The organism is Aliisedimentitalea scapharcae, from assembly GCF_045277565.1.
In the GTDB taxonomy this organism is placed as follows: domain Bacteria; phylum Pseudomonadota; class Alphaproteobacteria; order Rhodobacterales; family Rhodobacteraceae; genus Aliisedimentitalea; species Aliisedimentitalea scapharcae.
In genome coordinates, this window is record NZ_CP123584.1 from 226036 (window position 1) to 282504 (window position 56469).

Sequence of the window (56469 nt, forward strand, 5' to 3'; positions counted from 1 at the left end):
TCGACCAGCGATTCCTTGCAGCCGTATTTGTTGTCGAACTTCGATTTGGTGACCGAGTCGTTGACGTTGATCGCCGGGAACGGCAGGTGACCGTCCTTGACCAGTTGATACAAGCGATTCACGCCGGTGGTGGTCTCTTCGGAAACGCCTTGGATCTGGTCGCGCATCTTGGTGAACCAGCCCGGCGAGGCCGCCATGCGTTTTGCGATCTGCACCTTGATCACTTCTTCTTCTTCCGAGGTCGGAACCGCGATGATCTCTTCGCCGGCTTCGGCGCGCGCACCCAGCAGAATGTACAGCGTCGCGTCGCCGCCATCATCCAGGATCATGTTCGGGCCGTCAGCGAACATAAAGGACTTGTCCAGATAGTCCCAATGCTCCTCCAGAGTTTGACCTTTGATGGCGAAAACCGGAATGTCTGCCGCTGCGATCGCAGCCGCGGCGTGGTCTTGTGTCGAGAAGATGTTGCACGATGCCCAGCGCACATCCGCACCCAGAGCAACCAACGTTTCAATCAGAACCGCAGTCTGGATGGTCATGTGCAGCGATCCGACGATCCGCGCGCCTTGCAGTGGCTTGCTTTCACCGTATTCCGAACGTAGGGACATCAGCCCCGGCATTTCGGTCTCTGCAATATCCAATTCCTTGCGGCCGAACTCGGCCAGCGAAATGTCCTTGACGATATAATCCCCGGCCATGGTCAGCTCCGTTCCGGTTAAAGGGTCAGTTTCGCTGCCCCCTAGCACTCCTAGGCAAAAGAGGCAACAAAGTAGACCCGCAGACCCGGTATGACCGGCAAGACCCTGCGTCAGCCATTTATCAACTGGCGGTATCGTTGGTGATTTCGATGGGTGTGGCTTTGAAAAAATCGGTACCGGCCGCCATCACACAGCTGATCCCGTTTGCATTGGTCATCAGGACCGTGAACGTACCGGTTTCGTCCGAGGACCAGATTTCTAGAACAGAATGCGTATTGCCGCCGGTTTGCAAACCCCCGACGGTCAGTTGCTCGGCAAATTTGGATTGCAACCGCTCGACAACGGTGTCGCGCAGCGCGCAATTCGCGGCAAATGCAGGGGGGGCCAATGCGGCCATTCCAAAGGTTAGGGATAGTGCCAACAAACGCTTGAACATGACGTTCTCCTTCACATAGTGGTTGCTATCTGAGGAGGGCACGCCCGGGAGGAAGACACGCCCCCCTCGTTCTTGATATCATGATCGGTGGCCCGGATTTCAAACCACGGGTCCTCAAGAAAAGTTGGCAGCATGTGATCGGATACGGTTTTCAGACTGCGCCGAAATTGTGGCAAAACCAAGGCAACGAGCAAAAGGTGTACCAAAATGGCAACAAAACCCAGAGCTTGGCAACGTATGTTGTCCGGTCGCAGATTGGACCTTCTTGACCCTACACCAGTCGATATCGAGATCGAAGATATCGCCCATGGGTTGGCGTTTGTTGCGCGTTGGAATGGTCAGACTCAGGGCGATTTCGCCTATTCCGTGGCTGAACATTCTTTGTTGGTTGAAACGCTATTTTGTCGGCTAAACCCCAAAGCCCCGGCAAAGTGGCGACTGGCGGCCCTGCTGCACGATGCTCCGGAATATGTGATCGGAGACATGATCTCCCCGGTGAAAGCATCCGTGGGCCCAGCCTACGAAGAGCTGGATACACGATTGACCGCAGCCATTCACATCCGGTTCGGCCTACCCGCTGCGTTGCCGGTTAGCATCAAGAAGCAGATCAAAAAGGCCGACCGCATCAGCGCCTGGATGGAAGCCGTGCAAATTGCCGGTTTCACCAAAACCGAAGCCAACAAATTTTTTGGTCGCCCAGATACTGACCTTATCAACGATCTGAACATCACGTTGCGTCCTCCGGTCGAGGCACGCAACGCCTATACTGCACGTCATCAACAGCTTCTTGAAGCGTTGGATTGATTGGCCATCAGGCTTTCTGGGAGTCGGATTGCGCCTGCTGCGCACGCCGTTGACGGCGCTCCTGTCGGATCTGGCGAATCCGCCGCTGGACAAACACTGGGGATTCGACAAACCGATCGTTGCCACCCAACCCTTTGTCTTCGAGTGCCTGTTTGCGGTCCTCATCGGACAAAGCAGTCCAATGGGATCCATCCTGGATGAACCCGTATTTCTGTAGCGCTGGACCGATAACAGAGTGGTCCAATTCACCAAAACTGAGCCGACTTGATTTACGTTTGTTTGTTGGTACCCATTCTGTCCGCAAGGCTCCGATGACCAGCGGTTTGCTACCGCAAAACTGACTGACGTTCCTTGCCAGCAAATTATCCACGCCTGATTGACGGCGCAGGATCATGGCCACAGGCTGATCCGGTCGCCCCACCATTGCGAACAGGTGCAAGGCAGATCCATCAGCGGCGATGACTTTCCTGGCGGCTTTGTAATGCGCCAGTTGAACCGTCAGGCTGTGCTTTTCAGGGTAAAAGATTTCGTACCCTTCGGCCCGCAGATAATCCTCCATCCGCTCTTCACCCAGCATGCCACCTTTGGCCAACCCCAGCTTGGACCGTGAGATGTAGATCTTTTCCGGCCCATCGGGTTCGACGTCACGTGCGAAACGAGAATGGATGGCATCCCTATATTTCTGTGTACCCGCCGTTATCAATCCCAGACCAAATCCCTGACCTGGGACGACCAGCTCTTCGACCTGCATTGGCTGGGCCGTTACCCGAACTGGAAGATCGGGCTGCATCAGGGACATGTATTCGCGATGAAAACCACGCACCTCTTCACCGACACGCGGGCGTTTCGGAATGAACAGGATACCATCAAAAGGCGTGTCCATTTCAGCCAATGGCCAGATCCGTGACGCGCTTTCCACCAGAAAATGCCCGAAATGCGCCCACAGCACCCCGCCCCACAGCCATCGCCCCGGCAGAGTTTCCGCAATGGCATCAGGCATTGCCGGCTGGGTGGTGATGGGTCGGTATTTGCGCCACAGCGCACCCTCAGGACAATACGTTCCATCGGAATGCAGAATGCCGGCCTCTTGTACAAAGCTACTTTCGATCGGAGGTACGACGATAGCATTGCGCAACGTCGTCAGGCTCTCTGACCATCCGCCTTCTGGCAATGGCTGATGGTCAGGACCGAATTCGGGCTGGGTCATCTAGCGAACCTCAGCGTGGGCTTCGCTTGGCAAGGATCCGTTGCAGCGTCCGCCGGTGCATATTCAACCGTCGGGCAGTTTCCGAAACATTCCGGTCGCACAACTCATAAACGCGCTGAATATGTTCCCAGCGGACGCGATCTGCGCTCATCGGGTTTTCTGGCGGAGGCGGCAGCTCATCTTCGCGGGTCAGCAGTGCATTGGTGATATCTGTCGCATCGGCGGGTTTGGACAAATAGTCTGTCGCACCAATTTTGACCGCAGCCACCGCGGTTGCGATCGCACCATATCCGGTCAACACAACAACCCGGCTATCGGGGCGTTTTTCCCGCAACACTTCGACAACATCGAGCCCGTTTCCGTCCTCGAGCCGCAGATCCACAACGGCATAGGCCGGTGGACGCGCGGTGGCAATGGCGCGCCCGGCAGCGACAGATCCCGCTGTTTCCACTTCGAAACCACGTTTTTCCATGGCCTTGGCAAGGCGTCTCAGGAAGGGTTCGTCATCATCGACCAACAATAATGACCTATCAGGTCCAATCTCCTGCTGGGCGCCTTCGACCATGTTTGTGTCCTCCGCAGCGAATTTATTCATCTATTGTGACGAATATGACGGGCGCAGAGTCAAAGGTCAAACACTGCGCCATCAGATGTTGTCGATAAAACAGCCGATCTTGTCCGCCATCTGTTCAGCCGTCTCATCACGACGGAAAAACTCGACAAATCCCTGTTCCGGCAACACGAGATAAGAAAAGGTCGAATGATCCACCAGATAGTATTCCGGATCGCCTTCCTGCTTCTTGAAGTAGGTTTTGTAGGTCTTGCTTGCTGCTTTGACCTGTTCCTGAGATCCGGTCAGACCGATCATCTTTTCATGCAGGTTTTCAGCAAAATCACCGACAACTTCGGGCGTGTCCCGTTCCGGGTCGATCGAGATGAACACCGGCGTTATCGACTGTCCGCGCTCGGCCAGTACATCTACGGTATCGGCATTGCGCGCCGTGTCCATCGGGCACACATCGGGGCAGAACGTATATCCAAAATAGACCAGCGAAGGTTCGGTTATCACATCCGCGTCCGTGACGGTTTCCCCCCTGGCATTGACCAATTCAAACGGGCCGCCAATGGTCGCAGTTCCACCGGCAATCTGGGATGACCGGCATTGGGCAAACTGATCCTTGTCCCCGCCCATCATCTGGGTCGCAACCCAGGTGCCCCCCACTGCGGAAACAACGGCGGCGGCGGCGATATAGGCATACATACGGGACATGAGACTCTGCCTTGCTGTGCAAGATATGTTGAACGTTTCGGCGCAGACACCTATCAATTTGGTCAGCCGATGCAACCTAGATGGGATCACAATGTCGGAATCCAATATCGGCCTGTTCAGCGGTCAACAAAATAACAACCGGATTCGCCTGCGCACGATGATCCTGTTGCGGTGGGTCGCCATTGTGGGTCAGATCGCTGCCATTTCAGTGGCGCAACAACTGTACAATCTGCAACTGGAATTGGGCCTGTGTTACATGGCCATCGGCGTTTCGGTGATCGGCAACCTGATCGCGATCTTTGTGTTCCCAGAAAACAAACGCCTGACCGAATTTGAAAACTTCATGATGGTGATGTTTGACCTGCTGCAACTGTCGATGCTGTTGTATCTGACTGGCGGCTTGAACAACCCATTTGCCCTGTTGGTTCTGGGACCAGTAACCGTGGCCGCCAATGTCATGGGAATGCGATCGACGCTGATCATCGGGGCCACAGCCATCATCATGGTGACCCTGCTGGCCCAGGTACATTTACCATTGCGCACCGATCAGGGATTTATCCTGCGGGTGCCAGAACTGTTTGTATTCGGCAATTGGATTGCCATCATTATTGCTGTGATTTTTATGAGCGCCTACTCCCAAAGGATCAACGCGGAAATACGCTCTATGTCGGATGCGTTGGCAGCCACGCATATGGCGTTGTCACGTGAACAGAAACTGACGGACCTGGGCGGAGTTGTGGCGGCCGCCGCACACGAGTTGGGCACCCCTTTGGCCACGATCAAATTAACCAGCGCCGAGTTGATTGAAGAACTGGATGACAGACCCGAACTGCGCGACGACGCCGCGCTGATCCGGGAACAGGCCGATCGCTGCCGAGATATTCTGCGCGATATGGGACGGGCCGGTAAAAATGATCTGCACCTGCGCAAGGCCCCTTTGTCAACTGTAGTCAATGAAGCCGCTGAGCCGCATACCACCCGGGGAAAATACGTGCATTTTGACGAAGGTCCGGCCGAAGGCGGCGGGCTTCAACAACCAACCATTCTGCGCAAGCCCGAAATCATTCACGGTTTGCGCAACCTCATCCAGAACGCTGTCGACTTCTCGCGCGCAAATGTCTGGGTAGAAACTGCATGGACTGATGACACGATCACTGTACGTATCACCGACGACGGACGGGGATATCCTCCGCAAATGCTGGGTCGGATCGGAGACCCATTTGTTCGCCGTCGCCGCACAGAAAGCGACCGCAAGACGCGCCCCGAATACGAAGGAATGGGATTGGGACTGTTTATCGCCAAAACCCTGCTGGAGCGCACAGGTGCCGAGCTGAGCTTTGCCAATGGATCTGATCCACTCGGCACAAAGACGACTCCGGTGGAACGGCGTGGTGCGATTGTAGTTGTCAAATGGCCCCGCGATCAGATTGACGCCGTGTCCGGAAAGAATGCGTTGCCAATTGGACTGAATCAGCATTTTGAAATCTGAATTCCTCCAAAGTTCGAGTTGGTTAAGCCTCCGTTAACCATTTAGCCACCAGAGTCTGCCTAACGGAAAACTACATGGCTAAGAGATGCAGGACTTTGGAATATTCGACTGGCTTGTCATTGCTGCGATCTGCCTGACGGCGGCATCTTTGGCTGTTTTTGTTCTGTCACCGCGACTGAACAAATTCGGATCAACAATCTACTCGGGCGTCAACGTCAATGACCCGGTGTTTCTGTTTGATGAAACACTCCTGATCGACAAATCCTCCAGCGCCGCCCGATTACTGTGCTCCTGCTCTGACCCGACATCCTGGTCTGGGATCCGGAAAATGCTGCTTCCGACATTCCCCGGCCTGCCCGAGACACCCGATATGCTGCGCACGAGCGGCGCAATGACCTTGGGAGGTGTTGGTAATAATCACGGGCGCGAGGCCGTTTGCGAATGGATTGACGGCGTGACCCGTGTTCACCTGCGCAAAGCGGAATTGCCCGAAAATCCGATATGCGGTTCCGAATTACAGAACTTGCGAACGGCCATGGATGCCGCTCCCTATCCGGTATGGCGGGAATCTGAAGAAGGACGCATCGCGTGGTGCAACCAAGCTTATGAGAACTTGCATCACAGGTTGAAAAGAACCGGGCGCAAGGTTTCGGACCCTCTGTTTCCTGAACTGTCCCTGCCGGTGGTTGCCGGCCGCAAATCCCGCGTTTCCATTCCTGTCCCTGACAGCAATCAAAAGCTGTGGTTTGACGTCTCTACTGTCCCAAATGATGGCGGTAAACTAGGGTATGCTGTTGATATTAATGCGGTTGTTGATGCCGAGATAGCACAAAGAAACTTTGTACAGACGCTGGCCAAAACCTTTGCCCAACTGTCGATCGGATTGGCAATTTTTGATCGCAATCGTCAGCTTGCACTGTTCAACCCCGCCTTGATTGATCTAACCGCACTGCAAGCGGATTTTCTCAGTTCACGGCCCACATTGTTCGACTTTTTTGACCGGCTCCGCGACAGCCGCGTCATGCCCGAACCCAAGGACATCAAATCCTGGCGTCAGCGAATTTCAGACCTGGTGGAAGCGGCCGCCGACGGGCGGTATCAGGAAACTTGGTCATTGCCATCCGGTTCGGTTTATTCGGTCAGCGGGCGACCACACCCCGATGGCGCTGTGGCCTTCTTGTTCGAAGACATCACTGCAGAAATCACCCTGACCCGTCGGTTTCGCTCGGAGCTGGAACTGGGCCAGTCGATTGTTGATAACCTGGATCAGGCCATTGCCGTTTTTTCCGGAGATGGAACTCTCACATTTTCCAATGCGACCTATCATGCGATGTGGGGGCTGGATCCCGACACCAGCTTTGCCCAGATGACTGTCCTGGAATCTTGTCGTGCCTGGCAGGACAAATGCCGCCCCACAATGTTGTGGGGTCGTGTCAGTGACATTGTACAGATGCGTGAACACCGCAGTGAAAGCTGGGAAGACGTGGTCGAGATGCGGAGCGGACAACGGTTCACCTGCAAGGTCAGCCCAATCCAGAACGGAGCCACCATGATCTGTTTTTCAAAAATGGATGGTTCAGAAATTTCCGAGCAAGACACTGTGCAGCTTCCTGTTCTGACCTGATCTGACTTGCTGCCGATCATTGGCTGGGCCATTGTAGCGGCATGACGGCAAAGCAGCAGAAAATCACCCTTTCATCCCCCCAGGACACCGCAGAACTGGCCGCCCGTTTGGGCGCTAAATTGGTGCCTGGCGATTGCCTGTTGCTGAACGGAAGCATCGGCGCTGGCAAAACACATTTCGCCCGCAGTTTGATTCAATCTCTCATGGACTATCCCGAGGACGTTCCCTCGCCTACCTTTACCCTGGTTCAGACATACGACACCAACGCCGGAGAGCTATGGCACGCCGATTTGTATCGGCTGTCCTGCGTGGATGACATTGTCGAATTGGGCCTGGATGAGGCCATGGCCTCAGCAATCTGTCTGATTGAATGGCCTGACCGGCTCGCTGAATTGACCCCAGAGAACGCCCTGACACTTTCCTTTTCGCTTGCCCCCGAAGAGGCTGACACCCGACATCTGACCCTTGGCTGGACCGATCAGAGATGGTCCGATTTGCTGGAAGTGACCCATGACTGACCGCCCCCAATTGGCTGACCTTTTTCTGGCCCAAACTGCCTGGGCTCACGCCCAACGTGCTCCTTTGGCCGGGGATGCCTCCAACCGCCGCTATGAACGCCTGACGGACCCTGACACGGGGACAACTGCAGTTTTGATGGATGCGCCACGGGACAAAGGCGAGGATGTTCGCCCTTTTGTCCGTATCGCCCGCCATCTGTCAGCCCAAGGCATGAGCGCGCCAGAAGTCCTGGCCGAAGACGCCGAACATGGGTTTCTCCTGCTCGAAGACCTGGGCGATGCGCTGTTCGCCCGAGTGATCCCTGAGCATCCAGAGCTGGAAACCACGCTGTATCAACGAGCCACAGATCTGTTGGTCAAACTGCATCAGGCACCCCTGCCCGATCTGGATCGCTATGGCCCACGATTGATGGCCGAAATGGCCGGGCTTGCATTCGGGAAATATCGCGCGGGTGTTTTTGGCGGTTCGGAACCGGAACTGCAAACCCGTTTTGAAAACAGGTTCGAGGATATTCTTCGCCTGAACATCAAGGGCGACAGCGTTCTGGTCCAGCGCGACTATCATGCCGAAAACCTGTTGTGGTTACCCGAACGCAAGGGCATCGCCCAGGTCGGTTTGCTTGATTTTCAGGATGCCCGCGCGGGGCATCGCGCTTATGATCTGGTATCCCTGTTGCAGGACGCCCGCCGCGATGTACCACCGGGGATCGAAATGCGAATGATCGACAGGTACATCACCCAAACTGGCATCGATGATCACGGCTTCAGAACCGCTTATACAATTCTAGGTGTGCAGAGAAATCTGCGCATTCTGGGCGTGTTCGCCCGACTATCACTGGAACATGGCAAGCCACATTATGTCGATCTGATCCCGCGGGTCTGGAGCCATTTCATCCGCGGATTGGATCATCCGGTGCTTGCACCTGTTTCGGATATGTTACGCGAGTCGCTACCCGCCCCAACCTCGGACACACTCGACCGGTTGCGCGGCCAATGACACTTCCAGTGATGCTGTTTGCCGCTGGTTTCGGCACCCGTATGCGCGACCTGACCCGGGACCGTCCCAAACCGCTGATAAAAGTCGATGACTGCCCGTTGATTGACCACACGTTGGGCATTGCCCGTGCCGTCAATCCACCCCGGATTGTTGCCAACACCCATTACAAACCACAGATGTTGGCGGACCATCTGGTGCCGCAGGGCGTGATCATTTCAGAGGAACAGCCCGACATATTGGACACTGGCGGCGGTTTGCGCGCGGCGCTGCCAGTGCTGGGCCATGGTCCGATTGTCACCATGAACACTGATGCGATCTGGTCTGGCCCGAACCCGGTTCAGCTGGCTCTGGACATGTGGAACCCGGATTGCATGGATGCGCTGTTGGTCTGTGTTCCCATGGAACAGGCACTTGGACGCCAGAGCGGTGGCGACTTTTCCTCCGATGAACACGGTCGGGCGTTCCGGGGCGGCAATCTGGTCTATGGAGGTGTGCAAATCCTGAACCCGGAAGGGCTGTACGACATCCCCGATCGGGTGTTTTCCCTGAATATTTTGTGGAACGCAATTTCGGCCAAAAACAGGCTCTATTGTGCGAAATATCCCGGAAAATGGTGTGACGTTGGGCACCCCGAAGGCATCCCACTGGCCGAAACCCTGTTGAGACAATCTGATGTTTGAACCCACCGACAAGCCCCGCGTTTTTGCCCTGCCTTGTGGCGTTGATTTTCCGCGTGCCCTGGTGGACGGGCTGATGCATCGCTCCCAGGGTCAATCTTCCGATGCGCTGGCCCGGGTCGAGCTGATCGTCAACACAGACCGAATGTACCGACGCGTCAACACGTTGTTTGACAGTGGACCGGCTCTTCTGTTGCCGCGATTATCGCTTTTGACCACCATTGGCGCACACAAACTACCCCGGGCCCTACCTTCATTACGGCGTCGGCTGGAATTGTCACAACTGGTCGCAAAGCTGTTGGACGCGCAACCAGACTTGGCCGCACGGTCATCTCTATTCGACCTGGCCGACAGCCTTGCAGAATTGATTGACGAAATGCAGAGCGAAGGAGTCGCTCCGCAAGTAATCCGGGAATTGGATGTTTCCGACATGTCCAACCACTGGAGCCGTGCGCAGAAGTTTATCGACATCGCGGATGATTTCCTCAGCCAGCATGACCATCCCGTTGATACCCAGGCGCGACAGCGGCAGATCGTGTTGAACCTGATCGAAGAATGGCAGGAAAGTCCACCACAACATCCCGTTATTCTGGCGGGGTCGACCGGATCGCGTGGCACGACGTTGATGTTGATGCAGGCCATTGCCCGCCTGCCCCAAGGGGCTGTCATCCTGCCCGGCTTTGACTTTGACCAACCTGACAACGTCTGGCGCGGGCTGGATGATCCGATGATTTCCGAAGATCATCCTCAATTCCGATTCCACCGTCTGATGCGTGATTTAGATCTGTCACCGCAGGATATTCAACGTTGGACCAACGATCCGGCACCTTCAACAGCGCGCAATCGGTTGGTATCCCTCGCCATGCGCCCAGCGCCTGTAACGGATGCCTGGATGAGCGAAGGCCCCAAGCTGAGCGATCTGGATCAGGCCACCACCGATGTGACCCTGGTCGAAGCGGCAAGCCCACGAGCCGAAGCGCTGGCCATTGCGTTGCGTCTGCGACAGGCCGCTGAAACCGGGCAAACTGCGGCCCTGATCACCCCGGACCGTATGCTGACCCGCCAGGTTTCGGCCGCGTTGGATCGTTGGGACATCCTGCCGGACGATTCCGCAGGCCAGCCGCTGCAGCTGTCTCCTCCCGGTCGATTTCTGCGCCATGTGGCGGAACTGTTCTGCAAGCCATTGACCGGTGATGCGCTGTTGACTTTGTTGAAGCACCCTTTGACCCATACGGGAGACGAGAGGGGCACACACAAGAAAAATTCACAGGATCTCGAGTTGTTCATACGGGATAAGGGAATCCCTTTTCCTGATTCGGAAAAATTTGAACAGTTCGCAGCTAGACACGCCATCACGCCGGGTTGGGTAGATTGGTTATCCAAACAGTTCGTTGACCAACACGTGGCGGGATCATTGCAACTGGCCGCATGGGTCAAACGTTTGGTCGATCTGGCCGAAGCGATTGCTGCTGGCTGTCAATCCTGTGGGTCCGGCATTCTGTGGGATGAAAAAGCGGGTCTTGAGGCGCGAAAAGTCATCGACACGCTCACCGCCGAAGCCACACACGGCGGCAGTATGAAGGCACGCGAATTTGCTGACCTTTTGAACGCAATATTGGCACAAGGCGTCGTTCACGACTACAACGCTCCCCATGGCCGCATCATGATCTGGGGGACGCTTGAGGCGCGAGTAATGGGCGCGGATCTGTTGGTCCTTGCAGGGTTGAACGAAGGCAGCTGGCCGGAACCTGCCAAACCCGATCCCTGGTTGAACCGGGCATTGCGAAACCAGGCCGGGCTATTGTTACCAGAACGCCGGATCGGCCTGTCAGCCCACGATTTCCAACAGGCCATCGCCGCGCCCGAAGTCTGGTTGACCCGGTCCGTTCGCTCGGACGAGGCGGATTCGGTGCCCTCCCGCTGGTTAAACCGTTTGTGCAACCTGCTGGACGGTCTCCCCGGTCAAGGTGGTCCACAGGCGTTGACGCATATGCGGGCCCGAGGTCAGACTTGGCTGGATTGGGCGGACGCGATCGAAACCCCAACCCCCATACCAATGGCAACCCGACCATCCCCGCGCCCGCCGGTTCACGCCCGCCCCCGTCGATTGACCGTGACCGAAATTCCCCGGCTAATTCGCGACCCCTATGCGGTATATGCCAAACATGTCCTGCGCCTTAGACCACTGAACCCGCTGGTGCAGGCACCCGATGCATTGTTGCGCGGGATTGTCGTGCACGAGGTGTTTGAAAAGTTCATCCGTGACTCGGTGGATGACAAGGATCTTTTGACTGCCGACGCGTTACTGAATCTATCGGAGGCACTGTTGGAACAGCATGTGCCCTGGCCAACGGCACGGCGTCTGTGGTGGGCCAGGATCAAACGAATTGCCGGACCATTCATAACCAGCGAACTGGCGCGACGCGCAACCTGTCATCCGGTTTCATTCGAAGCCAAAGGAGAAATCCAGCTGGACCCGTTGGATTTCAGCATCGTCTGCCGCGCCGATCGGATTGATATAGATGATCGCGGCTTTCTGCATCTGATTGATTATAAAACCGGCGAACCACCGTCTGAGAAGAAACAGATCAAATTCGAAAAACAACTGCTGATCGAAACTGCCATGGTCACCGTAGGCGCGTTCACGAATTTTGGTCCAGCCGAAGTTGCCCGCGCCCTGTTCATCGGATTGGGCAGCACGCTCAAAGAAATTCCTGCGCCCATCGACAAAGAACCACCCGAAAAGGTCTGGGCAGAGTTGCGGAAACTGATTGAAACCTATTTCGACCCTAACCAAGGGTTTTCCAGCCGCCGTATGCTGCATCTGGATACGGATCACGGCGATTATGACCATTTGGCACGCTTTGGTGAATGGGACCGCAGCGCCATGCCAGAACCGGAGACATTGACATGAGTGCGCGCAACGATGCCACCGAGCGCCAGGTTCAGGCCGCCCGCCCCGATACGTCAACGTGGCTGGCCGCGAATGCCGGATCGGGCAAGACCCGGGTTCTGACCGACCGGGTGGCCCGGTTGTTGCTGCGTGGGGTTCAGCCCCAGCATATCCTGTGTCTGACCTATACCAAGGCGGCAGCTTCGGAAATGCAAAACCGGCTGTTCAAACGGTTGGGCGAATGGGCGATGCTGAATGATCATGCATTGACGATCGCGCTCGAAGATCTTGGTGCCGAGGATGCTATCTCATCAGATCGCTTGCGTCAGGCCCGCACTCTGTTCGCCCGCGCCATCGAAACGCCAGGTGGGTTGAAAATTCAGACGATTCATTCCTTCTGCTCGTCTCTGTTGCGACGATTTCCGTTGGAAGCAGGTGTCAGCCCACAATTCTCTGAGATGGAAGACCGCGCCGCATCGCTGTTGCGGGCAGAGATCGTCGAGGATTTTGCCAAAGGCGACCGGGTGACACTGATCGATGACATGGCTCAGCATGTGACTGACAGTGATTTCGATACCCTGACAGCCGCAATATGCCATCGCCGCGCCAGCTTTGACACACCAATGTCCGCATCCGATCTGTTGGCGTTGTTCGATCTGCCCGATGGATTTGACCAGGCCGCGTTGGAAGCAAGAGTGTTTCTGGGCGGCGAGGAGAACCTGCTAGAGCGCACGCGCGCGATGCTGTCCACTGGCGGTACGAATGATCAAAAGGCGGCTGTCAAACTTGCTGCCATTGCCCGACCTACGGTTCCAGATTTGCCGGTTATGGAAAACGTATTTCTAACCGGAGCAAGCGCCAAAGAGCCTTTTTCCGCCAAGATAGGGTCTTTTCCTACCAAAAAGCTGCGCGAATCTCATGGCGAGCTGATGGATCAGCTAGAGCCGTTGATGCTGCGCATCGAAGACGCGCGCGCCAAAAGGCTGGGGCTGGTGGCGGCACGCAAATCCATGGATCTTCATGCGTTTGCCGCTGCGTTCCTACCTGAATACGAACGGCGCAAACAGCTGCGCGGGTGGCTTGATTTTGACGATCTGATCCTAAAAGCACGTCAGTTGCTGAACGACCCGGCGGTGGCGGCTTGGGTGTTGTATCGGCTCGACGGTGGCATCGACCATATTCTGGTGGACGAAGCCCAGGACACCAGTCCGGTTCAGTGGGACGTCATCGAAAAGCTGGCTCAGGAATTCACCAGCGGTGAAGGGGCGCGTTCGGATGTGGAACGCACCATCTTTGTCGTTGGGGACAAAAAACAATCGATTTATTCGTTTCAAGGTGCCGACCCAGATGCCTTTGACAGGATGCAGGCCGATTTCGGTGCTCGGTTGCGCGATACCGGTTCGCAGCTCGAAGACCTGACATTGGAATATTCCTTTCGCTCTTCTGCAGCAATTCTGAGGCTGGTTGATCTGGTGTTTTCCGACAGTCCTCAGGCTGGATTTCACAAGGAAGCACTGCATCGCGCATTCAAATCCGATTTGCCAGGGCGGGTCGATCTGTGGCCAGTTGTGGAAAAGGTCGATGATGACGAAGACCGCGACTGGACAGACCCGGTAGACCGGCCCAGCGCGCGGCATCACAATGTCATCCTGGCCGAACAGATCGCGGACAGTATCAAACAGCTGATCGACAGCGGTGCAACATTGCCCGAAGACGGATCCAAACGCGGCACATTTGTGCGCCGCCCTGTAAAACCCGGGGACTTTTTGATCCTGGTGCAACGCCGGTCGGATTTGTTTTCCGAAATTATCCGTGCCTGCAAAAAGGCCGAATTGCCGATTGCCGGAGCAGACCGGCTCAAGGTCGGCGCGGAACTTGCGGTCAAGGATCTGGCAGCGCTTCTGAGCTTTCTGGCCTTGCCAGAGGACAACCTTTCTCTAGCCTCTGCATTAAAATCACCTCTTTTTGGCTGGTCAGAACAAATGTTGTTTGATCTGTCTCATCGCCGTCAAAATAAAGAATATCTGTGGGAAACGCTCAGAAAGCGTCAGGAGGAGTTTCCCGAAACATTTCGCGTTCTTTCTGATTTACGAAAAAATGCCGACTTCCTCCGCCCCTTTGATCTGATCGAACGCATTCTGACCCGCCATGACGGGCGGCGAAAATTGCTGGGTCGATTGGGTCCAGAGGCCGAAGACGGGATCAACGCCTTGCTTTCCCAGGCTTTGGCCTATGAACGCACGGATATTCCCAGCCTCACCGGGTTTCTCGTCTGGATGCAAACCGACGATCTGGAAATCAAACGCCAGATGAGCGCCGCGGGCGACATGATCCGTGTGATGACTGTTCACGGATCCAAGGGATTGGAAGCACCGATTGTGATCCTGCCAGACACCGGTCCGCGCCGCGCCAGCCGGGATGACGAAATCATGTTGGCCCAGGGCGTTCCTTTGTGGAAGCTGCCCAAGGATCAGATGCCAGATGCGCTGATGCAGGCCAGAACCGAGGCACAGGACAGGCAAAAGAGTGAGCGTTTGCGTCTGCTATATGTGGCTCTAACACGAGCGGAAAAGTGGTTGATTGTGGCCGGTGCCGGGGAGATGTCAAAAGAAGGCGACAGTTGGTACCAGTTGGTCGAAACCGCAATGCACGATGCTGGAGCCATCGAAGTAGAGGTTCCAAATGGTCGTTGTCTGCGATTGGAACACGGCGACTGGGATGGGTTGGAATTGGTGACTCCCGCGCATCATGTGCGCCACATCGTCCCCTTGCCCGGCTTTCTGACGCTTCCGGCAGCCCCCTATATCGCGCCGCCCAGAGCCCTGAGCCCGTCTGAATTGGGAGGCCCAAAAGCTTTGCCTGGAGATCAGGGTTTGGACGAAGAAACCGCAATGCTACGCGGGACCCGGATCCATCTTCTTCTCGAACATCTGCCCGCCCTACCCCAATCCGACTGGGATCATGCCGCAGAGATGCTATTGGTAGACGCACCAGATCTGGCTGATCTGATGGCCGAAGCCAAAACTGTTCTGATTTCCCCTGATCTAGCCTGGCTGTTTGCCCCCCATGCGCTGGCCGAAGTTTCCGTAACCGCAGATTTGGGCCCGGAGCGGATACATGGGGTGATCGACCGGCTGGTGGTCGGGGCTGATCACGTGTTGGCGGTGGATTTCAAAACCAATGCCACGGTCCCCACAACGCCTTCGGAGGTACCGCTGGGATTGTTGCGCCAAATGGCGGCCTATAGCCATGCGCTGGCACAAATCTACCCGGACAAACGGATCGACACTGCAATCCTGTGGACCCGAACAGCAACACTGATGCCGCTACCACACGATCTTGTGTCAGGCACCATCATTGGGCAGCTGTCGGGTTGACGACGACGGTCGGGCTACATACGTTCCGATCCCAGTTGCCATACACTCAGGAGACATTCAGATGTCCACCGTAGCCGTCACCGACGATACATTTGACGCCGAAGTCAAAAATTCCGAAGTCCCCGTAGTCGTGGATTTCTGGGCCGAATGGTGCGGCCCCTGCAAACAGATTGGTCCCGCTTTGGAAGAGCTGGCCAGCGAATACAATGGTGCCGTGAAAATCGCCAAGGTTGATGTGGATTCCAACCCGAATGCCGCTGCAGCAATGGGTGTTCGTGGCATTCCGGCCCTGTTCATCTTCAAGGACGGACAGGTCGTGTCAAACCGTGCTGGCGCTGCCCCAAAGGCTGCGTTGAAAAGCTGGATCGACGATTCGATCTGATCTGTGTGATCAAATCTTGTGAACAAGGCGCTCCGGTTGGGGCGCCTTTTTTTGTGGGCGTTCTTGTTGCGAACGCGGCAGCGTCATACGCTCGCTTGCAGATTGGCCAGCACAAACAGGGAAGAAACTCATGCAACATGTTCTTTGTCTCGTCGTCTTTTTGGCTGTTGTCGTGACAACCGCATCAACCGCCCAGGCGACAATTGCATGTTCAATCGTTTCCCATGCACAGAACAAAACCAGCGTGAGCCTATTTTTGGAACCAGACAGTTCGTCAGTCGCAATACGGGAGGTCCCTGTGGGCGATCTGGTTGTCTATCCACAAGAAGAACTGGCACCGGCCCAGGCCGAAGGCTGGGTCTGGGTGCGGCACGACATGACACAAGAAACAATATGGCAGACCGGTACGTTCGGTTGGGTCAGGAGCGAGAACATTGCAAATTGTGGATAGCCGCCAAACTGGCTTGCCTATCGACCTTGGACTGGATCTGTCTCGGTCCTGCGATGTATGCTCAAACTATTGAAAAATTACGGAGATAGCATGGCCAAGACACGGGTATTGGTGGAATTCGGAATGGGCACGTCGCTCAGGCGCGAGGACTACACTCAGGCAGCGGATCGAGCGATCCGGGATGCGTTGTGGCACAATTCGGTCAATATTGCCGAGCTGTTTGATTTCCCAAAGGAAGCCATGATCATCGATGCGGAAATTGGCGTTCAGCAGCCGGACAAGGTGGATGTCGCAGCATTGAAGAAGATTTTTCCATATGGCACCCCGACAATCACGGTCAGAAAAGGCGGGCTGAATGTGGACAAACACCACACCGATGGGTGCACTGTAATTGCCAATGCCGCCATCGTTGTCTCTTTTGATCTGGAGGCCGTGTGATGGGTGAAAAACGCATCATTTTGGAAATGGGCACCGGCAACGATCTATATGGTCAGGACTATACCAAGGCTGCGCGCCGCGCGGTTCAAGACGCGCTGCACCATTCTTCGATTACGCTGTTTTCAAAGTTGGGGGTGGATCATACCGAAATGCGGGTACAGGTGACCGTTGCTGTGCAGAACCCGGATGCGGTGGATTGTGATCTGGTTGCCGGCGATCTGCCCAGAGGTCGGGCCCAGGTGCGCGCTGTCCACGGTGGGCTGGACATACAAGATATCGAAGCCGGGACTGTTCACGTGATCGCCACTGCTGCTGTCGAGGCCTTTCTGCCGGACTTGGCCGGAGCCTACAAGCTGACACAGTGAAGACAGCTCTGGAAAAAACGAAAGCCGCGCCTCTGATCAGAGGTGCGGCTCAATTACCTTGAAATATCTGCATGGGTTCAGAACAGATCACCACGGGTCAGACCGATGTCGTTCAGCTGGTGTTCGCTAAGACGGGACAGGATCTTGCGAGTCACGCGGGCCTGGTTCCAGGCAACAACGGAATTTTTTACGTTCATCAGCGAGTCGACAACACGCAGAGTTGCGACAGCACCAACTGGAGCTTGAGTTTGGGCGAGGGTATGGGCCATTTTTCACGTCCTTCAGAATTGGGGTTGTTCGTGTGTTTGTTGATGAGGCTCATGTAGGGTCCAAAGGTGAGTCCCACAATTGCCAAAAAAACAGGCCCGCTCTGCGCGCTTTGCATAGCACTTGAACAAAACGTTAACGGGCACCCAACGGCCAGCCCGCCGTCAACAGCCTGTCGCGGATCTTTCCCTCCGCGCCATCAACCCCGGCGTTGATCGACATCTTTTGCCAAAACCAATAAATATAGGCCGCATAATCCGGGCGCAGTTGGGGGGCCATTTCCAGCGCTCGGGCAACGCCCATTCTGGGTACATTGGCTGCAATGTGATGAAAATCGATCCGCCCGAACAGCACCAGTGGTTTGCCGAAAAAGAACCCAGCAAACCCCGCGGATGAATTCTGGGTTACAACATAGTCGCAATTGGCCAACAGATCGACCATGCCTCCCACAGCTATCTCAAGTCGTGGATACCGAGCCTCGAGTCGCTCCAAGGCCGTCAGTTCGGCCTGCGCATAGGTCTCTTTTGGGTGCAACGTGGCAATCACTTTGCGGCGCGGTTCGTGTTCCAGTACTGCTTGGATCATCGAAATGGGGGAACAGGTTTGAAATGATCGGTGATCAAGCAATCGACCCTGAAGCGGAACATAAACATACCCATCCTCTCTGGCGCGCTGCGGTGCATCCCCGAACTGGCGCTTGCTCCAAAATCGATAGAATCGGTCCATTTCTTGTCTGGGTGTGTCAGGGCAAGGCGTGAAATCGGCCATGGCCACCGGCCACTCCCACCGCTTGGCCGTATCTGCAATGTTCCAGAACGGAAATTCATAAACCTTGCGCATGGTCAAGGCACGATCATGAAGCGGATCGGACATATGGAACATGGCGTATCCCGGTCGGTCTACCGATTGTTGCAATGTATCCGGGTCGTGACCCAGATAGGCAATGTCAAAGCCCGCTGCCCGGACGACACGGTTGATACGGTTAATGAAATTATGCCCACCTCGCTCTGCCCGCTGGCGCAGTTGATCATGCAGGTAATAAGTCAAAATGCGGTCATCGGGCATGATGGCACGTTAGGCAGACAGAAAAGCCATCGCAACCTGAACCTCTTGTGCGCATGGGAGCACGGGGCCATATAGATCAACAACAAACGGAGATATTCATGGCAGAAGATCAATTTCCAGGCTGGCACGGCACCACAATCATTGGCGTCAAGAAAGGCAAAGAGGTGGTAATCGCCGGCGACGGCCAGGTCTCGCTTGGGCAAACCGTCATCAAGGGATCCGCCCGCAAGGTCCGCCGCCTGAAACCCGGTGGGTTCGAAGTGGTTGCAGGATTTGCTGGCTCTACTGCCGATGCCTTTACTCTGCTGGAACGTCTCGAAGCCAAACTGGAATCCACTCCCGGTCAGCTGGCGCGGGCCTCGGTCGAACTGGCCAAGGACTGGCGCACTGACAAATACCTGAAGAACCTCGAAGCAATGCTGATTGTGACCGATGGCACCGATATGTTCGTGATCACCGGAGCCGGCGATGTGCTGGAACCCGAACATGACGTGGCCGCCATCGGATCGGGTGGTAATTTTGCCTTGGCCGCCGCACGGGCCATGATGGACAGCGACAAGTCCGCCGAAGAAGTGGCCCGCGGCGCAATGGCGATTGCTGCCGACATTTGTGTCTATACAAATGGTCGACTGACAGTCGAAAAAATCGACAGCTGACTTTAATCCGCTATTGCTCCCACAACAAAAAAGGGGCGGCTGTCTCCAGCCACCCCTGTCAGGTCATCCGTGAGTGGGTTTCGACCTGTTAGTTCAATGTTGCAACGCCCAACGGCACGTTGAATTTGCGACACCAAATGTAAACTTCGTTGTGGCCGGAAATATCGACCCCGGCTGGAACCGCATAAGATTGCCCACCTTTCAGGTTGCGCAGTTCGCCCAAATCCGTGGCTGGGTCATATTTCCCGTTTTTGCCCAAACCGACACGTGGATCAGGTGCTCCGTCCAACGAGAAGTCGTTACCCAGTTCGACGACATATCCACCATCCTTTTTCACAATTTTCACCTTGCCGGTGGTGATGTGTTTGCTGCGGCCCTCAAAATGACCACCCTCGGCGGCAAATGCCTGTGGCCCTGAAATGATCAGCGCTGCGCCGGATGCTACGGCTACGCTCAGAAAATTTCGACGATTGATCATTGGATCTCTCTCCATATTCACGTCCCTGGGCATCTGTGCCCTCGCCTAATCTCGGTGTACCGACCAGTCATTGTAAGGGTTGCTCACGCGCCGCTGATCTATCGTGTTTGCTGGGTGTTTTTGCGTGAGCATCTTGTGATTGGGTTGAGTTTTCCGCGTCCATGATTAGGTTCGCATCGAAACAATGAAATGAGTGACCATGACCGATCTGACCCCGCGCGAAATCGTTTCCGAACTGGACCGGTTCATCATTGGACAGAACGACGCCAAACGCGCCGTTGCCGTTGCGCTGCGCAATCGCTGGCGACGCAAACAATTGTCCGATGACCTGCGCGACGAGGTTTATCCAAAAAACATCCTGATGATCGGCCCCACCGGTGTGGGCAAAACCGAAATCAGCCGCCGCCTGGCCAAACTGGCCCGCGCCCCCTTTATCAAGGTCGAGGCGACCAAATTCACCGAAGTCGGCTACGTGGGGCGTGACGTGGAACAGATTGTCCGTGATCTGGCGGATGCGGCAATTCTGCAAACCCGTGAATACATGCGCGAAGACGTCAAGGCCAAGGCCCAAACGGCCGCCGAAGAACGGGTGATTGATGCCATTGCCGGTGCAGAGGCCCGCGAAGGCACCCGCGAGATGTTCCGCAAAAAGCTCAAGTCTGGTGAACTGGACGACACAGTCATCGAGGTGGATGTGGCTGACACATCCAACCCGATGGGCAGCTTTGAAATCCCCGGCCAACCTGGATCCAATGTCGGTATGATGAATCTTGGCGATTTGTTCGGCAAGGCTATGGGCGGGCGCACCGTGCGCAAGAAAGTTACCGTGGCCGACAGTTATGAACTTTTGATTGGTGAAGAGGCCGACAAGCTTTTGGATGACGAAGCTGTCACACGTTCAGCACTGGATTCGGTTGAACAGAACGGCATCGTGTTCCTGGATGAAATCGACAAGGTTTGTGCCCGATCTGACGCACGCGGTGGTGATGTCAGCCGGGAAGGCGTGCAGCGGGATCTGTTGCCACTGATCGAAGGCACCACCGTCAGCACCAAACATGGCCCGATCAAGACCGACCACATTCTCTTCATTGCGTCTGGCGCATTCCACATTGCCAAACCCAGCGATCTTCTGCCCGAACTTCAGGGCCGCCTGCCGATCCGGGTTGAGTTGCGCGCCCTGACTGAAAAGGATTTTGTGCGCATCCTGACGGAGACTGACAATGCGTTGACCTTGCAATACACCGCCCTGATGGGCACCGAAGAGGTCACAGTCAGCTTTACCGATGATGGGATCGCCGCATTGGCCAAGATTGCAGCCGACGTGAACCAATCTGTCGAAAATATTGGGGCTCGCCGGCTTTATACGGTGATGGAGCGTGTGTTTGAGGATCTGTCTTTCGCTGCGCCCGACCAGTCCGGAACAAGCGTTACCGTCAACGCCGATTTTGTCGAAAAAAACCTGGGCGAACTGACCCGGTCCGCGGATGTGAGCCGTTATGTTCTGTAGTTCTGTCGCATTGATCAAACTGTCTATTTGACTGATCGTTCGTTCCTGTGCTGGACATTCGCAATCGCATGACTAGCCTGTCCCAGAATTCTGGGTCAGGTGGATCATGACACGCTTAACTATTAGTTTGATTGTCCTCCTGGCGGGTCTGGCTGGTTGTGTTGACAGGTCTGTTGTCGAAACGGTTCCGGCGGCATTGACAATCGGAACCGCAAAAACCGTATTTGCCGCAACCACGCGTGAGAATGGAACAGGCGGAGACTTTGGGCCTGGACGCTCAGAAATGCTCAGCCTGCTGGAACTCACTGTCAGCATCCCTCCGGAGCATCAAACTGGGCGCATTGAATATGGATATACCAATCCCGATCCGCGAACCCAATTCGCCTTGGCCGGCAGCAGGGAGTTTGCCTCACCATCCGAATTTCGAACCCATGTAAACCAGGCTGTGACCCGGCGCCCGGCCGGAGACCGCGAAGCGACATTGTATGTGCATGGGTTCAACACCACCCAAACCGAAGCCGCATTCCGCGCAGCCCAGCTGGCCCATGATCTGGATCTGCCCGGAGTGCAGATGATCTATTCATGGCCCAGCCTGGGCAGCCCTTTGGGATATGCCTATGACGGAGACAGCATGTTGTTTGCGCGGGACGGCTTGGAGAAGTTGCTGCGCGACATCCATCGCAGCGGTACGGAACGGATCGTGATTGTCGCCCATTCAATGGGGTCCGTATTGGTGATGGAAGCCTTGCGTCAGATCGAGATTGCCGATCCCGGATGGTCGTCTCGATTCCTAAGTGGGATCGTGCTGATTTCTCCCGATCTGGATGTTGATCTGTTTCGAACCCAGATGAGCCGGATTGCCGAACCGCCCCAACCTTTTATCGTTTTTGTGTCCCGCAAGGACAAGCTCTTGAACCTCTCACAACGGCTTAGGGGTACCCACAGCCGGGAGCGGTTGGGCAATATCAGCTCGGTCGAAGCGATTTCCGATCTACCCATTGATATCATTGATACGACCGAATTTTCAGATGACGCACAATCTTCGCATTTTGTGGCCGGGTCTTCGCCCACATTGATCAAAATGCTGAACGAAGCTACCAAAATGGCCCAGTTCGTCGGGCATGATCGGATCACCCCAGAGAGCCTGTTGCCGGGTGCTGTGGCGCATTATTCTGCCGCAACGGAAGTCACTCCTTACAACCTTGCCGGTGAGCGTTGATATGGCACGGCAGGCCGACCTGACATCGGACACAGGGTTTGTGATCCGAAACGCCCGCTGGCTGTCGGCCGGTGCGTTGCTGACGCTTTTGTCCTGTTTTGGACAGACGTTTTTTATCTCTTTGTTTGCTGGCGAAATTCGTGCCGAATTTGGACTGAGCCACGGAGAATGGGGAGGCATCTATTCGGCTGGAACCATGGTTTCGGCGGTTGTCATGGTGTGGGCGGGCGTATTGTCCGATATGTTCCGAGTGCGGGCGCTTGGCACAATGATCCTGTTTGGTGTCGCAGTGGCCTGTCTGGTAATGGCCGGAAACCAATGGTTCTGGGGGTTGGTTGGGTCCATTTTCCTGCTTCGGTTCTTTGGGCAGGGCATGGCCACCCATATTGCAATGGTTGCTATGGCCCGGTGGTTTGTCGCGACGCGGGGCAGGGCGTTGGCCATTGCAACATTGGGTTTCTCTTTTGGTGAAGCTCTGTTGCCTGTGACGTTTGTTGCCCTGATGCCGATATTGGGATGGCGTGTGTTATGGGTAATTTGTGCTGGTCTTGCGATCCTGGGAATCCCAATCCTGATGACCCTGTTGAAACAGGAGCGCAGCCCGCGCCATCAGGCCACGGATCAAACTGCCACGGGTATAGAGAACCGTCATTGGACCAGGGCCCAAGCGTTAAAGCACCCGCTGTTCTGGTTCATCGTGCCATCCATTCTCGGCCCAAGCGCCTGTTCCACCGCGTTCTTTTTTCACCAGGTACACCTGGCAGAAATAAAGGGCTGGACCCATTTGGAATTTGTTGCATGGTTCCCTGTTTTTACCGGAGTTTCGGTGCTGTCGATGGTCGGAGCAGGTTGGGCGCTGGACAAGGTTGGAACCCATCGGTTGATGCCGCTGTTCCAACTCCCTGTGACAATCGGCTATCTGATTTTCGCCTGGGCCACCGAACCGACAGCCGTCATGTTCGGTTTTATCTTTCTGGCACTGACCACCGGAGCCAATGCCACGATCCCAGCGGCGTTTTGGGCTGAAACGTATGGCACGGCTCATATCGGTGCCATAAAATCCCTAGCCACCGCAATCATGGTCCTGGGCACGGCCATTGGGCCAGGCATTACCGGGGTTTTGATAGACGCCGGGATCAGCCTGGAAACCCAGTTTATCGGCTTTGTTGCGTATTTCCTGGTAACATCTCTGGGCGTGGCATTCGGACTGAAAAAGTATGGCCGATTGTGATCAGCCGCGTCTAAGATAGACGTAATAGGCACCTTCGCCACCGTGGCTGATATGCGCGGGTGTCACCTGTAATACAGCCTGTGCCATTGGTGGAAGAGAAAGCCATTGCGGCACTTGATGTTTCAATACTCCGAATGGGGTTGGAATCGGACCAAGGTCGTCGCGCCGCTTGCCCTTGCCCGTAATCACCAGCACCAATCGTTTTCCGGCGGCTTGTGATGACAAGATGAAATGACGTAACTCTGGATGAGCTTCAGCCTGACGCATCCCATGTAGGTCAATCCGGGCTTCGGGTTTGATCTTGCCACGTTTCATGCGGGCAAAGGATTTGAAATCCATTTGGAGCGCACTGGCGCGCATACTGTCCGCAATCGACGGTTTCAGTTCGTGTTTCACCGGTTTGGATTTTGCAGTGCGACCCAGTTCAAAATTCTCGATCCGGGGCAGGGGCTGTTTCGTCGGTTTCGGTTTGGGCAGAGGTAGCGCCTGCGGGGTGCTATGCGCCCCAGGATGCATACGTTCAGTCTGCTCGACGACCCTATGCCAAAGGTTGATCTCGTCGCTGGTCAGTTTTCGACGTGTCATTGCAGTTCGTCCGGCAAAAGGGCAAAGGCCCGCTGAATAGGCAGCAGGACAACCATCCTCCCCGGATCACGCAACCGCCCGGCTGCTTGACCCGCCGCGTCTCCGGTTCCAAAGAAGATGTCAGCCCGCTGGGCGCCCTTGATAGCCGAACCTGTATCCTGCGCAACCATCAGGCGTCGCATCTTGCCCGAACCGTCCTTTTCCAACCAGACAGGTGCCCCTAGGGGGACGAATTTAGGATCCACCGCAACGGTCCGCAACGCTGTCACCGATCGATTCATCGCCCCCAGGGGGCCGGAGCTGGCAGGGACTTGGTTTACGGTGCGAAAGAACACATAGGACGGGTTGTGCATCAACAGGTCATCGCCATCCACCGGGTTGCGACGCACCCAGTTTTTGATGACCTGCGCACTGACCTGATGGGCGTTATAAATCCCACGGCGAACCAATTCGACCCCGATCGAGCGATATGGATGTCCGTTGGCGCCGCCATATCCGACCCGAATCGTTGATCCATCGGACATTCTGATCCTGCCAGACCCCTGGATTTGTAAGAAAAAAAGCTCAACCGGATCATCGACCCATGCGATTTCCAAACCGCGACCGTCCATGACACCGCTGGTCAGAATATCGCGGCGGGGAAGCCAGGGATTATTTCGCTTTGCTTCGGGTGGCATCCGGTAGATCGGATACCGATAGCGCGCATTGGGGCTGCGAGCGCCCTCCAGCTCTGGTTCAAAATAGCCAGTGAACAGCGCCGGGTCGCCATCCTGGGTCAGAACCGGACGAAAGAACAATTCAAAGAACGCCTTGGCCTGATCGACAGGGTGATTCTGGGCCACCGCGCACAGGCTGGTCCAATCCGGGTCATCCAGATCCGGACACGTGTTCAGAAACGCCTGCAACGCAGCCGCATGATCATCCTTGTCCCAACCTTCCAGTTGATCAAATCCAAGGATTTGGTGCGTGACTTCGCCCTGTGCTCCGGCCCCGCACATCATGGACACCGCCACACATGCTGCCCGGAGCGCATGAATCATCCGTCCGTTGCGACCAACTGCCAGTTCGGATCATTCGAACCCATGGTGCGGGCAAACGTCCAAGTGTCTTTCTGGCGCTTGATATGTTTGGGATCACCTTCGACAATATCACCACCGCGGTCACGAACAACCGAAGTCAATTCACCCACGAACCGCATGGTAACTTCGGCCAGGTTGGTGTCCTTGTCGAAATGTACGTCAGACACTGTGGTTTCACGCACACCTACAAATTCGGCTTCAATTTTCAGGCCCTGATCTTCTCGGCTGGACACAACGTCAACAAAGGTCTGGAACACAACGTCGGCCAAAAAGGGTTTCAATCCGTCCAGGTCACCGCGTTCAAAACCCATAACGATCATCTCATAGGCACCTCGGGCACCCTGTACGAATTCGCTAACGGAAAATCCGGGTTCGATCCGTTTCATAGCCGCAAGGTCATTGGCCTGTGGGCTGTCCTCGGGCACATGGTCAGTAATGTCACGATCCGGACCACCTTCGATCACTTCGAATTCTTGGCGACGGCGAGGCGACTCTTTTGGTGCGGGCGGCTTTTCAAACCCTTCACGGGTTCCCAGAACGCTTTTGAGGCGCAGGATCAGGAAAATGGCAATGCCAGCCAAAACCAACAGCGTGATCATGGGGGGTGGATTCATTTGGACCTCTTCTGGACCACTTCAGGAGCTGTGGCCTTTGTAACTTGCACCACATGCACTTATGTAGGTTACGGGCGGGGTCAAGTCCACAGCCCAGCCATACGTTGATGAGGAAACTGACATGTATCTTTTCTTGGCCTTTCTGATGGTTCCGATCCTCGAGATCGCTTTGTTCATTCAGGTTGGCGATTTGATTGGGCTTTGGCCGACCCTGGGAATTGTGGTTCTGACCGCAATTTTGGGTACATGGTTGGTCAGGACACAAGGTCGCATGGCCATGGGTCAGCTGCGCAATTCGTTCTCTCAGCTGGGTGATCCGACCGAACCACTGGCGCATGGCGCGATGATCCTGTTCTCTGGTGCGTTGCTGTTGACACCCGGTTTCTTTACCGATGCCATTGGATTTGCGCTGTTGGTACCTCCGGTACGTGTCGCGGTGTACAAATATCTGCGTTCCCGGGTGTCAGTCGCCCAATTCCAGATGGGCCCCGGACCAATGCCAGGACACGGGTTCAATCCTGGAGCGCGGCCAAACCCAACAGGCCAGAACGACGACATTATTGACGGCGAATTCGAAGACGTTACGTCCCCACGTCCCCGCACCGGCCCCTCGGGTTGGGTCGAAGGTCCTGATCGCCGTTGAGGTGCGCGGATCAAGCTGATAAGCACAGCTAAACGTGATTTTCAGGAGTAGTTCCATGGCCGAAAACGACGCAGCCGAAGGCGCACAGCCGCAGCAACAGCAGCAAGCCCCCCAAGTTCAGATGAATGTTCTGGGTCAGTACGTGCGCGACCTGTCCTTTGAGAACGTGATGGCCCAAAAGGGTGGCGGTGGCGACGCTCAGCCCGATGTCAGTGTACAGGTAAATCTGGACGCCAAGAAACGTCCGACCGAAAACCAGTACGAAGTGATGATCAAACTGACGGTCGAATCCAAAGCCAAGGAAAAAGGCGACGTTCTGTTCGTCCTGGAAGTCGAGTATGTCGGGATATTCAACATTGTTGGCGTGCCCGAAGACCAGCTGCATCCTTTCCTGCTTATCGAATGCCCGCGGATGCTGTTCCCGTTCCTGCGTCGCATTGTGTCCGACATCACCAGCGATGGCGGCTTCCCTCCGCTGAATCTGGACAACATTGATTTTGTGGCGATCTATCGCAATGAACTGGCCCGCCGTCAGCAGGCCGCCGCGGATGCCGCACCCAAGAACTAAACCGGTTTTTCGGGATTTTTGAAAACGCCGCCTGTTACATGGCGGCGTTTTTTAGTGACGCCACAATGCGCCATCACCCATTTTTTCGACAAATGCATCATGCGCAGCCTGTTCATCCGCAGTCAGGCGCGGTGGCAATGCGGTTGGGCGCGCAGACGGGCGCCACTGGTCATTTCCCGCCGATCCGGGTGTGTTGGAAACGGTGGCCAGACCGAAATCGGGTTGTCGTCCACCGACCAGCTCCAAATACACTTCGGCCAGGATTTCAGAGTCGAGCAAAGCGCCATGCATAGTCCGGGATGAGTTGTCGATGTGAAACCGGCGGCACAAGGCATCCAGTGATGCAGGTGATCCAGGAAAACGCTGACGGGCGATCGCCAACGTGTCGATCGCCTGATCCCAGGGCAATTGTGGCAGCCCAAGCCACCGCAATTCGGCATTCAGGAACTTCATGTCGAATGCCGCGTTATGGATCACCATTTTTGCATCACCGACGAAATCCAGAAACTTCTGCCCAAAGGCAGAAAACACCGGCTTATCGCGCAGTGTCACCTGACCTGGGGCAGGGGCCTGAGGAGGCTCCAAAAGATCCGGACCGATTCCGTGGACCTGGAATGCTTCGGACGGCATCGACCGTTCGGGGTTGATATAAACGTGAAACGTTTCTCCGGTTGGCAGGTGGTTAAACAGTTCCAATGCCCCGATTTCGACAATGCGATCGCCGGATTCCGGATCAAATCCCGTGGTTTCGGTATCAAGTACGATCTCACGCATTGGCCATCCCCTCGCGGATACTGGCAACTATCTGCTCCACCTGTTGGCGTGCATGATCCAAGGTGTCAGTGATGATCACATAATCGGATCGCGCCACTTTCTCGTCATTCGGCAATTGCTTTTTCCGAATGTGTTCAAACTGCTCGACGGTCATCGTTCCACGATCCATAACGCGATTTTTTTGCAATTCATCCGGAATAGAGACACATGCTACGGCATCCATCGCGACATTTCCCCCAGTTTCGAACAACAGAGGAATGTCAAAAACCAGAATATCTGACGTTGCAAGCGCGCGGAATTGCGTTCGATCCAGTGCGACCAGCGGATGCACGACAGACTCTATCTGTTTCAGTGCGTCCGGATTTTGCCCGATGATGCGCTTCAACGCGTCCCGCGACACGCGGCCATCAATGACTGCTTCTGGGAAAAGATCCCTGATCGGCGAGACTGCAGCACCGCCCTGTTCATACAAACGATGCACGGCCGCATCCGCATCCCACACATCACATCCCGCATCAGAGAACAGTCCAGCGGTTGTGCTTTTCCCCATGCCGATCGATCCCGTCAGTCCGAGTGCAAAGCTCATCTCAGTGCGGCCGCCCGTGTAGCGTTGTCGACGTCGGGACGCTGACCAAACCAACGTTCGAATCCAGGAACCGCCTGATGCAGCAACATGCCCAGACCATCGACCGTCTGACACCCAACTTCTTCTGCAATTCGCAAAAGTCGGGTTTGCAACGGAGCATAAATCAGATCTGTCACCAAAGTTCCAGGTTCCAGCCCATCCAGCGGCACCCGCAGTTCCGGTTTTCCAACCATGCCCAGCGATGTGGTATTGACCACCAGATTGGCACCTTCAAACAAATTGCCAGCCTGCACCCAATCGACAACCTTGATCCGCTGACCAAAATCTTCGCGCAACTGTTCTGCTCGTCCCCGGGTCCGGTTCGTCAACAGAATTTCAGGCGCACCGGCTTCGACCAGAGAGGCAACGACCGCGCGTGCCGCACCACCAGCCCCCAGCACAACCGCCGGTCCGGCTTTGGCATCCCAATCTGGTGCGCCCTGTTGCAAATTGGTGATAAACCCATAGCCATCGGTGTTATCTGCATGGATCTTGCCATCCGGGCGAAAGATCAACGTATTCGCCGCACCGATCAACGTTGCTCGATCGGTGATTTGATCCGCAATCGACATCACCGCCTCTTTGTGCGGGATCGTCACATTGGCACCGACAAACCCCATATCCGGCAAGGTTCGAATGACTTGCTCCAGATCTTTGGAGGCCACATCCATCGGGATGTAGTACCCCTGTAATCCATAGGTATTCAGCCAGTGCCGATGCACACGCGGAGACCGTGAATGTGCAACAGGTGACCCAATGACACCCGCCAACGGAATTTTTGCCTCACTCATTGCTCGATCACCCCCTGCGTTGCCAGATAGTTCAGCAATTCCAATAATGGCATACCCAAAACGTTAAAGTAATCGCCGTCAATGGTACTAAAGAGCCTGACGCCCTCTTGCTCGAGCTTGTAGCCTCCCACGGCATGACGAATGCTGTCCCAATTTCGGGCCACATAGTCAGAAAGATAGGCATCGCTGGCATCGCGCATCCGCAGACGGACCTGGCCCACGTGCCGCCAGATTGGCTGAGCATCACGATAGATCACCCCGGCCGACAACAGCATATGTCGTTGTCCGCGCATCTCACACAATTGTCCCAAAGCCTGTTCCGGTGAATTGGGTTTGGACAGCAACCGCCCCTGAAAATCCAGAACCTGATCACAACCCAAAACCATAGAACCTGGGTATTTGGCGCTGATTTTGCGCGCCTTCAGTTCAGCAAGAGCATCAGCAATGTCCCGAGGCGCTGCATTTTCAGCCAACAGCGCCCGTTTCACGGATTCTTCGTCGACCTTGGGCACCCGAATTTCGAAGGGAACATTGGCCTGACGCAGCAATTCGGCCCGAACGGACGATCCGGATGCCAAAACGAGGGGGATAGACATGTGGAAAACCCCTATGAAAACCACTGGAGGAAGTTGGGACGGTTTAGCATGATTTCGGGGGTTACTGGCAAGTGGGGGAAATACACGCGACTTTCGCAGAGTCGTTCGCTGATTCCTCCTTTGGGGACCGGGATAAGATTCCAATCGGGGATAAACCGGGTTGTGCATTCACATCCCCAGCTTATCCCCAGCTGCACTCAAATTCTCAATCACACAAGTCACTGAATAAAAACAAATATTCCAGTTTTCCCCGCGCGTAATCCCTGACCCTCTTTTCCCCATCCCTGAATGGGGATAAGCCAAGGGATCACTGAATTATCCACGGAAATCCGTGAGTCCTACAAAATCATCATCCTTTTTTCTTAATTTTTTATTTAAGGGAGAAGGGAAAACCGGGCGAGACTAACATGGCTGACCTGCTCTTTACGCTGTACCCTTGGATCAAGGCCCTGCACATCATGGCAGTGCTCAGCTGGATGGCTGGATTGTTCTATCTTCCCAGACTATTTGTGTACCATGTTGAACAGGCAGAGAAGGTCCAGGATTCCCTCCCGATCTTCAATATGATGGAAGACAAGCTGTTGCGGGTAATCATGCGCCCAGCCATGATTGTGACCTGGATCGCCGGGTTGATCATCGTGTTTACTCCGGGGATCGTTGATTGGAGCTATGTCTGGCCCTGGACCAAGGGCGCGTCGGTGATCGCCATGACCGGGTTCCATCACTGGCTGGTCACGCGCCACAAACTATTGGTCGCGGGCACCAACACGTTGACAGGGCGACATTATCGGATGATGAACGAGGTTCCGACAGTTCTGATGGTGATCATCGTTCTGTCGGTTATTCTCAAGTTCTGACGCATCGTTTGACTCACCTCGGTCAAGTGTTTATGTAACCGCTCAAAGCAGGCCCGTCCGGGTTGTGCGTTTTCCTATCTTATTGTGACCCCGCACCGGAACACCCGGTGTTCAGAGGCTGTATATCCATGACCGTCGAAACCTTGAATCTCGCTGATCTCAAAATCAAAAGCCCCAAGGACCTGTTGTCCATGGCTGAAGAGCTGGAGATCGAAAACGCGTCTACCATGCGCAAAGGCGAAATGATGTTTCAAATCCTGCGCGAACGCGCGGATGAGGGATGGGAAATTTCGGGTGATGGTGTGCTCGAAGTTCTTCAGGACGGTTTTGGATTCCTACGCTCTCCTGAGGCGAACTATTTGCCAGGTCCAGACGACATTTACGTGTCGCCCGACGTCATCCGTCAGCACTCTCTGCGTACAGGAGACACCGTAGAGGGGGTTATTCAGGCCCCCAATGACCAAGAGCGCTATTTTGCCATTACCAAGGTCACATTGATCAATTTTGAAGAGCCGGAAAAAGCCCGTCACAAGGTTGCCTTTGATAACCTGACACCACTTTATCCAGATGAACGGCTCAACATGGAAACGGCCGATCCGGCGACTAAGGATCGTTCGGCGCGCGTCATTGATCTGGTTGCGCCAATTGGTAAAGGTCAACGGTCTTTGATCGTGGCACCGCCGCGTACAGGCAAGACAGTGATTTTGCAGAATATCGCGCATTCTATCGAGAAAAATCATCCCGAATGCTATTTGATTGTGCTTCTGATCGACGAACGTCCTGAAGAAGTCACTGACATGCAGCGGTCCGTAAAAGGTGAAGTTGTATCCTCGACCTTTGACGAACCGGCGACTCGCCACGTGGCCGTATCCGAAATGGTCATTGAAAAAGCCAAACGCTTGGTCGAACATAAACGAGATGTTGTTATTCTTCTCGATTCCATCACAAGACTTGGTAGGGCGTTCAATACTGTGGTGCCGTCGTCAGGTAAAGTTCTGACAGGTGGTGTTGATGCAAACGCCCTGCAACGCCCCAAACGCTTCTTTGGTGCCGCCCGGAACATCGAAGAGGGTGGGTCGCTGACCATTATCGCAACAGCGCTGATCGATACTGGATCGCGTATGGACGAAGTGATTTTTGAAGAATTCAAGGGCACCGGTAACTCGGAAATCGTTCTGGACCGCAAGATCGCAGACAAGCGTGTGTTCCCGGCCATAGACATTCTGAAGTCTGGTACACGGAAAGAGGATCTGTTGGTCGACAAGGGCGATTTGGCCAAAACTTATGTTTTGCGTCGGATTTTGAATCCGATGGGCACAACAGATGCCATCGAATTCCTGTTGTCCAAGCTGAAGCAGACCAAATCAAATTCTGACTTCTTTGACTCGATGAACACCTGACCTGATACAACGTTTCTGAAAGGGTCGTTACATGGACACGATCTTTGCGTTGGCCAGCGCCCAGGGCAAGGCGGGGGTTGCGGTTATCCGGATCTCCGGCCCGTCCGCACATGTGGTAGCAGGACGAATGGGTGGAGATCTACCCAGCCAGGGTACCACATTGCGGGTTCTACGGGACCCGAACGGGTTGCCATTGGACGAAGCGCTGGTTCTGACCTTTTCGGCCCCACGCAGCTTTACCGGGGAAGATGTCGCTGAATTTCAAATTCACGGCAGCATGGCTGTTATTGCCTCAGTGTTGCGCGAACTTGAAACCCAACCTGACGCACGTATGGCTGAACCTGGGGAATTTACGCGCCGGGCATTGGAGAATGGGAAACTAGACCTTACGCAGGTCGAAGGTCTGGCGGATCTGATTGATGCAGAAACCGAAGCGCAACGAAAGCAAGCCCAGCAGGTTCTGGCTGGCGAATTGGGACAGTTGGCGGAGCGGTGGCGCCGCGACCTGATCCGGGCCGCATCCTTGATCGAGGTCACAATCGATTTTGCGGATGAAGAAGTTCCTGTCGATGTAACTCCCGAGGTTTCTGCGCTGTTGACCGGAGTTCAGTCAGATTTGGCCCGTGAGGTTGAAGGTGTTACAATTTCGGAACGTATTAGAAGCGGGTTTGAAGTTGCGATCGTAGGTGCGCCAAATGTCGGAAAATCAACACTGTTGAATGCTTTGGCAGGGCGACAAGCGGCAATTACCTCGGAGTTCGCCGGAACAACGCGTGATGTCATCGAAGTCCGAATGGATTTGGGTGGCTTGCCGGTAACCTTACTTGACACTGCCGGTTTGCGTGAGACTGACGATCACGTCGAAGGGATTGGCATCGAACGCGCCCGGGAGCGTGCGGAAGCAGCTGATTTGAGGGTCTTCTTGGTCGATGATGACAGCCTTTTGGACGTCGATTTTGTTCCCGGTGATATCAAACTGCAACCAAAGGCTGATATCCATCCTGGGCGGCCCGATGCAATTTCGGGAAAAACAGGCGAAGGGATCGATAAATTGGTCGATCATATTTCGGCTGTTTTGGGTCAGAGATGTGCAACGTCGGGTATCGCCACCAGAACGCGGCATAAAGAAGCAATGACTTCGGCCTTGAACAGGCTCATCTCTGCTCAACGAGTTTTGGCTGATGGGCCCGATTTCTATGATATTGCTGCAGAGGACCTGAGATCTGCGATTCGATCTTTGGAACTCTTGGTTGGGCGTGTTGGTGTTGAAAACCTTCTGGACGAAATATTTTCGAGTTTTTGTCTAGGTAAGTAAGGAGTGTTTCACGTGAAACATTCAAATTATGATGTGATTGTTATTGGTGGTGGGCATGCGGGGACCGAAGCTGCCCACGCATCCGCACGGGTGGGTGTACGAACAGCCTTGGTCACATTGACCCGACAAGGAATCGGTGTAATGTCCTGTAATCCTGCCATTGGCGGACTAGGCAAAGGACATCTGGTTCGAGAAATTGATGCGTTGGATGGAGTTATGGCCCGGGTCGCCGACAGGGCAGGGATCCAGTTTCGTCTATTGAACCGTCGCAAGGGACCCGCGGTACAAGGTCCCAGAACCCAGGCGGATCGAAATATTTATCAAAAGACAATGTTGGCGGAAACAGTTGCACAGCCAAATTTAGACATTGTCATCGGTGAAGTAACTGACTTCCTTATGGATGGAGCCCGTGTCGTTGGGGTTCAGTTGGCTGATGACAGCGAAATTTCTGCCAAAAAGGTAATTCTGACATCCGGGACATTTCTTCGCGGTATAATCCACATCGGTGATGTCTCGCGACCAGGCGGACGAATGGGTGACAAGCCGTCTGTCAAATTGGCGGAACGTCTGGATAGTTTTGAGTTACCCATGGGCCGGCTGAAGACAGGTACACCGCCCAGGTTGGATGGGCGAACGATTGATTGGTCGGGGTTGGATATGCAACCCGGGGATGACGACCCGACATTTTTTTCGTTTCTTACCCGACAGGTACACGCCCGCCAAATATCATGTGGGATTACGCATACAAATGCGCATACGCATGAAATTATTGAAAAAAATCTGTCCAGGTCGGCAATGTACGGCGGGCACATAGATGGCGTGGGACCCAGATATTGCCCATCCATTGAAGACAAGATCGTTAGATTTTCTGAAAAGTCCTCGCACCAAGTATTTCTGGAGCCGGAAGGAATTGATGATCACACGGTCTATCCGAATGGAATTTCGACATCTTTGCCAGAAGATATTCAGATGGAATACGTCCGGTCTATCAAAGGCTTGGAGAACACCGTCATTCTGCAACCTGGGTATGCGATCGAATATGACTATATTGATCCTAGAACGCTGACACTGGAGTTGGCGCTCAAGGATGTTCCGAATTTATATCTCGCTGGACAGGTCAACGGGACAACGGGATATGAAGAAGCTGCAGCTCAGGGAATGGTTGCAGGATTGAATGCGGCGCTCGCGTGTTTGGAACAGGACCCAGTTCAGTTTAGTAGATCAAATAGTTACATTGGTGTGATGATTGATGATCTGACAACAAACGGAGTGGCCGAACCCTATCGCATGTTTACATCTCGGGCTGAATTCAGATTGTCGCTGCGGGCTGATAATGCTGATCAAAGGCTGACGCCACTGGCGGAGAGAATGGGCTGTGTTAGCCCAGAGCGTTTGAAAATTTTCCATCTGAAGATGGATAAGATCGAGAAAGCCAAGACTGTGCTCGAAACTGACCGCTTTACACCAAAGCAAATTTCAGGTGCCGGAATTCGGGTCAATCAAGACGGTAATCGAAGAACAGGTATGGAGATCCTTGCTTTTCCTGACGTGGTTTTTGAGGATATTTTGCACCTGCTGCCCGAGTTGGGGCCGGTCGACGCAGAAACACGCCGGCAAGTAGAGCGGGACGCTCTGTATGCAAACTATATCTCCCGGCAAATGCGGGAAATCGAAGCCTTGAAAAAAGACGAGAATGTGAAGATTCCAATTGATTTTGAATTCTCATCAATCAGCGGATTGTCAAACGAGCTTAAATTCAAACTCGCGCAGGCACGACCGTCAAGCCTCTCCCAGGCTGCGCGTATTGATGGCATGACGCCAGCGGCTTTGGCGCTAGTACTTGCCGTAATCAAGAGATCGGGTGAGAGGTCTACCGCGTGACGCAAGAACAAGCTATGTATGACCTAGATGTTTCACGTGAAACAATCGAAAAACTGAAGCAGTTCGAGGCTTTGGTTAGAAAATGGAACCCAAAGATAAACTTGGTTTCAAAAAGTAGCTTGGACAACCTGTGGTCACGGCACATTGTTGATTCCACTCAGGTTATCCGAACGTTGAACCCAAAGGGGAAATGGGTTGATTTGGGAAGTGGCGGGGGGTTTCCGGGGCTGATTGCGGCCATTTTTGCGTCTACAGAATTTCCAGATCTAACTGTTACCTTGATTGAAAGCGATCAACGAAAGGCCGCATTTCTTCGGAATGCGGCCAGAGAATGCCAAGCAACTTGTACAGTGCTCAGCAAACGCATTGAACAGGTTGAACCCCAATGTGCCGACATTTTGTCAGCTCGCGCTTTGGCCGATCTTGCGAAGCTCCTGGAGTTTTCGGAAAAACATCTAAAACCAGACGGTACCGCCTTGTTTCCAAAAGGTATCACATGGGAAAAAGAGGTGGAAGACGCACGTCTGAAATGGTCCTTTGACATAGAAGTGATTAAAAGCATTACAGAACCCAACGCTTCAATATTGAAGATCAAAGGAGTGACGCGTGTCTGATCTTTCGCGCCCTGAAGGGCCTCGCATTATGGCCGTTGCAAACCAAAAAGGGGGCGTTGGCAAAACCACAACAGCAATCAATCTTGCTGCGGCTCTGGTAGAGCAGGGTATGCGCGTTCTGGTGGTTGACCTTGACCCCCAAGGTAATGCCTCGACCGGTTTGGGGGTCGAAGCGGTTGACCGTGAGCTGACAACCTATGATCTTTTGATGGATGACGCACCTTTGGACGACGTAATCCAAAAATCCAGCTTTGACGGGTTGTACATCATTCCAGCGACCGTGGACCTGAGTTCTGCCGACATCGAACTGATGTCGAACGAAAAACGTAGCTTTTTGCTGCATGATGCATTGCGCCAAACCGCCATGGACAAATTTGGTTGGGACTATGTTCTGATTGACTGTCCGCCGTCACTGAACCTTTTGACAGTAAATGCAATGGTTGCGGCCCATTCTGTATTGGTGCCGCTTCAAAGTGAGTTTTTTGCACTCGAAGGTCTGTCACAGCTGATGTTGACCATACGCGAGGTCCGGCAAACAGCGAATGCGGGACTTAGGATCGAAGGGGTGATCATGACAATGTTCGATCGCCGGAATAATCTATCCCAACATGTTGAGAAAGATGCGCGGGACAACCTAGGAGATCTGGTATTCAAAACCGTTATCCCCCGGAATGTGCGTGTAAGCGAGGCACCATCCTATGCGGTTCCTGTTCTGAGCTATGATACAAATTCCCAAGGTGCGACGGCGTATCGTGCTTTGGCAAAAGAATTGCTGTCCAACCATAATAAGCTGGCAGCCTGAAAACTGGGAGATCGAGCATGGCAGATCATACAAAGGGTAAACCAAGGGGGTTGGGCCGCGGGCTGTCTGCTCTGATGGCAGATGTGAACCCGGTGACCGAGGAAAACAACGTACCATCCAACCGACAGCCGGACATGATGGTTCCGATCGAAAAGGTAATTGCCAATCCGGACCAACCGAGACGTCGGTTTGATCAGCAAGATCTGGATGACCTGACGGCGTCAGTAAAAGAAAAAGGGGTTATTCAACCTCTAATCGTGCGCCCCGTCGAAGGTGGGATGTATGAAATTGTTGCGGGTGAACGCCGATGGCGGGCGTCCCAGGCTGCGCAGCTGCATGAAGTCCCGGTGTTGGTTCGTGACTATAGCGATCTCGAAGTCCTGGAAGTGGCCATTATTGAAAACATTCAGCGCGCGGACTTGAATGCGGTCGAAGAGGCTGCAGGGTACAAACAGCTGATGGAAAAATTCGGACATACCCAGGAGCGACTTGCGGAGGCTTTGGGAAAAAGCCGCAGCCACATCGCAAATTTGATGCGTTTGTTGCAACTGCCAGAAGACGTTCAGGAAATGGTACAGCGCCGGGATTTGTCAGCTGGCCATGCACGGGCGTTGATAACGTCGGAAAATCCGACAGTCCTGGCGAAAAAGGTTGTGAAAAATGGAATGTCCGTTCGGGCGACCGAGGCGATGGTGCGTAAGGAAGCTGGCGGTGACAGGCCAAAGTCATCCAAGCCGGCACAGCGACCTGCTTCGGAAAAAGACGCCGATACCAAAGCTTTGGAGGCGGATTTGTCATCTTGGTTAAAGATGCAGGTATCCATAGACCACAAGACTGGAACAGAAGCGGGCACTGTTACGATCTCATACGAGACATTGGACCAACTGGATGAACTTTGTGGAATTCTCAGCCGTTAGGGCGAGACCATATGAAGACCAGAACACATCCTAGAACAACTGCTTGGATTACGACAACATAGGTCGGTACACCGAGTATGAGGGACAATGCAAAGACGGCGGCGATCGATACGGTCGCCGCCTTTTTTGCACCGGGTCGGATGGATCCTGAACTGCGCCAGTCTTCGATCAGAGGGCCAAAAATATTGTGCTCAAGGATCCAGTTGTGCAAGCGGTCTGATGAATTGGCAAAAAGGAATGCAGCCAAAAGCAGGAAGGGAACAGTCGGTAGAAGGGGGAGGACAATTCCAATAACGGCCAGAGCGACACACAATAGACCCAAACCGGCGTATACAAAACGCATGTGTTAATCCGATAACAATTCGCGGATGACCGCATTCAACAACGAGCGACCCTGTAGCGTCGCCTTGAGGCAAGACCCCGATCGTTCGATCATGCCCAAGTCTTCGAGATATGTCAGATTTTCCTCAGGTAAAGGGGAGCCAGACAATCTCTGATATCTTTCCACATCCAAACCTTCGGTCAATCGAATGCCCATCATCAAGAACTCTTGCGCTGCGTCACGGGACGTTAGCATGTTGTGAGGCAATTCTCCTGACCCGGCGGATACGTCTGACAGCCATCTTCCCGGCGAAAGATGGGTTTCAGTGGCAAACTTTTGTCCCTTCAGCGTGAGACGCCCATGGGCTCCAGGGCCAATTCCCACGTAGTCACCATAGCGCCAATAGATCAGATTATGACGGGATTGCGCCCCTGGAACAGCATGGTTGGATACCTCATAAGCAGGCATACCGCGGTCGGCGCAAATTTGTTGCGTGACCTGGTACATGTCTGCTGCTGTGTCATCAGTTGGCAGATCACGTAGTTTACCCCGGGCATAGCGATCCCCGAACGCCGTGCCTTCTTCAATCGTCAACTGGTAGAGGGACAAGTGGTCTATTGCCATGTCCAGAGCCTGAGTCAGCTCTGTTTCCCACTCTGAGGTGGTTTGATCCTGTCGGGCATAGATCAAGTCAAAGCTGACTCGATCAAAGCATGATCGGGCTACGTCGAATGCGGCTTTGGCTTCGTCCACCGAATGTATACGTCCAAGGCGTCGCAAGTCCCGGTCATTCAGCGCCTGGATCCCCATGGAGATTCGATTGACACCGGCATCCCTGTACCACGAAAACCGCTCTGCTTCGACGGAACCGGGATTGGCTTCGAGTGTGATTTCGATGTCATTGGCAAATGGCCAGATATCGCGGGCAGTTTCGATTACTGCGGCAACGGTATCGGGATGCATCAGGCTGGGAGTGCCACCCCCAAAGAATATGGCGTTCAGAACACGGCCGGGGAGCAGATTTCGGTATCTCTCCAACTCGTGAATATAGGCTCTAACCCAGGCTTTTTGGTCTATTTTGGACGACACATGGCTGTTGAAATCACAATAGGGGCATTTGGCTTGGCAGAATGGCCAGTGGATATACAGGCCAAATCCGCCGTTGCGCCAATCATCCACTGAAACAGCCCTGAATGAATTTGGTGACGGCCTTGCCCCGATGGCTGATCTTGTGTTTTTCAGCGGGATCCATCTGGGCACATGTAATGTCTAATCCGTCTGGTTGAAACATCGGATCATAGCCAAATCCGTTTTCGCCGCGAATGGGCCAGATCAGTTGACCGGGCATGACGCCTTCGAACACTTCGTCGTGTCCGTCGGGCCAGGCGATGACCAATGTACAACGAAACTGCGCAGTGCGTGGGGCGGTGGCCTTGGCTGTATTCAACTCATCATTGGCCCGTGTCATTGCCAGCATGAAGTCACGGCCATTTGGGGTCTCGGCCCAATCAGCGGTATTCACGCCAGGGGCCCCACCCAGCGCATCTATGGTGATGCCCGAGTCATCAGAAAGAGCCGGCAGGCCGGTCGCCTTGGCCGCGGCATGGGCCTTGATCCGGGCGTTCCCGACAAATGAATCTTCGGTTTCTTCGGGTTCGGGCAAGTCCATATCGCCGGCACCGATGACCGAAACCCCAAAGGGTGCTAGAATTTCGGTAATCTCTGCCAACTTTCCGGCGTTGTGGGTGGCGACAAGTAACTTGTCGCCCTCAAACTTGCGTGTCATGCGCATGCGGCCTTTTGTATTTCGGCCAATTCGGCAGTGCCAGCAGTGGCCAAATCCATCAGTTCATTCATCTGATCGCGGCTGAATACCGAACCCTCGGCGCTCATTTGCACTTCGATCAGTTTGCCCGATCCGGTCATGATGAAGTTACCGTCAACGCCGGCCTCCGAATCTTCGGGGTAATCCAGATCCAAAACAGGCTGACCCGCGTAAATGCCACAGGACACGGCGGCAACAGGATCAACCAGTGGATCCATGATGACGTCGCCCGCTTTCATCAGTTTGTTGACCGCCAGACGCAGCGCGACCCAACCACCGGTGATTGATGCACAACGCGTGCCGCCGTCTGCCTGAAGTACGTCACAGTCGATGGTGATCTGACGTTCTCCCAGTGCAACCCGGTCAACACCGGCGCGCAGGGCGCGGCCAATCAGGCGCTGGATTTCGACGGTTCGGCCGCCTTGTTTCCCCGAGGCTGCCTCGCGGCGCATCCGGGTGTTGGTCGCGCGGGGCAACATGCCGTATTCGGCGGTGACCCAGCCCAGGCCAGACCCTTTGATGAACGGCGGAACGCGCTCTTCGATCGTGGCAGTGCACAGCACGTGGGTTTCGCCTACTTTGATCAGGCAGGACCCTTCGGCGTGTTTGGTAAACCCGGTTTCGATGGAAACGGGGCGCATTTGGTTCAACTGTCTTCCAGAGGGTCGCATGGGATATCCTTTGTTTCTTGGGATCGGGGATACCTGCGGGGGGCTGTTGAGCGCAACCCCGATTGACCTTTGGTGCTGCTGCTCTTTAATGGCGGAGCAGATAAAAGTGATGGCAATGGGCGACGCGAACAAAATTCTGGATGATATGAATGACAGATCGCGCGAGGTTTTTCGCACGGTTGTTGAGTCCTATCTCGAAACCGGTGACCCGGTTGGCAGCCGAACGCTGACGCGGAGCCTGAGCGAAAAGGTCAGCGCAGCGACAATTCGCAATGTAATGCAGGATCTGGAGTATCTGGGGTTGCTCGACAGCCCGCATGTCAGCGCCGGGCGCATTCCGACCCAGATGGGGTTGCGGATGTTTGTGGACGGGCTGTTGGAGGTTGAAGATCTGAGAGCCTCGGACAGGCAAAAGATTAACGCTACCCTAGGGTCCAACACTGCCGATGTTGGGTCTATGCTGGATCGGGTAGGGGCGGCGCTGTCAGGTGTCACGCAAGGGGCGTCTTTGGTCCTGACGCCCAAACACGAGGCCGAAATTCGACATATCGAATTTGTGTCCCTGGCCCAGGATCGTGCATTGGTTGTTCTGGTGTTTTCGGATGGCCACGTTGAAAACCGGGTATTCACCCCGCCTGCAGGTCAAACGCCCAGTTCAATGCGCGAGGCGGCCAACTTTCTGAATGCTCAGATCGAAGGAAAAACGTTGAGCGAAGTTTCTGGCTTGATGCGACGTGAGATCGCGGATCGTCGTCAGGAAATCGACGTTCTGGCCCAGGATCTGATCGAAAGTGGGTTTGCGGCCTGGGATAGTCAGGGGGATGATCAGGCACGGTTGATCGTTCGGGGGAGGGCGAATCTGCTGGGGGATGGGGAAAAATCCGAAGAGCTGGACCGCATCCGTGTGCTGTTTGACGACCTGGAACGCAAGCGCGATATCGCAGAATTTCTGGAACTGACCGAAGACGGCGAGGGCGTGCGCATTTTTATCGGCTCAGAGAACAAACTTTTCTCACTTTCGGGTTCCTCTTTGGTGGTGTCTCCCTATATGAACTCTGACCGAAAGATCATTGGTGCTGTCGGCGTGATTGGGCCGACTCGCCTGAATTATGGACGGATCGTGCCGATTGTGGACTACACGGCGCAACTGGTTGGAAAGCTGCTTTCCGATCGGAGTTAGAGGTGAAAGATGGCAGAGCCCAAGACTGAAGAGTTTCTGGACGATATCGATACTGCAGAAGCCGAAGAGCTGGCTGAAGAGTTTGCCGAGATTGACGAGGCAGAGTTGGAGCTGGAATCGCTAAAGGCCGAACGGGACGAATTCAAAGACCGTTTCATGCGTGCATTGGCGGATGCGGAAAATTCCCGTAAACGCGGTGACAAGGCACGGCGTGATGCCGAGCAGTACGGCGGATCAAAGTTGGCCCGGGACATGCTGCCGGTTTATGACAACATGAAACGCGCGTTGGAAACTGCAACTGATGAACAGCGCGAAGTGTCAGGTGCCCTGATCGAAGGCATCGAACTGACCATGCGGGCGTTGCGCGATGTGTTCGGCAAGCACGGCGTTCAGGTGATCACGCCTGAGGTCGGTGATCGCTTTGACCCGCAGTTCCACGAAGCGATGTTCGAAGCGCCGCTTCCTGGGACAAAAGCTGGCGACATCATTCAGGTGTCGGCTGAAGGCTTTATGTTGCATGATCGGTTGCTGCGCCCGGCCCAGGTTGGAGTGTCTTCCAACCCAGGTTAAGTTCAACGCATCCGGCGAGTGCGTGCCTTCGGCGAAAGTATTTTTAACCAGAAAGAAGCAGGGGCAGGCACCAGGCCGGGCCCCTGTTTTGTTATTTGCTGGCGGTTTCTTTCAGCTTGTAGAGAATTTCCAGCGCCTCGCGCGGGGACAGGTGATCGGGATGGATCTCTTCCAGAAGAGTTTCTACGGGCGAAGGACCTTTTGGGGCGGCAGGTTGCGTCGGAGGTGCGGCGGCAAACAGCGGCAGGTCGTCAATCCGAACCTGTCCACCGGTGCCTTCGCGGCTGCTTTGTTCCAACATGTCCAGCACGTCGCGCGCGCGGGCAACGACGCTGGGTGGTAGGCCGGCGAGCTGGGCGACCTGTACCCCATATGATCGGTCGGCAGCACCCTTGCGAACCTCGTGCAGGAAGATCACCTCGCCTTCCCATTCCTTGACGGTGACGGTCGCATTGTCGACACCGGGCAGTTTATTGGCCAGCTGAGTGAGCTCGTGATAATGGGTGGCAAACAGCGCGCGGGACTGGTTGGATTCGTGAAGATGTTCGAGCGTGGCCCAGGCGATGGACAACCCGTCGTAGGTGGCGGTGCCGCGACCGATTTCGTCCAAGATCACCAAGGCGCGGTCGTCCGCCTGGTTGAGGATCGCGGCGGTTTCCACCATTTCTACCATGAATGTCGACCGGCCACGTGCCAGATCATCCGAGGCACCCACGCGGCTGAACAATTGGCTGACAACTCCGATATGGGCGTCTTCGGCCGGAACATAGCTGCCCATTTGCGCAAGCAAAGCAATGAGAGCATTTTGGCGCAGGAAGGTTGATTTACCGGCCATGTTGGGACCGGTCAGCAACCATATTGCAGCACCGTCTTGCGCTGTCAGATCACAGTCATTGGCCACAAACGATTCGCCAGCCTGTTGCCGCAACGCGCGCTCTACCACTGGGTGACGACCACCGATGACATTGAAGGCGCGGGTATCGTCAATTCTGGGACGGCACCAGTTTTCCCCGTTTGCTATATCTGCCAATGCGGTGAGCAGGTCGAGCTCTGCCAGACCCCGCGCAGCAAGGTTTAGGCGCGCGGATTGCTCCAGAATGGCACCCGAAAGCATGGAATAGAGTCGCTTTTCTATCTCCAGCGCCAGATTGCCGGCATTCAGGATCTTGGTTTCAATCTCGCTGAGTTCGACTGTCGTAAACCGCACCTGATTGGCGGTGGTCTGACGATGAATATAGGTTTCGTTCAGCGGTTCGCCCAACATTTTGGCGGCATGGGTGGCGGTGGTTTCGATGAAGTAGCCAAGCACATTGTTGTGCTTGATCTTGAGTGAGGTAATGCCTGTGTGTTCAGCATACTTTTGTTGAAAGCTGGCAATCACCGACCGGCCTTCGTCGCGCAGGGTTCGGGCCTCGTCCAATTCGCTGTCATATCCAGGCGCGATGAATCCACCATCGCGCGTCATTAGTGGAGGTTCAGCGACCAGCGCGGCATCCAGCAGCTCCAGCAATTCGTCAAACCCTTGCAGGTCGCTGGTGGCCTGGGCGATCAGAGCTGGCAACTCCATATCATCACAGGTGGCGGCGATAGCTTCGGCCTGTGTCAGGGCATTGCGGATCGCGGCCAAATCACGGGGTCCGGCCCGGTCCAAGGCGAGCCGGGACAGGGCACGGTCCAGATCAGGGGTTTTGCGTAGGGCATCCCGCAATTGCGCCGAATGTGCGGATTGATCGACGCAGAAATCCAATGCAGCCAGTCGCGCGTGGATGACATCCAGATTACGCGATGGGCTGGACATGCGTTGTTCCAAAAGGCGGGCTCCGCTGGGGGTAACGGTGCGGTCCACCACCGACAGAAGTGAGCCGAATTTTTCCCCTGACAACGACCGGGTCAATTCCAGATTGCGCCGGGTGGCAGCGTCGATCTGAACAACGCGATCTTCGGACTCCTGCTGCGGTGGTTGCAGCAGGGGAAGTTTGCCTTTTTGGGTGATTTCCAAATAGTCAACCAGCGCGCCCATCGCCGAAAGTTCCGCCCGGTTGAACGAACCGAACCCTTCGAGCGACCCGACCTTGAACAACTCACACAGCCGAGTTTCGGCGGAGACGCTGTCAAAGCTCGATTTACCCAATGGGGTCAAGGGGACCTTGTGTTCGTCGGCCAGAGGGCGAAGTCTCTGATATACTGGCTCGTCCAGGACCAAAAGTTCGGATGGGGCCAACCGTGCCAGTTCCGGACTCAGCCGGACAGGGGCCACGGGCATCACGTGAAACGCGCCGGTCGAGATATCCGCCCAGGCCAACGCAGCACCGGCGCGCAGTTCGGAATAGGCAACAAGGAAATTGTGCCGGCGGGCATCCAGCAGTGCGTCTTCGGTCAAGGTACCAGGCGTGACCAGGCGTACTACGTCGCGCTTCACGACAGCCTTGTACCCGCGTTTTTTGGCTTCGGCGGGGCTTTCCAACTGTTCGCCAACGGCCACACGGAACCCTTTGCGGATCAGGGTCAGCAGATACCCGTTAGCGGCATGTACGGGAACGCCGCACATCGGGATGTCTTCGCCTTCGTGCTTGCCGCGTTTGGTCAGCGCAATGTCCAACGCCTCGGCGGCATTCACCGCGTCATCAAAAAACATCTCGTAAAAATCGCCCATCCGGTAGAACAGCAATGCGTCCGGATATTGCGCCTTGATGTCGAGATATTGTGCCATCATCGGCGTGACTGTTGACAAAGGACTATTCTCCGCTGTGCTGATCGGCGCGACCTTACAAATCCCCTGCCTGCGGCGAAAGGCCAAAACGTATTGTGATTGTGACCCAGCGTTCACTGGGGTATTAGGCAAAAAGCCCGAGTTTGCAGAAGAACGACACATCCCATGCCAAAAGCGAAGATCACCAACGAAGAGGCGCTGGCCTTTCACCTCGACCCGACCCCCGGAAAATGGGAGGTGCAGGCAACGGTTCCGATGACCACACAGCGCGACCTGTCGCTGGCCTATTCCCCAGGTGTGGCTGTTCCGTGCGAGGCGATCGCTGAAAACCCGGAAACCGCGTATGATTACACCAACAAAGGTAATCTTGTTGCGGTGATTTCCAACGGGACAGCGGTTTTGGGTCTGGGCAATCTGGGTGCGCTGGGGTCCAAGCCGGTTATGGAAGGGAAATCCGTTCTCTTCAAACGCTTTGCTGATGTGAATTCGATCGACATTGAGCTGGATACAGAAGACCCGGATGAATTCTGCAATGCCGTGCGTCTGATGGGGCCAACCTTTGGTGGCATCAATCTCGAAGATATCAAGGCCCCTGAGTGTTTCATCATTGAACAACGTCTCAAGGAAGAGATGGATATTCCGGTCTTTCACGACGATCAGCACGGCACGGCGGTGATCTGCGCCGCGGGTCTGCTGAATGCGTTGAAAATCTCGGGCAAAAAGATCGAAGACGTCAAAATCGTCTTGAATGGGGCAGGGGCAGCGGGCATCGCCTGTATCGAACTGCTCAAAGCGATGGGCGCGCGGCACGAAAACTGTATCGTCTGCGACACCAAGGGCGTGATCTATCAAGGTCGTACAGAGGGCATGAACCAATGGAAATCGGCCCATGCGATCACCACCGAATTGCGGTCTCTTGAGGACGCAATGAAGGGTGCAGATGTGTTCCTGGGTGTGTCTGTCAAAGGCGCTGTAACCCAGGATATGGTTGCAAGCATGGCTGACAATCCGGTGATCTTTGCCATGGCCAACCCTGATCCGGAGATCACCCCGGAAGAAGCACATGAAGTCCGCGTGGATGCCATCGTTGCGACCGGTCGGTCGGATTATCCCAACCAGGTCAATAACGTTCTGGGCTTCCCCTATCTGTTCCGCGGTGCGTTGGATATTCACGCCCGTGCAATTAATGACGAAATGAAAATCGCCTGTGCTCATGCGTTGGCCAACCTCGCGCGCGAGGATGTGCCGGACGAAGTGGCCATGGCCTATGGCAAATCGCTGACCTTTGGTCGTGACTACATCATCCCGACGCCGTTCGACCCGCGCCTGATCCACCGGATCCCACCAGCTGTGGCCAGGGCCGGGATGGATACAGGGGCTGCGCGGCGTCCGATCATTGACATGGACGCCTATGAGCTGAGTCTGAAATCCCGCATGGACCCGACCGCGAGCATCCTGCGCGGTCTAAACGCCCGTGCCCGGTCAGCCCAACGCCGTATGATCTTTGCCGAAGGTGACGATCCTCGTGTGTTGCGTGCGGCTGTGACTTATCAACGCTCCGGCTTTGGCAAGGCAATGGTTGTTGGTCGCGCCGACGAGGTGAAGCAGAAGCTTGAAGCCGCAGGTCTGGCGGATGCGGTACGTGAGCTGGAGGTTATCAACGCAGCCAACACCCAGCATTTGGATGTGTACAAGAGCTTCCTGTATAAACGCCTTCAGCGCAAAGGCTTCGACCAGAAGGACATTCACCGTCTCGCCGCCCGCGATCGACATGTGTTCTCGGCATTGATGCTGGCGCACGGGCATGGCGACGGTTTGGTAACAGGCGCGACCCGCAAATCTGCGCATGTGATGGATCGGATTGGCCATGTCTTTGATGCTGATGCCGCGCACGGTGCCGCTGGGGTCACAGCTCTGTTGCACAAGGGAAAAATCGTTCTGATCGGTGATACCCTGGTACATGAATGGCCCGACGAAAATGATCTGGCCAATATTGCAGAACGGGCTGCTGCAGTTGCCCGCCATATGGGCCTAGAGCCTCGCGTGGCCTTTGTCAGCTTCTCGACCTTTGGATATCCGGTATCGGAACGGGCCGAGAAAATGCACCTGGCGCCGGATGTTCTTGCAGCCCGTGGTGTTGATTTCGAATTTGAAGGCGAAATGACCGTTGATGTCGCGCTGAACGCACATCAACAGGCGGGCTATCCCTTCTCGCGCCTGACTGGACCTGCCAACATCCTCATTGTCCCCGCGCGGCACTCGGCCAGCATTTCGACCAAGCTGATGCAGGAAATGGGCGGCGCCACCGTGATCGGCCCGATCCTCAGCGGGATCGACAAACCGATCCAGATTTGTTCCACAGGCGCAACCGCAAATGACATTCTGAACATGGCGGTTTTGGCCTCATGTGACATCGGTTAAACCATGGCGATCTGGAACCTCGGCTCGATCAATGCGGACATGGTGTATACTATGCCGCACCTGCCGACAGCAGGTGAAACTTTGGCCGCGACGGAGTTGGATCAGTTTCTTGGTGGCAAGGGAGCCAACATGTCCGTGGCAGCCGCCCGTGCCGGATCCCTCGCGCACCATATTGGTGCCGTCGGACCGGATGGTAAATGGGCTGTCGATCGTCTTACGGAATATGGGGTCGACACCCGACATATCGCGCAGATTGACGTTCCTACCGGTCATGCAATCATTGCAGTAGATCAACAGGGGGAAAATCAGATCATCCTGTATTCAGGAGCCAATCAGAAGATAGACCAGAACTCTTTGAAACAGGCTCTAACTCAGGCGAATGCGGGCGATATTCTTGTCATGCAGAACGAAACAAACCTGCAGGTTGACGCTGCACGAATGGCCCGAGGTTTGGGGTTAAAAGTTTGTTATGCTGCTGCGCCATTTGATGAAGTGGCGGTTCAGGCCGTGCTCCCTTACCTTGATTTCCTGATACTGAATCAAGTTGAAGCGGCGCAACTGGAACGATCCACGGGAAAAACACCGGATGCGCTGGGCGTGTCTGATGTGATCATGACCCTGGGTGCCCGTGGTGCCCGCCACATAGATGGCAATACGGGCGTGATTCATGATATTCCCGCGCTTCCCGTAACGGCTGTGGATACCACAGGTGCCGGCGATACGTTCACTGGGTATATCTTGTCGGGTTTGGATCGTGGTCTGCCAATGGTCAATGCCATGGCCCAGGCCAATCGTGCTGCAGCACTGATGGTAACGCGCCATGGTACCGCAGACGTTATTCCAGATCTCAAGGACGTGCTTGACGCCCGTTTCTGATGATCTGAATGTGCTTCTTTCTGGTCAAAAATACCTCGGGGTGAATTGGCCAAAGGCCAAGAGGGGCAGCGCCCCTTTAGTACCCTTTGGCAAAAGGCGCGGCCTCACCCCATAATTCCCGTACGCGCTTGTCCCTGCCACAGGCCTGGCGGTACCGTTTGTAAGCAGCGGCCTGACGTTTTGGCCCAAACCGGGTGAACACCAGATTGGTCCCCTTGTAATAGTCCTGATGATAGTCTTCGGCTTCGTAAAATGGGGCGCTGGACAGAACAGGTGTCACAATGGCTTGTCCCAAATCCTTCTGTGCTTGTGCGATAGCTTGATCCGCCAGCGACTTTTCCTGACTATTGGAGACAAAAATCGCCGTTCGATAGCTTTCTCCGCGATCACAAAACTGTCCGCCTGCATCGGTTGGATCCACTGATCTCAGAAACAGCGACAACAGGGTTTCACGACTGACCTGATCTGCATCAAAGGTAATCTGAACAGCTTCGTAATGCCCTGTCCCGCCTTTGGTGACGTCCTTGTAGGTCGGATTGCCGGTCTTCCCACCGGTATATCCGGACACGGCCCCGATTACACCGGGCACCCCTTCGAAATCGCTTTCAACGCACCAGAAGCAACCCCCGGCCACGGTGAGCGCTTCGGGCGACTTGGCCTGAGCGTCCTGTGCATCCAGGATGCTGGCCAGACCCATTAGAATCGTTAGGGCCAAAGGCTTCAGTGTTTCGCTCAGCTGCATATCCGACTCCATTTTCTGGCAGGTTGGATCAGACACGGGACACTGGCAATTCTCAGACGTGCAAGGTCACGCAGTGGTGATCGTGTTTTACCACTTGGAAATTGGATCCAATCCACCTAGCGTGCCGCCGCAAGGAGGATCTCATGACCGACAAGATGAGCACGCACCAAGCCAAAGAAGATGCCCGCAACGAAGATATCTTGATCTATCTGAACGGACGCGTCGTACCCAAATCTGAGGCGACCGTCAGTGTGTATGACAGCGGGTTCATGCTGGGGGACGGGGTCTGGGAAGGGTTGCGCCTATACAACGGCACCTGGGCGTTCATGGATGAACATCTGGATCGGTTGTTTGAGGCAGCCAAGGCAATTGACCTGGACATTGGTCTGGATCGGGTTGGTGTCAAAACCGCCTTGTTAGAGACACAAAATGCCAATGGGATGACAACGGACGCCCATGCCAGAGTGATGGTGACACGCGGGGTCAAAACCCGCCCGTTCCAGCATCCGCAGTTGTCGCAGCAGGGCCCGACATTCGTGATTATCATGGAACATTCACAGCCCAAGTTGCCGCGCCCAATCCGGCTGGCGACGGTACCCCATGTGCGTGGTCTACCGATGAGCCAGGATCCGAAATTGAATTCGCATTCCAAACTGAACTGCATCATTGCCTGCATAGCAGCCGAAAAAGCTGGTGCGGACGAAGCATTGATGTTGGACGTCAATGGATTTGTGAATACCACAAACGCCTGTAACTTCTTTATTGTGCGCAAGGGCGAGGTTTGGACCTCGACTGGTGATTACTGCATGAACGGCATCACTCGCCAAAAAGTAATCGATCTGTGCCGCGCTCATTGCATCCCGGTGCATGAGCGAAACTTTTCCCTCGTAGACACCTATGGTGCAGACGAGGCGTTCCTGACCGGCACCTTTGGTGCGCAGACCCCGGTGGGCGACATTGATGGGCGTGTCATCGGAACAGGGCAGATGGGCCCGATGACAGAGCGGATCCGGCAGCTGTACAAATCCCTGATCCAAGAGGAGTGTGCCTGATGCGGATTGCCATGTGGTCCGGGCCGCGGAACCTATCGACCGCGATGATGTATGCCTTTGGAAACCGGTCCGATTGCGCAGTAGTAGATGAGCCGTTCTATGCGGCCTATCTGGCGAAGACCGGATTGAACCACCCAATGCGCGACGAGATTCTGGAAAGCCAGTCGCAAGACCCGATCGCGGTCGCGTCCTATCTGGAAACCGCAAAACCGGCGGACAAGCCACATTTTTATCAAAAACATATGACTCAGCATATGATTGATGGCGTGCCCCGCGATTGGATGCGGCATTTGACGAATGTGTTTCTGATCCGGCACCCGGCGCGGGTGATCGCATCTTATGCTGCGAAACGGGAGAACCCGACGCTGGGCGACATAGGATTCCGGCAGCAGGCCGAGTTGTTCGATCTGGTCACAAGCTGGGGTCAGACGCCTGTCGTGATCGATAGCCACGATATTCGCGATAACCCACATGAAATGTTGGAAAAGCTGTGTGACGTGATCGATCTGCCGTTTTCACCAGAGATGCTGGAATGGCCCAAAGGCGGACACAAGGATGATGGGGTGTGGGCCGTGCATTGGTATGGAGCGGTGTGGAACTCTTCGGGGTTTGCGGACCCTGAAGGGTCGCTGCCCGAGGTACCGGAAGATTTGAAAATGGTTCTGAAAGCCGCCATGCCATTCTATGAAAAGATGAAAGCGCAAAAGCTTTAGGATTGCAAAAGGGGGGCTGCCCCTCTTGGCCGTTGGCCAATTCACCCCGAGGTATTTTGACCAGAAAGAAGCAGGAAGTACGATGATCCGAACGTTGATCCATGTTGCCCTGGTGGTGCGCGACTATGATGAAGCTATAGCGTTTTACGTTGGAAAGCTGGGCTTTGAGTTGGTCGAGGACACTTATCAGCCCGAACAGGATAAACGTTGGGTGGTGGTACGACCGGGGAGCGACGGCTGTTCAATTCTTCTGGCTCAGGCCTCGGACGATCATCAGGACCGCTATGTTGGCGATCAGGCCGGGGGCCGGGTGTTCCTGTTTCTGGGAACCGATGATTTCTGGCGCGATTATGAGGCGTTTCGTGCAGAAGGCATCGAATTCGTACGCGACCCGCAAGAAGAGCCCTATGGCACCGTGGCAGTGTTCAAGGATCTTTATGGCACGCTGTGGGATCTGATCCAGTTTGCGGACGGGCGGCCCTGACGCGCGCTGCAAAGGAGGTTGACCTGTTTTCAAGGGATGTGTTGAGGATCCCTCTACTTCATTTTGGGTATCTCACTAGCATACCCAAAATATACAGAAAAAAGGACTCGACTCGGACCGAATGAGTCGTGAGCATTTGAGCACCTACATGCAGATAGGTGCCTTAAGACTGCCGTAGGCAACAGTCTGTCCTGACAAGACACTGTGCCGATCACAGTTGTGGCCTTTTCCTTCGTTTTACCCCAGCAATTGCCCTAGCTTCATGGCGACGCCCATGTCGCCGGACACCTTGATTTTGCCCATCATCACTGCGGTCATCGGGTTCAGCTGGCCAGTCAGCAGCTTTTCCAGATTGGCGCGTGATAGGCGCAGGGTGCAGTCGGTATTCTGATCGGTAGTGCTGGCGGTGTTGTCGGCCAGGACGATCACGCCATCTTCGCCGCAGTCGAACTTCAGTGAGCCGTCAAAAGCTTTGCCGGACAACTCGTCCTGAATACCCCTGGCGATGTCTTCCATGATGTCAGCTCCCTTTGCCCCGGAAAATGAAAATGCCCGCCGATCACTTTGGCGGGCATCTGTGAATTCTCAATGGGTGACGTAACTGGGGGTTACGTCAGGGGAGCCATTCAGCCACCAACGCGCTTGTTACGCGCGGCCAGCAGTTTCAGGCGCAGCGCGTTCAGCTGGATGAAACCTGCGGCGTCGGTCTGGTCGTAGGCGCCGGCGTCTTCTTCAAAGGTGACGTGCGCTTCGGAGTAGAGCGAATGATCCGACCAGCGGCCCACGCAGGTCGCGGACCCTTTATACAGCTTCAGACGTACGGTGCCGGTGACATGCGCCTGGGACACATCAATCGCGGCCTGCAGCATCTCGCGTTCCGGGCTGTACCAGAAGCCGTTGTAGATCAGCTCGGCGAATTTCGGCATCAGCTCATCTTTGAGGTGCATAGCGCCGCGATCCATGGTGATGGATTCGATGCCGCGATGCGCTTCGAGCAACAAGGTGCCGCCGGGGGTTTCGTAGATACCGCGGGATTTCATCCCGACAAACCGGCCCTCGACAAGGTCCAGACGTCCACAGCCGTGCTTGCCGCCCAGTTCGTTCAGTTTGGTCAGGATGGTGGCCGGGCTCATTGCTTCGCCGTTGATGCTGACCGCGTCCCCCTTTTCGAAACCGATTTCGATGAATTCGGGCTCGTTCGGGGCGTCTTCGGGGTGCACGGTGCGCTGATAGACATAGTCGGGTGCGGCCACGGCCGGATCTTCCAGAACTTTGCCCTCGGACGAGGTGTGCAGCAGGTTGGCGTCGACCGAAAACGGCGCTTCGCCACGTTTGTCCTTGGCGACCGGGATCTGGTTCTGTTCGGCGAACTCCAGCAGGCGGGTGCGCGACGTCAGATCCCATTCACGCCAGGGCGCAATCACCTTGATGTCGGGATTCAACGCATAGGCGGCCAGTTCGAAACGTACCTGATCGTTGCCCTTGCCCGTGGCACCATGGGCAACCGCATCGGCGCCGGTGGCGGCGGCGATTTCCACCAGACGTTTCGAGATCAGCGGACGGGCGATTGATGTGCCCAGCAGATACAGGCCCTCATACACCGCATTGGCGCGGAACATGGGGAAGACGAAATCGCGCACGAACTCTTCGCGCACATCTTCGATAAAGATGTTCTCCGGTTTGATCCCCAGAAGCTCAGCCTTTTGGCGAGCGGGCTCCAGCTCTTCGCCCTGACCGAGGTCGGCGGTAAAGGTGACAACTTCGCAGCCATATTCGGTCTGCAACCATTTCAGAATGATCGACGTATCTAGGCCGCCAGAATAGGCCAGAACAACTTTCTTGGGCGCGGACATGGAATTTCCTCTCAGGTAGATCGACGGGGCGATAGCCGGTTTTCAAGCCGAGAGCAAGATCATGGGGTTTTTGTCGCGGCAATCGGGCGTTAAAGCTGGGTCAACTGTATCAGTTTTTTGAGAAGGCATTCGATATGAAAGGTTGGCATATCTTTCTGCATTCCGTGCAGATGGTTCTGAGAAATCTGCACCCAGCTCTGCAGATCGGATTGGTGCCCATCGTTTTGATGGCAATCCTGTCCACTGTTTTGACCTCGTCAACCGGTTTGTCCCTGGATATGCTGGGGAATGAACAGATGATGAGAACGGCGTTTGAGAACGGACAGATCAACATTGGCGGACTATTGCTGTTTGCATGCATTTCCGTGTTTTTTACCCTTTGGATCTTTGTGAACTGGCACCGCTATGTCCTGCTCGAAGAGTATCCGACAGGATGGATTCCACCGCTGCGGTTAGATCGCATTCTAACCTATTTCGGAAAATCTCTGATGATTGGTCTGGCAATGGCGGTGATGTTGGTGCCGTTGGGGTTGGCATTCCTGTTGGGTCCGATTGGAGCACTGCTGTTTGTACTGGGGGCTTTCTTTGTTGTGGTGACCGGTTACCGCTGGTTTTTGTTATTGCCCGCTGCCGCGATTGGAGATCCGTTGTCTATGCGCGAGGCATGGGACAAGACACGTGGGGCGTCTGGTGCGATAATCCTCATGTTGGTATTGGTTATGATGACCCAAGTTGGTCTGGACGTGGCAATTCGGCTGATTGCGGCAGTTTTGCCGATTGCTGCCCTGGTCGTGCAATGGTGTGTCGCGCTGGTCCTGATGTTGGTGAATGTCAGCCTGTTGACGACGATGTACGGACATTTCATTCAAGATCGGCCAATCAACTGACGGTATTCTTATGTATGCTTTGGTCCAGCCTCTTGCCTTGTGGGCGGGGTTGGGCCAGTGAAGTGACATGACTGAATTCATGACCCGTGCCCGCTCCGCCGAAAAGGCCATGCGAGACGTTTTCGAACGCACTCCGTTACAACGTAATGTGCATTTGTCCGACCGGTTTGGTGCCGATATCTGGCTGAAACGCGAAGATCTGAGCCCGGTGCGGTCCTACAAGATCCGTGGTGCATTCAACGCGATGCGCAAATTGCCGGATCAGGAATTGTTTGTATGTGCCAGCGCTGGCAACCATGCGCAGGGTGTGGCCTTTATGTGCAAGCATATGGGTGTGCGCGGTGTGATCTTTATGCCGGTGACGACACCCAAACAAAAAATCCAGAAAACAAGAATGTTTGGTGGCGAACATGTCGAGATCCACCTGACCGGAGACTATTTTGACGATACTTTGGCATCCGCCCAGGAGTGGTGTGCACGTGAAGGGGGACACTTTTTGTCTCCGTTTGACGATACAGATGTCATTGAAGGTCAGGCGTCGATTGCTGTTGAAATCGAAGAGCAACTGGGCGGGGTTCCCGATCATGTGATCCTGCCTGTTGGGGGTGGTGGCATGTCATCCGGTGTATCGCGATGGTTCGGGGAACGGTCCCATTGCGTGTTTGTTGAACCAGCTGGCGGGGCCTGCCTGCGCGGCGCTTTGGCTGCGGGGCACCCGGTGACATTGGATCACGTAGATACCTTTTGTGATGGGGCTGCTGTGGGCCGGATCGGGCAACAGCCGTTTGATCATCTCAAACATGTACCGTTGTCGGATGTTCTAACACTTGGAGAAGACCGGATCTGCACGACGATTGCCGAGATGTTAAATGTCGAAGGCATCGTGTTGGAGCCAGCTGGGGCATTGGCCATCGAGGCATTGGGTGATCTGCAATCCTGGATTCGCGGGCGCACGGTGGTTTGCGTCACATCTGGTGGAAATTTTGACTTTGAACGTCTGCCCGAGGTCAAGGAACGCGCATTGCGGTATTCGGGTGTCAAAAAATACCTGATCCTGCGCTTGCCGCAACGCCCCGGTGCGCTCAAGGAATTTCTGGGAATTCTGGGTCCGGAAGACGATATTGCCCGGTTCGAATACATGAAAAAATCCGCGCGCAACTTCGGGTCGGTATTGATCGGGATCGAAACCAGAAAACCAGAGAACTTTGTTCGCCTGTTTGCCCATCTCCAAGAGGCTGGTTTTACCTATTCCGACATCACAAATGACGAAACCATGGCCCAGTTCGTGATCTGATCGGCATCTTGTTCCGAGGGATGCCTTCAGCCGAATTTGGCGGGTAATTCTGTCATGAATTGCCCCTTGGATTCTTCATATGTTGCAAGGATGGATTGCAGATCGACGTTGGTGGCCTGGCCCTGTGCAGATTGTGTTTCGCCGTCCTGACAGAGCTTGGAAAACCCTTCGAATCCAAGGTTTAACGCACTCCCCTTAAGGAAATGCAGATCCTGTTCCAGCGAGTGCAGGTCTGCGCCCTGTTTGAGCCTCCCGATCACTTCCTCCACCTCTTCGAGAAAGATTTCGATGATCTCCTCGAAATCCTCCGCTCCAACTTCTTCGCGTAACTCACTGATACGTGCCCAATGTATCATCACTTGTTCCCTTTGAACCCAACCATAGAAAATTGGACCCTAGGAACGAGGCGTAAACCAAAGGTTAAAGGAACAATTTCACGGGATTACTTTTTGCTTTTCACGACATGTTAAGTGATGGCGCGAATATTGGACTGAGCCGGGTGTTTTCCGGATCTTTTGTTCATGAGGTTTCTACAGTGCCGTCCAGCAGTTCACTTCAGACGACAACCATGCCCGACGACATGGTTATTCGCCGGGTTCTGGTCGTGGATGATAGCCGGTTGCAGCGACGCATTCTGGTGTCGTCTCTGCGCAAATGGGGATTCGAAGTTGTCGAGGCAGAAAGTGGCGAAGCAGCGCTCCAAATCTGTGAACACAGCCTCCCGGACCTGGTATTGAGCGATTGGATGATGCCGGGGAT

General features: G+C 54.9%; 58 protein-coding genes (2 of these 58 cut by a window edge). 34 read left to right on the forward strand and 24 right to left on the reverse strand.

Annotated features, from left to right (window positions below; translation table 11 throughout):
• Nucleotides 1-698: the 5' portion of an adenosylhomocysteinase gene (gene ahcY, locus QEZ52_RS01150; protein ID WP_406647208.1), read on the reverse strand. 691 nt of this gene lie to the left of the window's left edge; 698 of the gene's 1389 nt are visible here — the first part of the coding sequence; its start codon is at nt 696-698; the stop codon falls past the left edge of the window.
• Nucleotides 699-819: 121 nt separating this feature from the next.
• The gene (locus QEZ52_RS01155) at nt 820-1134 is read right to left on the reverse strand and encodes a hypothetical protein (RefSeq protein ID WP_406647210.1); all 315 of its coding nucleotides are present in this window, start codon (nt 1132-1134) and stop codon (nt 820-822) included.
• A 207-nt stretch (nt 1135-1341) separates the two neighbouring features.
• Between QEZ52_RS01155 and QEZ52_RS01160 the strand changes: the two genes are divergently transcribed.
• Complete coding sequence (locus QEZ52_RS01160) at nt 1342-1938, forward strand: HD domain-containing protein (protein ID WP_406647212.1); 597 nt, start codon at nt 1342-1344, stop codon at nt 1936-1938.
• Nucleotides 1939-1945: 7 nt separating this feature from the next.
• On the opposite strand, the gene QEZ52_RS01165 is transcribed toward QEZ52_RS01160, so the two are convergent.
• The 3 genes from QEZ52_RS01165 to QEZ52_RS01175 form a co-directional block, all read right to left on the reverse strand.
• Nucleotides 1946-3145: a DUF563 domain-containing protein gene (locus QEZ52_RS01165; protein WP_406647214.1), complete on the reverse strand. Its 1200-nt coding sequence runs from the start codon at nt 3143-3145 to the stop codon at nt 1946-1948.
• Nucleotides 3146-3155: 10 nt separating this feature from the next.
• Nucleotides 3156-3710 (reverse strand): ActR/PrrA/RegA family redox response regulator transcription factor, encoded by a 555-nt coding sequence (locus QEZ52_RS01170; RefSeq protein WP_406647216.1) that lies wholly within the window; start codon nt 3708-3710, stop codon nt 3156-3158.
• Nucleotides 3711-3791: 81 nt separating this feature from the next.
• A complete protein-coding gene (locus tag QEZ52_RS01175; RefSeq protein ID WP_406647219.1) occupies nt 3792-4415 on the reverse strand; it encodes an SCO family protein in 624 nt (207 codons plus the stop codon).
• A 91-nt stretch (nt 4416-4506) separates the two neighbouring features.
• Here QEZ52_RS01175 and regB point away from each other — a divergent pair, with 91 nt between their 5' ends.
• The 10 genes from regB (at nt 4507) to QEZ52_RS01225 (ending at nt 17626) form a co-directional block, all read left to right on the forward strand.
• The gene (regB, locus tag QEZ52_RS01180) at nt 4507-5904 is read left to right on the forward strand and encodes a sensor histidine kinase RegB (RefSeq protein ID WP_406647221.1); all 1398 of its coding nucleotides are present in this window, start codon (nt 4507-4509) and stop codon (nt 5902-5904) included.
• A gap of 85 nt (nt 5905-5989) precedes the next feature.
• Nucleotides 5990-7528, forward strand: a complete 1539-nt coding sequence (locus QEZ52_RS01185) for a PAS-domain containing protein (protein ID WP_406647224.1) — start codon at nt 5990-5992, stop codon at nt 7526-7528.
• A 41-nt stretch (nt 7529-7569) separates the two neighbouring features.
• Nucleotides 7570-8046 (forward strand): tRNA (adenosine(37)-N6)-threonylcarbamoyltransferase complex ATPase subunit type 1 TsaE, encoded by a 477-nt coding sequence (tsaE, locus tag QEZ52_RS01190; RefSeq protein WP_406647226.1) that lies wholly within the window; start codon nt 7570-7572, stop codon nt 8044-8046.
• Complete coding sequence (locus QEZ52_RS01195; protein WP_406647228.1) at nt 8039-9043, forward strand: aminoglycoside phosphotransferase family protein; 1005 nt, start codon at nt 8039-8041, stop codon at nt 9041-9043. The genes tsaE and QEZ52_RS01195 overlap by 8 nt, the downstream gene beginning before the upstream one ends.
• Nucleotides 9040-9723, forward strand: a complete 684-nt coding sequence (locus tag QEZ52_RS01200; RefSeq protein ID WP_406647230.1) for a nucleotidyltransferase family protein — start codon at nt 9040-9042, stop codon at nt 9721-9723. Before QEZ52_RS01195 ends, QEZ52_RS01200 begins: the two co-directional genes overlap by 4 nt.
• Nucleotides 9716-12634 (forward strand): double-strand break repair protein AddB, encoded by a 2919-nt coding sequence (gene addB / locus QEZ52_RS01205; protein ID WP_406647232.1) that lies wholly within the window; start codon nt 9716-9718, stop codon nt 12632-12634. The genes QEZ52_RS01200 and addB overlap by 8 nt, the downstream gene beginning before the upstream one ends.
• Complete coding sequence (gene addA / locus QEZ52_RS01210; protein WP_406647234.1) at nt 12631-15990, forward strand: double-strand break repair helicase AddA; 3360 nt, start codon at nt 12631-12633, stop codon at nt 15988-15990. Before addB ends, addA begins: the two co-directional genes overlap by 4 nt.
• Before the next feature lie 61 nt (nt 15991-16051).
• Nucleotides 16052-16372, forward strand: coding sequence for a co-chaperone YbbN (gene trxA / locus QEZ52_RS01215; protein ID WP_406647236.1), 321 nt, complete (start codon nt 16052-16054; stop codon nt 16370-16372).
• Between the two features lie 541 nt (nt 16373-16913).
• Nucleotides 16914-17261, forward strand: a complete 348-nt coding sequence (locus QEZ52_RS01220; protein WP_406647238.1) for a Lin0512 family protein — start codon at nt 16914-16916, stop codon at nt 17259-17261.
• The gene (locus QEZ52_RS01225) at nt 17261-17626 is read left to right on the forward strand and encodes a Lin0512 family protein (protein ID WP_406647240.1); all 366 of its coding nucleotides are present in this window, start codon (nt 17261-17263) and stop codon (nt 17624-17626) included. Before QEZ52_RS01220 ends, QEZ52_RS01225 begins: the two co-directional genes overlap by 1 nt.
• Nucleotides 17627-17703: 77 nt before the next feature.
• On the opposite strand, the gene QEZ52_RS01230 is transcribed toward QEZ52_RS01225, so the two are convergent.
• Both QEZ52_RS01230 and QEZ52_RS01235 read right to left on the reverse strand, forming a co-directional pair.
• Complete coding sequence (locus QEZ52_RS01230) at nt 17704-17895, reverse strand: DUF1127 domain-containing protein (RefSeq protein ID WP_406647242.1); 192 nt, start codon at nt 17893-17895, stop codon at nt 17704-17706.
• A gap of 133 nt (nt 17896-18028) precedes the next feature.
• Nucleotides 18029-18958 carry a hypothetical protein gene (locus QEZ52_RS01235; protein ID WP_406647244.1) on the reverse strand — a complete coding sequence of 310 codons (930 nt, stop codon included), beginning with the start codon at nt 18956-18958 and terminating at the stop codon, nt 18029-18031.
• Nucleotides 18959-19056: 98 nt separating this feature from the next.
• Here QEZ52_RS01235 and hslV point away from each other — a divergent pair, with 98 nt between their 5' ends.
• Complete coding sequence (hslV, locus tag QEZ52_RS01240; protein WP_406647246.1) at nt 19057-19614, forward strand: ATP-dependent protease subunit HslV; 558 nt, start codon at nt 19057-19059, stop codon at nt 19612-19614.
• Between the two features lie 88 nt (nt 19615-19702).
• Here hslV and QEZ52_RS01245 read toward each other — a convergent pair whose 3' ends face one another.
• Nucleotides 19703-20092: a DM13 domain-containing protein gene (locus QEZ52_RS01245; RefSeq protein ID WP_406647248.1), complete on the reverse strand. Its 390-nt coding sequence runs from the start codon at nt 20090-20092 to the stop codon at nt 19703-19705.
• A 199-nt stretch (nt 20093-20291) separates the two neighbouring features.
• Between QEZ52_RS01245 and hslU the strand changes: the two genes are divergently transcribed.
• From hslU to QEZ52_RS01260, 3 genes are all read left to right on the forward strand, one after another.
• Complete coding sequence (hslU, locus tag QEZ52_RS01250; RefSeq protein ID WP_406647251.1) at nt 20292-21599, forward strand: ATP-dependent protease ATPase subunit HslU; 1308 nt, start codon at nt 20292-20294, stop codon at nt 21597-21599.
• Nucleotides 21600-21705: 106 nt separating this feature from the next.
• Nucleotides 21706-22818 (forward strand): alpha/beta hydrolase, encoded by a 1113-nt coding sequence (locus QEZ52_RS01255; protein WP_406647253.1) that lies wholly within the window; start codon nt 21706-21708, stop codon nt 22816-22818.
• A 1-nt stretch (nt 22819) separates the two neighbouring features.
• Entirely contained in the window at nt 22820-24049 is a 1230-nt protein-coding gene (locus QEZ52_RS01260; protein ID WP_406647255.1) for an MFS transporter, read from the forward strand.
• On the opposite strand, the gene QEZ52_RS01265 is transcribed toward QEZ52_RS01260, so the two are convergent.
• The 3 genes from QEZ52_RS01265 to QEZ52_RS01275 are packed head-to-tail and all read right to left on the reverse strand — an operon-like array spanning nt 24050 to nt 26327.
• Complete coding sequence (locus QEZ52_RS01265; protein WP_406647257.1) at nt 24050-24634, reverse strand: Smr/MutS family protein; 585 nt, start codon at nt 24632-24634, stop codon at nt 24050-24052. It lies immediately after the preceding gene.
• Entirely contained in the window at nt 24631-25674 is a 1044-nt protein-coding gene (locus QEZ52_RS01270; RefSeq protein ID WP_406647259.1) for a murein transglycosylase A, read from the reverse strand. The genes QEZ52_RS01265 and QEZ52_RS01270 overlap by 4 nt, the downstream gene beginning before the upstream one ends.
• Nucleotides 25671-26327 carry a Tim44/TimA family putative adaptor protein gene (locus QEZ52_RS01275; RefSeq protein WP_406647262.1) on the reverse strand — a complete coding sequence of 219 codons (657 nt, stop codon included), beginning with the start codon at nt 26325-26327 and terminating at the stop codon, nt 25671-25673. Before QEZ52_RS01275 ends, QEZ52_RS01270 begins: the two co-directional genes overlap by 4 nt.
• Nucleotides 26328-26448: 121 nt before the next feature.
• Between QEZ52_RS01275 and QEZ52_RS01280 the strand changes: the two genes are divergently transcribed.
• Nucleotides 26449-26970, forward strand: coding sequence for an FxsA family protein (locus QEZ52_RS01280; RefSeq protein ID WP_406647264.1), 522 nt, complete (start codon nt 26449-26451; stop codon nt 26968-26970).
• A gap of 55 nt (nt 26971-27025) precedes the next feature.
• The gene (gene secB / locus QEZ52_RS01285; protein ID WP_406647266.1) at nt 27026-27538 is read left to right on the forward strand and encodes a protein-export chaperone SecB; all 513 of its coding nucleotides are present in this window, start codon (nt 27026-27028) and stop codon (nt 27536-27538) included.
• A gap of 51 nt (nt 27539-27589) precedes the next feature.
• On the opposite strand, the gene dnaQ is transcribed toward secB, so the two are convergent.
• The 4 genes from dnaQ to QEZ52_RS01305 are packed head-to-tail and all read right to left on the reverse strand — an operon-like array spanning nt 27590 to nt 30324.
• Nucleotides 27590-28312: a DNA polymerase III subunit epsilon gene (dnaQ, locus tag QEZ52_RS01290; protein ID WP_406647268.1), complete on the reverse strand. Its 723-nt coding sequence runs from the start codon at nt 28310-28312 to the stop codon at nt 27590-27592.
• Complete coding sequence (gene coaE, locus QEZ52_RS01295; RefSeq protein WP_406647270.1) at nt 28305-28898, reverse strand: dephospho-CoA kinase; 594 nt, start codon at nt 28896-28898, stop codon at nt 28305-28307. The genes dnaQ and coaE overlap by 8 nt, the downstream gene beginning before the upstream one ends.
• A complete protein-coding gene (locus QEZ52_RS01300) occupies nt 28895-29728 on the reverse strand; it encodes a shikimate dehydrogenase (RefSeq protein WP_406647272.1) in 834 nt (277 codons plus the stop codon). The genes coaE and QEZ52_RS01300 overlap by 4 nt, the downstream gene beginning before the upstream one ends.
• Nucleotides 29725-30324, reverse strand: coding sequence for a Maf family protein (locus tag QEZ52_RS01305; RefSeq protein WP_406647274.1), 600 nt, complete (start codon nt 30322-30324; stop codon nt 29725-29727). The genes QEZ52_RS01300 and QEZ52_RS01305 overlap by 4 nt, the downstream gene beginning before the upstream one ends.
• Nucleotides 30325-30731: 407 nt before the next feature.
• Between QEZ52_RS01305 and QEZ52_RS01310 the strand changes: the two genes are divergently transcribed.
• The 7 genes from QEZ52_RS01310 to QEZ52_RS01340 all read left to right on the forward strand — a co-directional run bounded on the left by QEZ52_RS01310 (nt 30732) and on the right by QEZ52_RS01340 (nt 38110).
• Complete coding sequence (locus QEZ52_RS01310; protein WP_406647276.1) at nt 30732-31181, forward strand: CopD family protein; 450 nt, start codon at nt 30732-30734, stop codon at nt 31179-31181.
• Between the two features lie 128 nt (nt 31182-31309).
• Complete coding sequence (gene rho, locus QEZ52_RS01315; RefSeq protein WP_406647278.1) at nt 31310-32581, forward strand: transcription termination factor Rho; 1272 nt, start codon at nt 31310-31312, stop codon at nt 32579-32581.
• 31 nt (nt 32582-32612) lie between these two features.
• Nucleotides 32613-33896, forward strand: a complete 1284-nt coding sequence (mnmE, locus tag QEZ52_RS01320; protein WP_406647280.1) for a tRNA uridine-5-carboxymethylaminomethyl(34) synthesis GTPase MnmE — start codon at nt 32613-32615, stop codon at nt 33894-33896.
• Nucleotides 33897-33908: 12 nt separating this feature from the next.
• Entirely contained in the window at nt 33909-35777 is a 1869-nt protein-coding gene (gene mnmG / locus QEZ52_RS01325; protein WP_406647283.1) for a tRNA uridine-5-carboxymethylaminomethyl(34) synthesis enzyme MnmG, read from the forward strand.
• A gap of 14 nt (nt 35778-35791) precedes the next feature.
• A complete protein-coding gene (gene rsmG, locus QEZ52_RS01330) occupies nt 35792-36391 on the forward strand; it encodes a 16S rRNA (guanine(527)-N(7))-methyltransferase RsmG (protein WP_406647285.1) in 600 nt (199 codons plus the stop codon).
• The gene (locus QEZ52_RS01335) at nt 36384-37193 is read left to right on the forward strand and encodes a ParA family protein (RefSeq protein WP_406647288.1); all 810 of its coding nucleotides are present in this window, start codon (nt 36384-36386) and stop codon (nt 37191-37193) included. The genes rsmG and QEZ52_RS01335 overlap by 8 nt, the downstream gene beginning before the upstream one ends.
• A gap of 17 nt (nt 37194-37210) precedes the next feature.
• Nucleotides 37211-38110: a ParB/RepB/Spo0J family partition protein gene (locus QEZ52_RS01340; RefSeq protein ID WP_406647290.1), complete on the forward strand. Its 900-nt coding sequence runs from the start codon at nt 37211-37213 to the stop codon at nt 38108-38110.
• On the opposite strand, the gene QEZ52_RS01345 is transcribed toward QEZ52_RS01340, so the two are convergent.
• From QEZ52_RS01345 to rph, 4 genes are read right to left on the reverse strand one after another with little or no spacing between them, the layout of a single operon-like run.
• Entirely contained in the window at nt 38100-38453 is a 354-nt protein-coding gene (locus QEZ52_RS01345; RefSeq protein ID WP_406647292.1) for a YbaN family protein, read from the reverse strand. The two genes, QEZ52_RS01340 and QEZ52_RS01345, sit on opposite strands and share 11 nt — an antisense overlap.
• Nucleotides 38454-38456: 3 nt before the next feature.
• Complete coding sequence (gene hemW, locus QEZ52_RS01350; protein ID WP_406647295.1) at nt 38457-39611, reverse strand: radical SAM family heme chaperone HemW; 1155 nt, start codon at nt 39609-39611, stop codon at nt 38457-38459.
• Nucleotides 39604-40218 carry an RdgB/HAM1 family non-canonical purine NTP pyrophosphatase gene (gene rdgB, locus QEZ52_RS01355; RefSeq protein ID WP_406647297.1) on the reverse strand — a complete coding sequence of 205 codons (615 nt, stop codon included), beginning with the start codon at nt 40216-40218 and terminating at the stop codon, nt 39604-39606. The genes hemW and rdgB overlap by 8 nt, the downstream gene beginning before the upstream one ends.
• Nucleotides 40215-40928: a ribonuclease PH gene (gene rph / locus QEZ52_RS01360; RefSeq protein ID WP_406647299.1), complete on the reverse strand. Its 714-nt coding sequence runs from the start codon at nt 40926-40928 to the stop codon at nt 40215-40217. Before rph ends, rdgB begins: the two co-directional genes overlap by 4 nt.
• A gap of 115 nt (nt 40929-41043) precedes the next feature.
• On the opposite strand from rph, the gene hrcA reads away from it, so the two are divergent.
• Both hrcA and QEZ52_RS01370 read left to right on the forward strand, forming a co-directional pair.
• A complete protein-coding gene (gene hrcA / locus QEZ52_RS01365; protein ID WP_406647301.1) occupies nt 41044-42108 on the forward strand; it encodes a heat-inducible transcriptional repressor HrcA in 1065 nt (354 codons plus the stop codon).
• A 9-nt stretch (nt 42109-42117) separates the two neighbouring features.
• Nucleotides 42118-42678: a nucleotide exchange factor GrpE gene (locus QEZ52_RS01370; RefSeq protein WP_406647303.1), complete on the forward strand. Its 561-nt coding sequence runs from the start codon at nt 42118-42120 to the stop codon at nt 42676-42678.
• A gap of 91 nt (nt 42679-42769) precedes the next feature.
• Here the strand turns inward: QEZ52_RS01370 and mutS are convergent, their stop codons facing one another.
• Nucleotides 42770-45391, reverse strand: a complete 2622-nt coding sequence (gene mutS / locus QEZ52_RS01375) for a DNA mismatch repair protein MutS (protein WP_406650603.1) — start codon at nt 45389-45391, stop codon at nt 42770-42772.
• Nucleotides 45392-45553: 162 nt separating this feature from the next.
• On the opposite strand from mutS, the gene QEZ52_RS01380 reads away from it, so the two are divergent.
• On the forward strand, nt 45554-47809 hold the full coding sequence (locus QEZ52_RS01380; protein WP_406647305.1) for an NADP-dependent malic enzyme: 2256 nt from the start codon (nt 45554-45556) through the stop codon (nt 47807-47809).
• 3 nt (nt 47810-47812) lie between these two features.
• The gene (locus QEZ52_RS01385; protein WP_406647307.1) at nt 47813-48685 is read left to right on the forward strand and encodes a ribokinase; all 873 of its coding nucleotides are present in this window, start codon (nt 47813-47815) and stop codon (nt 48683-48685) included.
• Nucleotides 48686-48761: 76 nt separating this feature from the next.
• On the opposite strand, the gene msrA is transcribed toward QEZ52_RS01385, so the two are convergent.
• A complete protein-coding gene (msrA, locus tag QEZ52_RS01390) occupies nt 48762-49427 on the reverse strand; it encodes a peptide-methionine (S)-S-oxide reductase MsrA (RefSeq protein WP_406647309.1) in 666 nt (221 codons plus the stop codon).
• A gap of 143 nt (nt 49428-49570) precedes the next feature.
• Here msrA and QEZ52_RS01395 point away from each other — a divergent pair, with 143 nt between their 5' ends.
• The 3 genes from QEZ52_RS01395 (at nt 49571) to QEZ52_RS01405 (ending at nt 51676) form a co-directional block, all read left to right on the forward strand.
• A complete protein-coding gene (locus tag QEZ52_RS01395) occupies nt 49571-50479 on the forward strand; it encodes a D-amino acid aminotransferase (RefSeq protein ID WP_406647311.1) in 909 nt (302 codons plus the stop codon).
• The gene (locus QEZ52_RS01400; RefSeq protein WP_406647313.1) at nt 50479-51192 is read left to right on the forward strand and encodes an HAD family hydrolase; all 714 of its coding nucleotides are present in this window, start codon (nt 50479-50481) and stop codon (nt 51190-51192) included. Before QEZ52_RS01395 ends, QEZ52_RS01400 begins: the two co-directional genes overlap by 1 nt.
• 82 nt (nt 51193-51274) lie before the next feature.
• On the forward strand, nt 51275-51676 hold the full coding sequence (locus QEZ52_RS01405) for a VOC family protein (protein WP_406647315.1): 402 nt from the start codon (nt 51275-51277) through the stop codon (nt 51674-51676).
• A 237-nt stretch (nt 51677-51913) separates the two neighbouring features.
• Here the strand turns inward: QEZ52_RS01405 and QEZ52_RS01410 are convergent, their stop codons facing one another.
• Complete coding sequence (locus tag QEZ52_RS01410) at nt 51914-52195, reverse strand: SCP2 sterol-binding domain-containing protein (RefSeq protein WP_406650605.1); 282 nt, start codon at nt 52193-52195, stop codon at nt 51914-51916.
• Nucleotides 52196-52302: 107 nt separating this feature from the next.
• On the reverse strand, nt 52303-53529 hold the full coding sequence (locus QEZ52_RS01415) for an argininosuccinate synthase (RefSeq protein ID WP_406647317.1): 1227 nt from the start codon (nt 53527-53529) through the stop codon (nt 52303-52305).
• Between the two features lie 134 nt (nt 53530-53663).
• Here QEZ52_RS01415 and QEZ52_RS01420 point away from each other — a divergent pair, with 134 nt between their 5' ends.
• Nucleotides 53664-54416 carry a hypothetical protein gene (locus QEZ52_RS01420; protein ID WP_406647319.1) on the forward strand — a complete coding sequence of 251 codons (753 nt, stop codon included), beginning with the start codon at nt 53664-53666 and terminating at the stop codon, nt 54414-54416.
• Nucleotides 54417-54483: 67 nt separating this feature from the next.
• On the forward strand, nt 54484-55710 hold the full coding sequence (gene ilvA, locus QEZ52_RS01425) for a threonine ammonia-lyase IlvA (RefSeq protein ID WP_406647321.1): 1227 nt from the start codon (nt 54484-54486) through the stop codon (nt 55708-55710).
• A gap of 26 nt (nt 55711-55736) precedes the next feature.
• Here ilvA and QEZ52_RS01430 read toward each other — a convergent pair whose 3' ends face one another.
• Complete coding sequence (locus QEZ52_RS01430) at nt 55737-56066, reverse strand: Hpt domain-containing protein (protein ID WP_406647323.1); 330 nt, start codon at nt 56064-56066, stop codon at nt 55737-55739.
• A 212-nt stretch (nt 56067-56278) separates the two neighbouring features.
• On the opposite strand from QEZ52_RS01430, the gene QEZ52_RS01435 reads away from it, so the two are divergent.
• Nucleotides 56279-56469, forward strand: the beginning of a protein-coding gene (locus QEZ52_RS01435) for a PP2C family protein-serine/threonine phosphatase (RefSeq protein ID WP_406647325.1). It continues 1048 nt past the right edge of the window; only the first 191 of its 1239 coding nucleotides appear in the window; the start codon lies at nt 56279-56281; the stop codon falls past the right edge of the window.

Excerpts from the sequence above, each read along its gene's own strand:
- QEZ52_RS01260 (WP_406647255.1), top strand. The coding sequence starts at position 22,820 with ATGGCACGGCAGGCCGACCTGACATCGGACACAGGGTTTGTGATCCGA.
- addA (WP_406647234.1), top strand. The coding sequence starts at position 12,631 with ATGAGTGCGCGCAACGATGCCACCGAGCGCCAGGTTCAGGCCGCCCGC.
- QEZ52_RS01385 (WP_406647307.1), top strand. The coding sequence starts at position 47,813 with ATGGCGATCTGGAACCTCGGCTCGATCAATGCGGACATGGTGTATACT.
- QEZ52_RS01165 (WP_406647214.1), bottom strand. The coding sequence starts at position 3,145 with ATGACCCAGCCCGAATTCGGTCCTGACCATCAGCCATTGCCAGAAGGC.
- QEZ52_RS01275 (WP_406647262.1), bottom strand. The coding sequence starts at position 26,327 with ATGAATCCACCCCCCATGATCACGCTGTTGGTTTTGGCTGGCATTGCC.
- QEZ52_RS01395 (WP_406647311.1), top strand. The coding sequence starts at position 49,571 with ATGACCGACAAGATGAGCACGCACCAAGCCAAAGAAGATGCCCGCAAC.
- QEZ52_RS01345 (WP_406647292.1), bottom strand. The coding sequence starts at position 38,453 with ATGCGTTTTGTATACGCCGGTTTGGGTCTATTGTGTGTCGCTCTGGCC.
- QEZ52_RS01255 (WP_406647253.1), top strand. The coding sequence starts at position 21,706 with ATGACACGCTTAACTATTAGTTTGATTGTCCTCCTGGCGGGTCTGGCT.
- QEZ52_RS01175 (WP_406647219.1), bottom strand. The coding sequence starts at position 4,415 with ATGTCCCGTATGTATGCCTATATCGCCGCCGCCGCCGTTGTTTCCGCA.
- hrcA (WP_406647301.1), top strand. The coding sequence starts at position 41,044 with ATGGGCGACGCGAACAAAATTCTGGATGATATGAATGACAGATCGCGC.
- QEZ52_RS01430 (WP_406647323.1), bottom strand. The coding sequence starts at position 56,066 with ATGATACATTGGGCACGTATCAGTGAGTTACGCGAAGAAGTTGGAGCG.
- hslV (WP_406647246.1), top strand. The coding sequence starts at position 19,057 with ATGGCAGAAGATCAATTTCCAGGCTGGCACGGCACCACAATCATTGGC.
- trxA (WP_406647236.1), top strand. The coding sequence starts at position 16,052 with ATGTCCACCGTAGCCGTCACCGACGATACATTTGACGCCGAAGTCAAA.
- regB (WP_406647221.1), top strand. The coding sequence starts at position 4,507 with ATGTCGGAATCCAATATCGGCCTGTTCAGCGGTCAACAAAATAACAAC.
- rsmG (WP_406647285.1), top strand. The coding sequence starts at position 35,792 with ATGTATGACCTAGATGTTTCACGTGAAACAATCGAAAAACTGAAGCAG.
- rho (WP_406647278.1), top strand. The coding sequence starts at position 31,310 with ATGACCGTCGAAACCTTGAATCTCGCTGATCTCAAAATCAAAAGCCCC.
- QEZ52_RS01310 (WP_406647276.1), top strand. The coding sequence starts at position 30,732 with ATGGCTGACCTGCTCTTTACGCTGTACCCTTGGATCAAGGCCCTGCAC.
- tsaE (WP_406647226.1), top strand. The coding sequence starts at position 7,570 with ATGACGGCAAAGCAGCAGAAAATCACCCTTTCATCCCCCCAGGACACC.
- QEZ52_RS01280 (WP_406647264.1), top strand. The coding sequence starts at position 26,449 with ATGTATCTTTTCTTGGCCTTTCTGATGGTTCCGATCCTCGAGATCGCT.
- QEZ52_RS01265 (WP_406647257.1), bottom strand. The coding sequence starts at position 24,634 with ATGACACGTCGAAAACTGACCAGCGACGAGATCAACCTTTGGCATAGG.
- QEZ52_RS01270 (WP_406647259.1), bottom strand. The coding sequence starts at position 25,674 with ATGATTCATGCGCTCCGGGCAGCATGTGTGGCGGTGTCCATGATGTGC.
- QEZ52_RS01235 (WP_406647244.1), bottom strand. The coding sequence starts at position 18,958 with ATGCCCGATGACCGCATTTTGACTTATTACCTGCATGATCAACTGCGC.
- QEZ52_RS01415 (WP_406647317.1), bottom strand. The coding sequence starts at position 53,529 with ATGTCCGCGCCCAAGAAAGTTGTTCTGGCCTATTCTGGCGGCCTAGAT.
- mutS (WP_406650603.1), bottom strand. The coding sequence starts at position 45,391 with ATGATGGCACAATATCTCGACATCAAGGCGCAATATCCGGACGCATTG.
- QEZ52_RS01160 (WP_406647212.1), top strand. The coding sequence starts at position 1,342 with ATGGCAACAAAACCCAGAGCTTGGCAACGTATGTTGTCCGGTCGCAGA.
- QEZ52_RS01200 (WP_406647230.1), top strand. The coding sequence starts at position 9,040 with ATGACACTTCCAGTGATGCTGTTTGCCGCTGGTTTCGGCACCCGTATG.
- coaE (WP_406647270.1), bottom strand. The coding sequence starts at position 28,898 with ATGAGCTTTGCACTCGGACTGACGGGATCGATCGGCATGGGGAAAAGC.
- QEZ52_RS01245 (WP_406647248.1), bottom strand. The coding sequence starts at position 20,092 with ATGATCAATCGTCGAAATTTTCTGAGCGTAGCCGTAGCATCCGGCGCA.
- QEZ52_RS01370 (WP_406647303.1), top strand. The coding sequence starts at position 42,118 with ATGGCAGAGCCCAAGACTGAAGAGTTTCTGGACGATATCGATACTGCA.
- QEZ52_RS01300 (WP_406647272.1), bottom strand. The coding sequence starts at position 29,728 with ATGAGTGAGGCAAAAATTCCGTTGGCGGGTGTCATTGGGTCACCTGTT.
- QEZ52_RS01340 (WP_406647290.1), top strand. The coding sequence starts at position 37,211 with ATGGCAGATCATACAAAGGGTAAACCAAGGGGGTTGGGCCGCGGGCTG.
- QEZ52_RS01170 (WP_406647216.1), bottom strand. The coding sequence starts at position 3,710 with ATGGTCGAAGGCGCCCAGCAGGAGATTGGACCTGATAGGTCATTATTG.
- mnmE (WP_406647280.1), top strand. The coding sequence starts at position 32,613 with ATGGACACGATCTTTGCGTTGGCCAGCGCCCAGGGCAAGGCGGGGGTT.
- hslU (WP_406647251.1), top strand. The coding sequence starts at position 20,292 with ATGACCGATCTGACCCCGCGCGAAATCGTTTCCGAACTGGACCGGTTC.
- QEZ52_RS01220 (WP_406647238.1), top strand. The coding sequence starts at position 16,914 with ATGGCCAAGACACGGGTATTGGTGGAATTCGGAATGGGCACGTCGCTC.
- msrA (WP_406647309.1), bottom strand. The coding sequence starts at position 49,427 with ATGCAGCTGAGCGAAACACTGAAGCCTTTGGCCCTAACGATTCTAATG.
- QEZ52_RS01195 (WP_406647228.1), top strand. The coding sequence starts at position 8,039 with ATGACTGACCGCCCCCAATTGGCTGACCTTTTTCTGGCCCAAACTGCC.
- QEZ52_RS01155 (WP_406647210.1), bottom strand. The coding sequence starts at position 1,134 with ATGTTCAAGCGTTTGTTGGCACTATCCCTAACCTTTGGAATGGCCGCA.
- QEZ52_RS01225 (WP_406647240.1), top strand. The coding sequence starts at position 17,261 with ATGGGTGAAAAACGCATCATTTTGGAAATGGGCACCGGCAACGATCTA.
- rph (WP_406647299.1), bottom strand. The coding sequence starts at position 40,928 with ATGCGACCCTCTGGAAGACAGTTGAACCAAATGCGCCCCGTTTCCATC.
- QEZ52_RS01400 (WP_406647313.1), top strand. The coding sequence starts at position 50,479 with ATGCGGATTGCCATGTGGTCCGGGCCGCGGAACCTATCGACCGCGATG.
- addB (WP_406647232.1), top strand. The coding sequence starts at position 9,716 with ATGTTTGAACCCACCGACAAGCCCCGCGTTTTTGCCCTGCCTTGTGGC.
- dnaQ (WP_406647268.1), bottom strand. The coding sequence starts at position 28,312 with ATGCGTGAGATCGTACTTGATACCGAAACCACGGGATTTGATCCGGAA.
- QEZ52_RS01230 (WP_406647242.1), bottom strand. The coding sequence starts at position 17,895 with ATGGCCCATACCCTCGCCCAAACTCAAGCTCCAGTTGGTGCTGTCGCA.
- QEZ52_RS01185 (WP_406647224.1), top strand. The coding sequence starts at position 5,990 with ATGCAGGACTTTGGAATATTCGACTGGCTTGTCATTGCTGCGATCTGC.
- rdgB (WP_406647297.1), bottom strand. The coding sequence starts at position 40,218 with ATGACACGCAAGTTTGAGGGCGACAAGTTACTTGTCGCCACCCACAAC.
- QEZ52_RS01305 (WP_406647274.1), bottom strand. The coding sequence starts at position 30,324 with ATGTCTATCCCCCTCGTTTTGGCATCCGGATCGTCCGTTCGGGCCGAA.
- ilvA (WP_406647321.1), top strand. The coding sequence starts at position 54,484 with ATGACTGAATTCATGACCCGTGCCCGCTCCGCCGAAAAGGCCATGCGA.
- QEZ52_RS01420 (WP_406647319.1), top strand. The coding sequence starts at position 53,664 with ATGAAAGGTTGGCATATCTTTCTGCATTCCGTGCAGATGGTTCTGAGA.
- QEZ52_RS01380 (WP_406647305.1), top strand. The coding sequence starts at position 45,554 with ATGCCAAAAGCGAAGATCACCAACGAAGAGGCGCTGGCCTTTCACCTC.
- secB (WP_406647266.1), top strand. The coding sequence starts at position 27,026 with ATGGCCGAAAACGACGCAGCCGAAGGCGCACAGCCGCAGCAACAGCAG.
- QEZ52_RS01405 (WP_406647315.1), top strand. The coding sequence starts at position 51,275 with ATGATCCGAACGTTGATCCATGTTGCCCTGGTGGTGCGCGACTATGAT.